80 protein-coding genes and 3 pseudogenes are annotated in these 50,623 nt (G+C 50.1%); 54 read left to right on the forward strand and 29 right to left on the reverse strand.

Annotation, left to right across the window (positions count from 1 at the left end; translation table 11 throughout):
• The 7 genes from C1N59_RS22760 to C1N59_RS22790 are packed head-to-tail and all read left to right on the forward strand — an operon-like array spanning nt 1 to nt 6,137.
• A complete protein-coding gene (locus C1N59_RS22760) occupies nt 1-1,119 on the forward strand; it encodes a phage late control D family protein (protein WP_394551487.1) in 1,119 nt (372 codons plus the stop codon).
• Nucleotides 1,116-1,712 (forward strand): phage baseplate assembly protein V, encoded by a 597-nt coding sequence (locus C1N59_RS22765; RefSeq protein WP_394551489.1) that lies wholly within the window; start codon nt 1,116-1,118, stop codon nt 1,710-1,712. The genes C1N59_RS22760 and C1N59_RS22765 overlap by 4 nt, the downstream gene beginning before the upstream one ends.
• Before the next feature lie 9 nt (nt 1,713-1,721).
• On the forward strand, nt 1,722-2,087 hold the full coding sequence (locus tag C1N59_RS22770) for a phage tail protein (RefSeq protein WP_394551491.1): 366 nt from the start codon (nt 1,722-1,724) through the stop codon (nt 2,085-2,087).
• A gap of 2 nt (nt 2,088-2,089) precedes the next feature.
• Entirely contained in the window at nt 2,090-3,214 is a 1,125-nt protein-coding gene (locus tag C1N59_RS22775; RefSeq protein ID WP_394551493.1) for a baseplate J/gp47 family protein, read from the forward strand.
• 9 nt (nt 3,215-3,223) lie between these two features.
• Nucleotides 3,224-3,898 (forward strand): hypothetical protein, encoded by a 675-nt coding sequence (locus C1N59_RS22780; protein ID WP_394551495.1) that lies wholly within the window; start codon nt 3,224-3,226, stop codon nt 3,896-3,898.
• Nucleotides 3,899-3,950: 52 nt separating this feature from the next.
• The gene (locus C1N59_RS22785) at nt 3,951-5,702 is read left to right on the forward strand and encodes a phage tail protein (RefSeq protein WP_394551497.1); all 1,752 of its coding nucleotides are present in this window, start codon (nt 3,951-3,953) and stop codon (nt 5,700-5,702) included.
• Between the two features lie 18 nt (nt 5,703-5,720).
• Nucleotides 5,721-6,137 (forward strand): hypothetical protein, encoded by a 417-nt coding sequence (locus tag C1N59_RS22790; RefSeq protein ID WP_394551499.1) that lies wholly within the window; start codon nt 5,721-5,723, stop codon nt 6,135-6,137.
• A gap of 187 nt (nt 6,138-6,324) precedes the next feature.
• On the opposite strand, the gene C1N59_RS22795 is transcribed toward C1N59_RS22790, so the two are convergent.
• Nucleotides 6,325-7,317: a hypothetical protein gene (locus tag C1N59_RS22795; protein ID WP_394551501.1), complete on the reverse strand. Its 993-nt coding sequence runs from the start codon at nt 7,315-7,317 to the stop codon at nt 6,325-6,327.
• 222 nt (nt 7,318-7,539) lie between these two features.
• Between C1N59_RS22795 and C1N59_RS22800 the strand changes: the two genes are divergently transcribed.
• Nucleotides 7,540-7,779: a DNA polymerase V gene (locus C1N59_RS22800; RefSeq protein ID WP_394551503.1), complete on the forward strand. Its 240-nt coding sequence runs from the start codon at nt 7,540-7,542 to the stop codon at nt 7,777-7,779.
• 1 nt (nt 7,780) lies between these two features.
• Nucleotides 7,781-8,104 (forward strand): S24/S26 family peptidase, encoded by a 324-nt coding sequence (locus C1N59_RS22805; protein WP_394551505.1) that lies wholly within the window; start codon nt 7,781-7,783, stop codon nt 8,102-8,104.
• A 201-nt stretch (nt 8,105-8,305) separates the two neighbouring features.
• Here the strand turns inward: C1N59_RS22805 and C1N59_RS22810 are convergent, their stop codons facing one another.
• From C1N59_RS22810 to C1N59_RS22910, 21 genes and pseudogenes are all read right to left on the reverse strand, one after another.
• The gene (locus C1N59_RS22810) at nt 8,306-9,454 is read right to left on the reverse strand and encodes a tyrosine-type recombinase/integrase (protein WP_394550999.1); all 1,149 of its coding nucleotides are present in this window, start codon (nt 9,452-9,454) and stop codon (nt 8,306-8,308) included.
• Nucleotides 9,455-9,588: 134 nt separating this feature from the next.
• Nucleotides 9,589-9,681: pseudogene (locus tag C1N59_RS22815) on the reverse strand (helix-turn-helix domain-containing protein); the annotation flags it as partial.
• A gap of 104 nt (nt 9,682-9,785) precedes the next feature.
• Nucleotides 9,786-9,950, reverse strand: coding sequence for a hypothetical protein (locus tag C1N59_RS22820; RefSeq protein ID WP_394550997.1), 165 nt, complete (start codon nt 9,948-9,950; stop codon nt 9,786-9,788).
• Between the two features lie 7 nt (nt 9,951-9,957).
• Nucleotides 9,958-10,548 carry an MT-A70 family methyltransferase gene (locus C1N59_RS22825; RefSeq protein ID WP_394550995.1) on the reverse strand — a complete coding sequence of 197 codons (591 nt, stop codon included), beginning with the start codon at nt 10,546-10,548 and terminating at the stop codon, nt 9,958-9,960.
• Entirely contained in the window at nt 10,541-11,029 is a 489-nt protein-coding gene (locus tag C1N59_RS22830; RefSeq protein ID WP_394550993.1) for a class I SAM-dependent methyltransferase, read from the reverse strand. The genes C1N59_RS22825 and C1N59_RS22830 overlap by 8 nt, the downstream gene beginning before the upstream one ends.
• 45 nt (nt 11,030-11,074) lie before the next feature.
• Nucleotides 11,075-11,608, reverse strand: coding sequence for a hypothetical protein (locus tag C1N59_RS22835; protein ID WP_394550991.1), 534 nt, complete (start codon nt 11,606-11,608; stop codon nt 11,075-11,077).
• A gap of 271 nt (nt 11,609-11,879) precedes the next feature.
• On the reverse strand, nt 11,880-12,140 hold the full coding sequence (locus tag C1N59_RS22840) for a hypothetical protein (protein WP_394550989.1): 261 nt from the start codon (nt 12,138-12,140) through the stop codon (nt 11,880-11,882).
• Nucleotides 12,140-12,379, reverse strand: coding sequence for a DNA polymerase III subunit theta (locus C1N59_RS22845; RefSeq protein WP_394550987.1), 240 nt, complete (start codon nt 12,377-12,379; stop codon nt 12,140-12,142). Before C1N59_RS22845 ends, C1N59_RS22840 begins: the two co-directional genes overlap by 1 nt.
• A 36-nt stretch (nt 12,380-12,415) precedes the next feature.
• Nucleotides 12,416-12,634 carry a hypothetical protein gene (locus C1N59_RS22850; protein WP_394550985.1) on the reverse strand — a complete coding sequence of 73 codons (219 nt, stop codon included), beginning with the start codon at nt 12,632-12,634 and terminating at the stop codon, nt 12,416-12,418.
• Complete coding sequence (locus tag C1N59_RS22855; RefSeq protein ID WP_394550983.1) at nt 12,627-12,983, reverse strand: hypothetical protein; 357 nt, start codon at nt 12,981-12,983, stop codon at nt 12,627-12,629. The genes C1N59_RS22850 and C1N59_RS22855 overlap by 8 nt, the downstream gene beginning before the upstream one ends.
• Nucleotides 12,973-13,179, reverse strand: coding sequence for a hypothetical protein (locus tag C1N59_RS22860; protein ID WP_006117561.1), 207 nt, complete (start codon nt 13,177-13,179; stop codon nt 12,973-12,975). The genes C1N59_RS22855 and C1N59_RS22860 overlap by 11 nt, the downstream gene beginning before the upstream one ends.
• Nucleotides 13,180-13,338: 159 nt before the next feature.
• The gene (locus tag C1N59_RS22865) at nt 13,339-13,686 is read right to left on the reverse strand and encodes a hypothetical protein (protein ID WP_394550980.1); all 348 of its coding nucleotides are present in this window, start codon (nt 13,684-13,686) and stop codon (nt 13,339-13,341) included.
• Nucleotides 13,677-13,895, reverse strand: coding sequence for a hypothetical protein (locus C1N59_RS22870; RefSeq protein WP_394550978.1), 219 nt, complete (start codon nt 13,893-13,895; stop codon nt 13,677-13,679). Before C1N59_RS22870 ends, C1N59_RS22865 begins: the two co-directional genes overlap by 10 nt.
• 14 nt (nt 13,896-13,909) lie before the next feature.
• Nucleotides 13,910-14,098 carry a DUF1317 family protein gene (locus C1N59_RS22875; protein WP_394551507.1) on the reverse strand — a complete coding sequence of 63 codons (189 nt, stop codon included), beginning with the start codon at nt 14,096-14,098 and terminating at the stop codon, nt 13,910-13,912.
• Complete coding sequence (gene recT / locus C1N59_RS22880) at nt 14,098-14,913, reverse strand: recombination protein RecT (protein ID WP_394550976.1); 816 nt, start codon at nt 14,911-14,913, stop codon at nt 14,098-14,100. The genes C1N59_RS22875 and recT overlap by 1 nt, the downstream gene beginning before the upstream one ends.
• Nucleotides 14,906-15,724 (reverse strand): annotated as a pseudogene (locus C1N59_RS22885) (PD-(D/E)XK nuclease-like domain-containing protein); the annotation flags it as partial. The pseudogene C1N59_RS22885 and the gene recT, both read right to left, overlap by 8 nt.
• Entirely contained in the window at nt 15,724-16,035 is a 312-nt protein-coding gene (locus tag C1N59_RS22890; protein ID WP_394550974.1) for a hypothetical protein, read from the reverse strand. The gene C1N59_RS22890 and the pseudogene C1N59_RS22885, both read right to left, overlap by 1 nt.
• A 112-nt stretch (nt 16,036-16,147) precedes the next feature.
• Nucleotides 16,148-16,285 carry a protease FtsH-inhibitory lysogeny factor CIII gene (locus tag C1N59_RS22895; RefSeq protein WP_151160884.1) on the reverse strand — a complete coding sequence of 46 codons (138 nt, stop codon included), beginning with the start codon at nt 16,283-16,285 and terminating at the stop codon, nt 16,148-16,150.
• A gap of 151 nt (nt 16,286-16,436) precedes the next feature.
• The gene (locus tag C1N59_RS22900) at nt 16,437-16,583 is read right to left on the reverse strand and encodes a hypothetical protein (protein ID WP_394550972.1); all 147 of its coding nucleotides are present in this window, start codon (nt 16,581-16,583) and stop codon (nt 16,437-16,439) included.
• Between the two features lie 19 nt (nt 16,584-16,602).
• Nucleotides 16,603-16,869, reverse strand: a complete 267-nt coding sequence (locus C1N59_RS22905) for a hypothetical protein (RefSeq protein ID WP_394550970.1) — start codon at nt 16,867-16,869, stop codon at nt 16,603-16,605.
• A gap of 154 nt (nt 16,870-17,023) precedes the next feature.
• On the reverse strand, nt 17,024-17,251 hold the full coding sequence (locus C1N59_RS22910; protein WP_394551509.1) for a hypothetical protein: 228 nt from the start codon (nt 17,249-17,251) through the stop codon (nt 17,024-17,026).
• 641 nt (nt 17,252-17,892) lie between these two features.
• On the opposite strand from C1N59_RS22910, the gene C1N59_RS22915 reads away from it, so the two are divergent.
• A complete protein-coding gene (locus C1N59_RS22915; RefSeq protein WP_394551511.1) occupies nt 17,893-18,090 on the forward strand; it encodes a hypothetical protein in 198 nt (65 codons plus the stop codon).
• 31 nt (nt 18,091-18,121) lie between these two features.
• On the opposite strand, the gene C1N59_RS22920 is transcribed toward C1N59_RS22915, so the two are convergent.
• The 3 genes from C1N59_RS22920 to C1N59_RS22930 form a co-directional block, all read right to left on the reverse strand.
• On the reverse strand, nt 18,122-18,508 hold the full coding sequence (locus tag C1N59_RS22920) for a hypothetical protein (protein WP_394551513.1): 387 nt from the start codon (nt 18,506-18,508) through the stop codon (nt 18,122-18,124).
• Nucleotides 18,508-18,990, reverse strand: a complete 483-nt coding sequence (locus tag C1N59_RS22925; RefSeq protein ID WP_394551515.1) for a Panacea domain-containing protein — start codon at nt 18,988-18,990, stop codon at nt 18,508-18,510. Before C1N59_RS22925 ends, C1N59_RS22920 begins: the two co-directional genes overlap by 1 nt.
• Nucleotides 18,991-19,209: 219 nt before the next feature.
• A complete protein-coding gene (locus tag C1N59_RS22930) occupies nt 19,210-19,872 on the reverse strand; it encodes a LexA family protein (RefSeq protein WP_284181439.1) in 663 nt (220 codons plus the stop codon).
• Nucleotides 19,873-19,976: 104 nt separating this feature from the next.
• On the opposite strand from C1N59_RS22930, the gene C1N59_RS22935 reads away from it, so the two are divergent.
• From C1N59_RS22935 to C1N59_RS23010, 16 genes are all read left to right on the forward strand, one after another.
• Complete coding sequence (locus tag C1N59_RS22935; RefSeq protein ID WP_210453099.1) at nt 19,977-20,186, forward strand: helix-turn-helix transcriptional regulator; 210 nt, start codon at nt 19,977-19,979, stop codon at nt 20,184-20,186.
• Between the two features lie 114 nt (nt 20,187-20,300).
• Entirely contained in the window at nt 20,301-20,579 is a 279-nt protein-coding gene (locus C1N59_RS22940; protein ID WP_394551518.1) for a lambda phage CII family protein, read from the forward strand.
• A 34-nt stretch (nt 20,580-20,613) separates the two neighbouring features.
• The gene (locus C1N59_RS22945) at nt 20,614-20,757 is read left to right on the forward strand and encodes a hypothetical protein (protein WP_394551520.1); all 144 of its coding nucleotides are present in this window, start codon (nt 20,614-20,616) and stop codon (nt 20,755-20,757) included.
• Nucleotides 20,754-21,569 (forward strand): replication protein, encoded by an 816-nt coding sequence (locus C1N59_RS22950; RefSeq protein ID WP_394551522.1) that lies wholly within the window; start codon nt 20,754-20,756, stop codon nt 21,567-21,569. The genes C1N59_RS22945 and C1N59_RS22950 overlap by 4 nt, the downstream gene beginning before the upstream one ends.
• Nucleotides 21,566-22,957, forward strand: a complete 1,392-nt coding sequence (locus C1N59_RS22955; RefSeq protein WP_394551524.1) for a replicative DNA helicase — start codon at nt 21,566-21,568, stop codon at nt 22,955-22,957. Before C1N59_RS22950 ends, C1N59_RS22955 begins: the two co-directional genes overlap by 4 nt.
• Nucleotides 22,958-23,008: 51 nt before the next feature.
• A complete protein-coding gene (locus C1N59_RS22960) occupies nt 23,009-23,254 on the forward strand; it encodes a hypothetical protein (RefSeq protein ID WP_394551526.1) in 246 nt (81 codons plus the stop codon).
• 148 nt (nt 23,255-23,402) lie between these two features.
• Nucleotides 23,403-23,711 carry a DUF3850 domain-containing protein gene (locus C1N59_RS22965; RefSeq protein ID WP_394551528.1) on the forward strand — a complete coding sequence of 103 codons (309 nt, stop codon included), beginning with the start codon at nt 23,403-23,405 and terminating at the stop codon, nt 23,709-23,711.
• Nucleotides 23,712-23,872: 161 nt separating this feature from the next.
• Complete coding sequence (locus C1N59_RS22970) at nt 23,873-24,322, forward strand: recombination protein NinB (RefSeq protein ID WP_394551530.1); 450 nt, start codon at nt 23,873-23,875, stop codon at nt 24,320-24,322.
• 187 nt (nt 24,323-24,509) lie between these two features.
• Nucleotides 24,510-24,791, forward strand: a complete 282-nt coding sequence (locus C1N59_RS22975; protein WP_394551532.1) for a hypothetical protein — start codon at nt 24,510-24,512, stop codon at nt 24,789-24,791.
• Nucleotides 24,788-25,015: a protein ninH gene (locus tag C1N59_RS22980; protein WP_394551534.1), complete on the forward strand. Its 228-nt coding sequence runs from the start codon at nt 24,788-24,790 to the stop codon at nt 25,013-25,015. Before C1N59_RS22975 ends, C1N59_RS22980 begins: the two co-directional genes overlap by 4 nt.
• A 177-nt stretch (nt 25,016-25,192) precedes the next feature.
• The gene (locus C1N59_RS22985; protein WP_394551536.1) at nt 25,193-25,429 is read left to right on the forward strand and encodes a hypothetical protein; all 237 of its coding nucleotides are present in this window, start codon (nt 25,193-25,195) and stop codon (nt 25,427-25,429) included.
• Between the two features lie 98 nt (nt 25,430-25,527).
• Complete coding sequence (locus C1N59_RS22990) at nt 25,528-25,701, forward strand: protein NinF (RefSeq protein WP_394551419.1); 174 nt, start codon at nt 25,528-25,530, stop codon at nt 25,699-25,701.
• Nucleotides 25,694-25,972, forward strand: coding sequence for a hypothetical protein (locus C1N59_RS22995; RefSeq protein ID WP_394551421.1), 279 nt, complete (start codon nt 25,694-25,696; stop codon nt 25,970-25,972). The genes C1N59_RS22990 and C1N59_RS22995 overlap by 8 nt, the downstream gene beginning before the upstream one ends.
• A complete protein-coding gene (locus tag C1N59_RS23000) occupies nt 25,965-26,186 on the forward strand; it encodes a recombination protein NinG (RefSeq protein WP_394551423.1) in 222 nt (73 codons plus the stop codon). The genes C1N59_RS22995 and C1N59_RS23000 overlap by 8 nt, the downstream gene beginning before the upstream one ends.
• Nucleotides 26,177-26,650 (forward strand): recombination protein NinG, encoded by a 474-nt coding sequence (locus tag C1N59_RS23005; protein WP_394551538.1) that lies wholly within the window; start codon nt 26,177-26,179, stop codon nt 26,648-26,650. Before C1N59_RS23000 ends, C1N59_RS23005 begins: the two co-directional genes overlap by 10 nt.
• Nucleotides 26,651-26,765: 115 nt before the next feature.
• Nucleotides 26,766-27,587: an antitermination protein gene (locus C1N59_RS23010; RefSeq protein WP_394551425.1), complete on the forward strand. Its 822-nt coding sequence runs from the start codon at nt 26,766-26,768 to the stop codon at nt 27,585-27,587.
• A 61-nt stretch (nt 27,588-27,648) separates the two neighbouring features.
• Here C1N59_RS23010 and C1N59_RS23015 read toward each other — a convergent pair whose 3' ends face one another.
• Nucleotides 27,649-28,422, reverse strand: a complete 774-nt coding sequence (locus C1N59_RS23015; RefSeq protein ID WP_078829177.1) for a helix-turn-helix domain-containing protein — start codon at nt 28,420-28,422, stop codon at nt 27,649-27,651.
• An 87-nt stretch (nt 28,423-28,509) separates the two neighbouring features.
• Here C1N59_RS23015 and C1N59_RS23020 point away from each other — a divergent pair, with 87 nt between their 5' ends.
• Both C1N59_RS23020 and C1N59_RS23025 read left to right on the forward strand, forming a co-directional pair.
• Entirely contained in the window at nt 28,510-28,683 is a 174-nt protein-coding gene (locus C1N59_RS23020) for an Arc family DNA-binding protein (RefSeq protein ID WP_176138176.1), read from the forward strand.
• Nucleotides 28,684-28,757: 74 nt separating this feature from the next.
• Nucleotides 28,758-29,393, forward strand: coding sequence for a P22AR C-terminal domain-containing protein (locus C1N59_RS23025; protein ID WP_394551428.1), 636 nt, complete (start codon nt 28,758-28,760; stop codon nt 29,391-29,393).
• Between the two features lie 150 nt (nt 29,394-29,543).
• Here C1N59_RS23025 and C1N59_RS23030 read toward each other — a convergent pair whose 3' ends face one another.
• Both C1N59_RS23030 and C1N59_RS23035 read right to left on the reverse strand, forming a co-directional pair.
• A complete protein-coding gene (locus C1N59_RS23030; RefSeq protein WP_394551430.1) occupies nt 29,544-29,981 on the reverse strand; it encodes a biopolymer transporter ExbB in 438 nt (145 codons plus the stop codon).
• Nucleotides 29,982-30,003: 22 nt separating this feature from the next.
• Complete coding sequence (locus tag C1N59_RS23035) at nt 30,004-30,849, reverse strand: protein rexA (protein WP_394551432.1); 846 nt, start codon at nt 30,847-30,849, stop codon at nt 30,004-30,006.
• A 240-nt stretch (nt 30,850-31,089) separates the two neighbouring features.
• On the opposite strand from C1N59_RS23035, the gene C1N59_RS23040 reads away from it, so the two are divergent.
• Both C1N59_RS23040 and C1N59_RS23045 read left to right on the forward strand, forming a co-directional pair.
• On the forward strand, nt 31,090-31,458 hold the full coding sequence (locus C1N59_RS23040; protein WP_394551434.1) for a hypothetical protein: 369 nt from the start codon (nt 31,090-31,092) through the stop codon (nt 31,456-31,458).
• Between the two features lie 92 nt (nt 31,459-31,550).
• Nucleotides 31,551-31,898, forward strand: a complete 348-nt coding sequence (locus C1N59_RS23045) for a hypothetical protein (RefSeq protein ID WP_394551436.1) — start codon at nt 31,551-31,553, stop codon at nt 31,896-31,898.
• A 202-nt stretch (nt 31,899-32,100) separates the two neighbouring features.
• Here C1N59_RS23045 and C1N59_RS23050 read toward each other — a convergent pair whose 3' ends face one another.
• Entirely contained in the window at nt 32,101-32,370 is a 270-nt protein-coding gene (locus C1N59_RS23050) for a hypothetical protein (protein WP_394551438.1), read from the reverse strand.
• 352 nt (nt 32,371-32,722) lie between these two features.
• Between C1N59_RS23050 and C1N59_RS23055 the strand changes: the two genes are divergently transcribed.
• The 24 genes and pseudogenes from C1N59_RS23055 (at nt 32,723) to C1N59_RS23170 (ending at nt 50,622) form a co-directional block, all read left to right on the forward strand.
• On the forward strand, nt 32,723-33,022 hold the full coding sequence (locus C1N59_RS23055) for a hypothetical protein (RefSeq protein ID WP_394551439.1): 300 nt from the start codon (nt 32,723-32,725) through the stop codon (nt 33,020-33,022).
• Nucleotides 33,023-33,024: 2 nt separating this feature from the next.
• On the forward strand, nt 33,025-33,510 hold the full coding sequence (locus C1N59_RS23060) for a lysozyme (protein ID WP_394551441.1): 486 nt from the start codon (nt 33,025-33,027) through the stop codon (nt 33,508-33,510).
• A complete protein-coding gene (locus C1N59_RS23065; RefSeq protein WP_394551443.1) occupies nt 33,507-33,908 on the forward strand; it encodes a hypothetical protein in 402 nt (133 codons plus the stop codon). Before C1N59_RS23060 ends, C1N59_RS23065 begins: the two co-directional genes overlap by 4 nt.
• Nucleotides 33,909-34,043: 135 nt before the next feature.
• On the forward strand, nt 34,044-34,310 hold the full coding sequence (locus C1N59_RS23070; protein ID WP_394551445.1) for a hypothetical protein: 267 nt from the start codon (nt 34,044-34,046) through the stop codon (nt 34,308-34,310).
• A 202-nt stretch (nt 34,311-34,512) separates the two neighbouring features.
• Entirely contained in the window at nt 34,513-34,959 is a 447-nt protein-coding gene (locus tag C1N59_RS23075; protein WP_394551447.1) for a hypothetical protein, read from the forward strand.
• Between the two features lie 276 nt (nt 34,960-35,235).
• Nucleotides 35,236-35,856, forward strand: coding sequence for a putative metallopeptidase (locus C1N59_RS23080; protein WP_394551449.1), 621 nt, complete (start codon nt 35,236-35,238; stop codon nt 35,854-35,856).
• A 31-nt stretch (nt 35,857-35,887) separates the two neighbouring features.
• Nucleotides 35,888-36,367 (forward strand): DUF2280 domain-containing protein, encoded by a 480-nt coding sequence (locus tag C1N59_RS23085; RefSeq protein ID WP_394551451.1) that lies wholly within the window; start codon nt 35,888-35,890, stop codon nt 36,365-36,367.
• Nucleotides 36,354-37,826: a phage terminase large subunit family protein gene (locus tag C1N59_RS23090; RefSeq protein WP_394551453.1), complete on the forward strand. Its 1,473-nt coding sequence runs from the start codon at nt 36,354-36,356 to the stop codon at nt 37,824-37,826. The genes C1N59_RS23085 and C1N59_RS23090 overlap by 14 nt, the downstream gene beginning before the upstream one ends.
• A gap of 12 nt (nt 37,827-37,838) precedes the next feature.
• The gene (locus tag C1N59_RS23095) at nt 37,839-39,236 is read left to right on the forward strand and encodes a DUF4055 domain-containing protein (RefSeq protein ID WP_394551455.1); all 1,398 of its coding nucleotides are present in this window, start codon (nt 37,839-37,841) and stop codon (nt 39,234-39,236) included.
• 118 nt (nt 39,237-39,354) lie between these two features.
• A pseudogene (locus C1N59_RS23100) lies at nt 39,355-40,118 on the forward strand (DUF6651 domain-containing protein).
• A gap of 131 nt (nt 40,119-40,249) precedes the next feature.
• A complete protein-coding gene (locus tag C1N59_RS23105) occupies nt 40,250-41,416 on the forward strand; it encodes a P22 phage major capsid protein family protein (protein WP_394551457.1) in 1,167 nt (388 codons plus the stop codon).
• A gap of 48 nt (nt 41,417-41,464) precedes the next feature.
• A complete protein-coding gene (locus C1N59_RS23110; RefSeq protein ID WP_394551459.1) occupies nt 41,465-41,620 on the forward strand; it encodes a hypothetical protein in 156 nt (51 codons plus the stop codon).
• Between the two features lie 9 nt (nt 41,621-41,629).
• Nucleotides 41,630-42,028 carry a hypothetical protein gene (locus tag C1N59_RS23115; protein ID WP_394551462.1) on the forward strand — a complete coding sequence of 133 codons (399 nt, stop codon included), beginning with the start codon at nt 41,630-41,632 and terminating at the stop codon, nt 42,026-42,028.
• Nucleotide 42,029: 1 nt separating this feature from the next.
• Nucleotides 42,030-42,671, forward strand: coding sequence for a hypothetical protein (locus tag C1N59_RS23120; RefSeq protein WP_394551464.1), 642 nt, complete (start codon nt 42,030-42,032; stop codon nt 42,669-42,671).
• Between the two features lies 1 nt (nt 42,672).
• Nucleotides 42,673-43,488 (forward strand): hypothetical protein, encoded by an 816-nt coding sequence (locus C1N59_RS23125; RefSeq protein ID WP_394551466.1) that lies wholly within the window; start codon nt 42,673-42,675, stop codon nt 43,486-43,488.
• 4 nt (nt 43,489-43,492) lie between these two features.
• Nucleotides 43,493-43,687, forward strand: a complete 195-nt coding sequence (locus C1N59_RS23130; protein ID WP_394551468.1) for a hypothetical protein — start codon at nt 43,493-43,495, stop codon at nt 43,685-43,687.
• 61 nt (nt 43,688-43,748) lie between these two features.
• Nucleotides 43,749-45,308 (forward strand): phage tail protein, encoded by a 1,560-nt coding sequence (locus C1N59_RS23135; RefSeq protein ID WP_394551470.1) that lies wholly within the window; start codon nt 43,749-43,751, stop codon nt 45,306-45,308.
• Nucleotides 45,309-45,355: 47 nt separating this feature from the next.
• Nucleotides 45,356-45,787, forward strand: a complete 432-nt coding sequence (locus C1N59_RS23140; RefSeq protein ID WP_394551472.1) for a hypothetical protein — start codon at nt 45,356-45,358, stop codon at nt 45,785-45,787.
• A gap of 3 nt (nt 45,788-45,790) precedes the next feature.
• Nucleotides 45,791-46,177 (forward strand): hypothetical protein, encoded by a 387-nt coding sequence (locus C1N59_RS23145; RefSeq protein ID WP_394551474.1) that lies wholly within the window; start codon nt 45,791-45,793, stop codon nt 46,175-46,177.
• Between the two features lie 35 nt (nt 46,178-46,212).
• The gene (locus C1N59_RS23150; RefSeq protein WP_394551476.1) at nt 46,213-46,362 is read left to right on the forward strand and encodes a hypothetical protein; all 150 of its coding nucleotides are present in this window, start codon (nt 46,213-46,215) and stop codon (nt 46,360-46,362) included.
• Nucleotides 46,359-46,745, forward strand: a complete 387-nt coding sequence (locus tag C1N59_RS23155) for a phage virion morphogenesis protein (RefSeq protein WP_394551478.1) — start codon at nt 46,359-46,361, stop codon at nt 46,743-46,745. Before C1N59_RS23150 ends, C1N59_RS23155 begins: the two co-directional genes overlap by 4 nt.
• A 132-nt stretch (nt 46,746-46,877) precedes the next feature.
• Nucleotides 46,878-47,243 (forward strand): hypothetical protein, encoded by a 366-nt coding sequence (locus C1N59_RS23160; protein WP_394551480.1) that lies wholly within the window; start codon nt 46,878-46,880, stop codon nt 47,241-47,243.
• Nucleotides 47,244-47,311: 68 nt separating this feature from the next.
• Nucleotides 47,312-49,591 carry a hypothetical protein gene (locus C1N59_RS23165; protein ID WP_394551482.1) on the forward strand — a complete coding sequence of 760 codons (2,280 nt, stop codon included), beginning with the start codon at nt 47,312-47,314 and terminating at the stop codon, nt 49,589-49,591.
• 11 nt (nt 49,592-49,602) lie between these two features.
• The gene (locus C1N59_RS23170) at nt 49,603-50,622 is read left to right on the forward strand and encodes a hypothetical protein (protein WP_394551484.1); all 1,020 of its coding nucleotides are present in this window, start codon (nt 49,603-49,605) and stop codon (nt 50,620-50,622) included.
• The last annotated feature ends 1 nt before the right edge of the window (nt 50,623 follow it).

Consider the following 50,623-nt stretch of genomic DNA (forward strand, 5'->3'; position numbering starts at 1 on the left):
ATGGACGTAAACAACCCGATTTTAACGCCGGGCTCAAGGTACGTCTCTGGACGCTGCTACCTGAATAAAACGCTGGTCGACTTCAAATCCTTCGAGGTCACCAGTAACGGGTTTCGCGGGGCCAGCACCTTTGACCTGGAACTGGCAGTTTCGGCGCTCCCTCAGTCAATGCAACTGGCATGGTGGGGCACGCAGACCACGATTACCGTTGAACTGTGGGCTGACATCACCACGGCGGCCGGCGTGGATTCGAAGATGCTCATCCGCGGTAATATCGACACATGGGACTTTGACCCGGCGCGCTTCATCATTACCTGCAACGGCAGGGACTTTACTGCCCTGTTTATTGATGCCAAAACAGCCGGCGAAAGCTTCAAAAACTATACCTCAAGCCAGATCGCAACCATTCTCGCCCAGCGGCAGGGGCTGAAAGCAGAAGTGACAGCAACCACTCAGCGATTTGGTGAGTTTTACCAGATTGACTCCGCCCACCTGACCGGCGAACAGACGGAATGGGACCTGCTGACGACACTGGCCGCTTTGGAAGGGTTCAATGTGTGGATTGAGGCTGACACGCTTTATTTTCACCCTGAAGCCGACCAGGGCAAAGCAGATAATTACGTCATCCGCTATATGCCGCCTGGCACGGTCACGCGTTATCCGCAGGCCAATGTGTCAGAAGACCTGCGATTCTCCCGCGCCCTGACCATTTCCAAAGGCGTCACGGTTGAGGTGATGAGCTGGAGCGCCAAAAGGAAGAATAAGCAGTTCATCGCTTACTACCCTAAGACGGCCAAGCGTACCAATCCCGGCGCGTCCACGCCGAAAACGCAGGTTTACCGCATCATCCGCAATGGCTTGTCACCGGAACAGGCTCAGGCCATGGCAGAAAAGGTTTACCGCGATATCGTCCTGCATGAGCTCAAGTTCAGTTGTTCGACATTTGGTGACAACGTTCTGGTGCCGCGCACGCTTGTTCGCATTGAAGGCACTCAGTCGATGTTCGATCAGCTTTACTGGTGTGACTCCATCACCCGGCGCATAAGCTGGGATGAAGGCTACAGCATGCGTATATCAGGCAAAAACCATTCACCTGCACTGGAGATCAGCACGCAATGATGCACATGTTGAATCAGATAGCCATGCGCTCCCAGATGGCTGCAGGTGGCTTCTCTGGCACCCGGCAGGGCGTAATCACCGCTTACGACCCGGTCGAATATGCAATTAAGGTAGCGCTGCAGCCAACCGGTGAAGAAACCGGATGGATACCGCTCGGAACTCCGTGGGCTGGCAATGGATGGGGGCTGGCGGCTGGGCCGATGATTGATGCCGAAGTACAGATTGACTTCGACTCAGGTCAGATTGGCGTTCAGATGGCCGGTAATCAGTTTTACAACAATGTTGACCGCTGCCCGGGCCCACCATCGGGTGAATTCTGGATAGTTCACCAGTCCGGCTCGTTGCTCAAATTTCTCAACACCGGGGAAGTTCTTGTCTCATCAAGCCTAAAACTGACTTACACCGCACCACAGCATCATTTTACTGACGGCGACGTCCTGATTGACCAAAACCTGATCGTGATCGGAAATATCAGCGATCTGAATGGTGCGCACGGTAACGTTCAGGCTATCCGAACCACATACAACGGTCACACCCACCACGAAAACGGTCAGGGCAGCAACACTAACCTGCCAAATCAGCAACTCCCATAAGGCGATAGCATGTACGACCTTTTTCACTATGTCGGCACGGACCTTTCCGTATCGCCGAGCGGTGACCTTTTGTCTGTGACAGGCACAGAGCGCCGCAAGCAAAAGATTTTACGCCGCCTGATAACCAACCCAGGCGAACTGGTCTTTCACCCCGAGTACGGTGCTGGCCTGGGTAAAAAAGTAGGCGAAAACGTCAACATCAACGAGTGGAAGGCGCTTATCCTGGGGCAGATGAAGCTTGAGGACTGCGTAGCCCGATCACCAGAACCAACAGTAGCCCTGAACCTGATTGATAACGGCGTGGATGTCTACGTCAAATACACGGACGCCGTCAGCGGAACGGCAGAGTTTCTCAATTTCGACATTACGAGGTAGCCGTGAATCTCAATATCAAGTCATTTACAACTCTGGTCACTGACCAGGTGACGGCTATCCAGGCTAAATCTGCACTTCTGGTTGACCTGACGATTGGCAGCCTGCTAAGGGCGATTGTGGAGTCAAACAGCGGCGTCATTCTCTGGCTGCAGCAGCTTATAGTGAATCTTCTGGTTATCACGCGGGCGGCTACGTGTTCAGGCAGCGATCTGGACACATGGTTTGCGGATTTTGGCTTTACCCGAGAACCGGCAACCTATGCAATGGGGCCCGTCACCTTTGCAAGATTTACGGCCACCAATGCCGCCTTGATTTCTATTGGCTCTCAAGTCGCAACAAATGACGGAACGCAGACATATAACGTCATTCTTGATACCGGAAACGCGAATTATAGCGCCACCCAGGGTGGTTATGTTGTGTCTGCTGGAGTGGCGTCGGTGATTGTTCCGGTACAGGCCGTTACGGCTGGTGCGGCAGGTAACGCGTCGGCGGGTACTGTGACCACTGTAGTCGGATCCATCCCCGGAATCGATACGGTAAACAATGCCAACGCTTTCGCCAACGGTGCAGATGCTGAGTCTGACGACGCAGCCCGCGCCCGTTTCCGTCTGTGGATTGCCTCACTTTCCAAAGCCACGTTGTCGGCAATTGAATACGCGATCGCTAGTGTTCAGCAGGGCGTTTCATACAAGGTAGTGGAAAACCAGAACTATGCCGGCACAACGCAGTACGGATATTTTTACGCGGTTGTTGATGATGGTAGTGGTGCACCACCCAGCGCATTTTTGTCTTCAGTCTACACGGCGATTGATGCTGTGCGTGGTGCAACGATTACCTTTAACGTTTTTGGCCCCACGGTTGTCACTGCGAATATCGCAATGACAATCACAACCGACCCATCGGTTACGCACAGCGATATTGTTGCCTTGGTGAATACAGCGATTACTAATTACATAGCTACGCTGACGCTGGGGCAGTCTTTGCCTCTGACAAAACTTTCTGCTGTCGCCTATGACGCAAGCACATATGTCACTAACGTGACAAACATAACCATCAACGGATCATCCTCTGACCTTGCTGCAACCGTAAAACAGGTTATTCGCGCTGGCACAGTGGTTGTTAGTTAAGGGGGAATCATGGCTACAGGTGATCAGCCTGATTTTATCAGGCGATTAAAGACGCTTTTGCCTGCTAGGTGGTTCAACGACTCAAACCCAGTTCTCGACGCATTAGTAAGTGGAATGGCGCAAGGCCTTTCCTGGGTTTACTCACTCTATCTCTATGCAGCCTTGCAAAGCCGGATATTAACAGCAACCGGCGGGTGGTTGGACCTTGTTGCCTACGATTTTTTTGGTGACAGAATTAAGCGCGGGGCGGGGCAGTCTGACAGTGATTTTCTTAATCTGATTAAGGTAAATCTTTTCAGGGAGAGGGGGACAAGGAAGGCCATCATTCAGGTTCTTGAAGATCTGACGGGTGCCACTCCGGTCATATTTGAGCCAACCAGGCCACAGGACACCGGGGCATATGGTGGGCCGACTATAGGATATGGCGTAGCGGGCGGATATGGATCAATGCTTATGCCCTATCAGGCATTTGTTACAGCCTACAGGCCTGTCGGGGTGGGTGTTCCATACGTGGCTGGATACAGAAGCACCCCGTCGGGTTACAGCATTGCATCCAGAGGTGAGTACGTTCCAGCAGCCAATCTGGCAAGCCTGACAGACGACCAGATATACGCGGCCATAGCTTCAGTAAAAATGGAAGGCACCGTCATCTGGGTGAGAATTCTTCCATATACAGCGCAGTAATAACCCCTTTCATCAACAAACCCTGAATGCAGGGTTTTTATCGAGAACATCCATGGATCGCCAAATTGTGTATGCGGGTGCAATCCCGCTTGAAACAGACCTGCTCAATACAAACAAATACACCATGATAGGCCTGGCAAAGCTGGCGTCAGCTATCATGGGGTCGTCCACATACGTCAGAGGGCTGTCCTGCACGCCCTCCAGCCCCGCATCCATGATAGTCAATGTATCCGCAGGTGAGATTTACAGCCTGCAGAACGTTGATGGTACCGCATACTCGTCTCTTGCTGCCGATACGACTCACTCTGTCCTGAAGCAGGGTATTGTGATGGACTCGACGGCGTTTACGCTCACAGCTCCCGGCACATCAGGTTACAGCATCAACTACCTTATCCAGGCAACGTATAACGATACTGACAGTGGGGCGACAGTTCTTCCTTACTACAACGCCAGCAACCCGTCCGTAGCGTGGAGTGGGCCAAATAACTCCGGCACAGCGCAGAACACCGTGCGATCAGGTGTATGTATACTGTCTTTAAAAGCGGGCGTGGCTGCCACCACAGGAACGCAGGTCACACCAACGCCAGATACAGGATTTACAGGTCTGTATGTGGTCACTGTAGCGCAGGGCGCAACCACTGTAACAGCCTCCAATATTTCGATTTACGCTAATGCTCCATTTATACCTTCGACCGGTATCGTTGATGGCATTCAGAAAAACACCCTTCGTATCGCAACCGACAGTGGCACAGCAAACACATACGTTCTCAGTGTGAACCCCGGTATTTCAACGTTAACGTATGGAATGGAATTAATCTTCCGCGCCACAAACGCAAATACCGGTGCGGCGACAATCAATCTAAGCGGTCTCGGTGCATTTCCTGTGCTGAACCAGTTTGGCGCGACGCTGACATCCGGAGAGATCGGGGCGGGCAGCCTTTGCCGTGTTATGTGGTCATCAAGTGCGTCATCATGGATGCTGATGGAGTCTACTGGTGGCGTCCCAACCGTGCCTACAGCGGCAGCTAACATTAGCAACACGCAGGCCGCCTCAACCGGCTTTGTTCATTCTGCTGTCACCGGCATAACCGGTGACGCCCGCAATCTGCGCATGGCAATAACCACTGCATCTGCCACTGCAACTCTTACTGCAGATGAAGTCATTGTGGCTACATCTCAGGGCGGTCAGCAGTACCGAGTTTCCGGGGTAAGTGCCACAATTAACGTTGGCACTACGGGTGCCGGTGGAATGGACACGGGCACAGTGCCTACACCTGGGTTTGTGGGAATATATTTGATTTACAATCCCACGACGCAAGCTACAGCGTTGCTGGCAGTTAATGCTACGTCAGCAGCAGCGACAAATGTCTATAGTGGCGCAAACATGCCTGCAGGATATACCGCCAGCGCACTTGTCAGTGTGTGGCGAACATATTCTGGCGTTCTGGCTGTTGGCGATCAGATGGGGCGGGACATTGCTACAGCAGACCTGCAGTTTTTTTCGTCTACCACTCAGGTCCCGACCCTTACAGCGCTGGATATTTCAGGATTTATCCCCAAAAACGCCAAGAAAATGGAAGGGTATGGAATAATCAATGGTACAACTGTGGCGTCAAATAACAGCTTCAGTGTGTCCAGTCGCTCTGTTTCAATCGGAAGCCACGGAGCAGGTGCAAACAACTCAGGTCTCCTTATTTCATTCAGTAATTTGATTATCGCAGAAACTCAAAGGATATATTACTCAATCACATCTTCTTCAACTATTTCAGGGTCTTCCATATACACAACAGGTTATTCATTCTGATAATAATAAGGAATAAAAATGCGGGTGATAGGCGTTATACTGTCTGAACAAGGCAGGCTTGTTACGGTTTTCGGTTTCACGCAGCCCAATGGAAGTTCAATAAGCGGTTATGTTGAGCTAAATATTGGAGATGATGTTAAATACAGCCTAGGCGATTACTATAATCAGGGCGACGGTAAGTTTTATCAGGATTCTTCCTTCAGGTTGATATCAGGAACGCAAACCAACTCTCAGTTATATCAGAATGAACTCTCTGCATTGAGTGTCAGTTATCAGGATGGAGTGGCGTCACTAGCCACTGCTTACAACACTGCCGCACTGACAGATGGTGCCACTCAGGCGTCGAAACAGGCAGCTCTACAGACTCAGTACACAAGTCTTAAGTCTGCTTTCGTCGCCGCTGTGGCTGCGCTTAAAACGAAGTATGGGGTTTGATATGGTTGATAATAATGATTCATCGCGGCAGTCATCTTCACCTCTCCCAAAATACTGCCCCATCTGTGGGGCAGTAATGGAACAAAAGACAGAGACAGTAGATGGAATACCCTTTCAGGTATGGTACTGCTCTGACTGTGGTTTTGAAACGCCAGTAGGCAATTAAAAATATCGCCATGGAAGGCGGTTAATTAAAATACCTTCTCTTGATCGCCCGGTATTTCATTCTGCCAAATTTGAAGAAATATTTAACAGGATGCTTTTTTACTCTTTCTTTCACGAAAGGGTGATAGCGATCAATGACGTCAAGAATCATCAAATCAATCACGTTCACAATCGGTGCATCTCCGGTTCTGACTATTTCATAGGGCCAGTCATCGATGTATTTAACCTTCAGGCTATTAATCCTGCACAGGTGGTAGTAAAGCAAAGTCTCTGGCGTTAATGGTACCTTGTCAGTAACATACCCTTTAAGGCTGGTATAAATATCAGCCATGTGGCTCGCACTTTCCCGCGCGAACACCAGTACCTGATCGTTAAAGCCCACGCCAGTAGGCACCATCGTGCCTTTTTGTACGTTCCGGTAAGCTTGTGCCTGAGAAAGTCCATAATTTCTGTTGCCGGTATGAGGGCAGAATCCTTCTCCTGATGGTATGTAAACCATCCCATCCCTGATTTTCCTCAAGTCCATAGCGGCGTAAAATGTCAGATCTGGCCTGGTTATCACGACGCGGTCATACCTGAAGCCCATTTCATTTTCGTAACCCTGCATCAGCTCTACGACCTTCTGCATGTTATAGAACATACTGAAAAAACGGGCTGGATTAAGGCTGAAAAGCCACTGATTACGGTCAATAAATGAAGATTCGGCATTGAAGTCGTTAAACGTTTTTGTATGAAGCTGATAACGCTTCAGTAAATTACCGTAATAGGATTTTAACTTTTCCTCAATCCCGCCCGATGTTTCGAGTGCGTCATTTTTAGGGTTAATTTTCAGAAAGCCGGTTCCATCCAATATGCCTTTGTGAATGCTCGTAGGGCTGTCTGTTGAGTCCGGACCAAAATAAAAAACATCTGCATTATTTGGTTTCACAACGTTATCAATCAGTGATTTATGGGTTATATCTGCGGTGCGTAAAAAACCGTAGAGCAGAACGGCTGTCCTGAGCTCTTTTTCCATGTAAATCTCCAGTGTAATCAGGTGCTACTAATGGATTCACTATAGCAAAGGCATAGTGCGTAATTAAGATAAATTGATCATAAAAATATAGGTAATATTTCCACTGCTTAACTATCCCCGAAGTTATCAATATATGGTGAGATGATTTCTGTAAATTCACTTGATCGATATCACCGATCGATAATACTGTTTATGCATACAGTATTTATCGGAGCTATCGCTATGCCACGTAACGGCGACATCAAGGTTTCTTTTCATGAGGCTATGCGGCGCAGCGCTAAGTCCGGCGTAACGGTATCCACGTCTGACTTCGTTGCGGAGCTTGCAAAGCGAAACTGGGAGATGAGCCATAAGCAGGCCAACGAGTGGATAGCGCAGAACGTGATGACGTTTCGCGATCAGTCGCCGGAAGAGGGCGAGAACAAGCTCTGGCAGCGTTTCTACCACTACGGGGAGTACTGATATGGGTTTTCCTTCACCGGCGGCAGACTTCGTTGAGAGCCGCATAGATTTGAACAGGCTGATGATTCACCGGCCATCGTCGACCATCCGCATTGAAACGCCGAGAGGGTTCGCGCTGGTAGACAGTTCCATCACTCCGGTTCCGGGTAACAAAGTCGCCTGGCAGGTTGATGGCTATCCGATGATTGGGAAGTACTTCAGAACGGGAATTGTCACCGAAGAGGGAGAGACGATTGACGGTGAGTCACTTGAAGGTGTGGTTATGCTCGGCGTGGTGACGCATGAAATCCTGTCGGTGTATGAGGCTGACTGGATGCCGGTTTGAGTGGGACAGATTTGAGACAAGCAAGGGTTTAAGGCCTTTTTAAACCTTTGCTGTCTTTTCGCATCATGGGACGTGTGAGCGCGGCATAATGCGGTAAGTAACTGTGTTAAATAGGGATTCTAGGAACTTCTAAGCCGTAGGTCACAGGTTCGAATCCTGTAGGGCGCGCCACTATCTTTCAATGAGTTACCTCCTTTCTCATCAAGCCAGTTTTTCAATGTGGGACAGATTTGGGACACGACTGCCAAAAATCGCGTCAATTTGCCTCGCATGTTCCGTTAAGTGGTTAGGTGCCAGGTGAGCATAACGCTGTACCATTTCGATGCTTTCCCAGCCGCCCATTTCCTGCAATGCCGACAGCGGCACTCCGGCCTGAATTAACCAACTCGCCCAGGTGTGCCTCAGGTCATGAAAGCGGAAATCCTCAATGCCTGCCCTTTTCAGTGCGGCGCGCCACGCGGTATTTGAGTCGACACGCATCTTCCTGACACTTGCCGTAGAGGTCCCGTCATTTCGCTTCACCGATTCGGTGTGAACAAACACCCATACGTTGTGCCGGCCGATTTGCCTTCTCAGTACCGACTCAGCCATATCATTCAGCGCTACGCCAATAGCCCTGCCTGATTTGCTGTCCTCCGGGTAAATCCACGCCACTTTGCGCTGCAGGTCAATCTGTTGCCATTTCAGGTCAACGATATTGGAACGTCGCAATCCTGTTGCCAAAGCAAACTCTACGGTAGACTTGAGTGGTTCCGGGCATTCGTTTATCAGACGCTGTGCTTCAGCGGGTTCGAGCCACCGCACCCGCTTGTTTCTTTCCTGAGGCACCTTAATGACCGGTGACTTCTCGATCCATTTCCATTCACGCTCAGCGGCCCGCATAAGCGCTTTCATTAATGCCAGGTGCTTAGCCTTCGTCGATGTTGATACGGCTTCAGGCTTATATGTGCCGGCATCGATTCCTTTCTTAGCCATGGATATGGCGCGCTGATCAAACCGTTCCTTAGCCTTCCTGTTGGTCATCCTGCTGACTGCGGCGTAAATCTTTGCCTCAGTGATATCCTTCAGCAAAACCCCTTCAAAATGCATGAGCCAGAATCCAATCCGGCCCTTGTCAGCATCAAGAGATTTCTTGTGCGCCTTTTCTTCCAGCCAGCGCAGGCATGCCTCTTCAAACGTTACGTCCGGGAAATCCCCGAGTCGTTCTATTCGCCAGAGTTCAGCCTTTCTCCGATCGTGCAACTCCTGTGCCTGCTTTCGGTCCTCTGTGCCAAGAGATTCTTTAATGCGCTTCCCGCCTGGCGTCGTGTAACTCCCGTACCAGACGGAACCTCTGCGGAAGATCGACATGATGTTTTCTCCTCATATGCATCTGCCGCGCTCACGGTGACAGTGTGCATTGGATTATTGAGAGCGGCAATACATGCCTGGCGGGTTAAGAGATAGGGTGACTTAGGTTTGCTTGGGTCCTTGCGCGTTGCCATCAGGCGGCCGGTGCGTATCCACTGCTGGCACGTAGGCCGGGATATGCCGAGGAACGCGCACGCCTCATCCATAGAAAGGGCGTAACTTTCCATATCTACTCCTCAGGTGGCTTGCTGCGTTTGAATGCGTAAATGAGAGCGATGAGAAGGGCGAGAGTGAGAATGTCGCCCGGTTCGGCGGTTATGGTGATGTTCATTCACGCATACCATTTAGATACTTTCTTCCACTCCTCCACTACTTCTGGATAGCCAAGCGCGATGAGAAATTCACACAGCGTATCATCAGCCTCGCCGTGTGCATTTTCAGTATCCCAATCCCCCTGGCACTCAATAAGCTTCTTGATTGCATCATCTTTTGTCATGATCGCCTCACGCTGCTGATCGTTTGTTTATTGGATAAAACTCACCGCCCACTAATCTGACGCTGGTATCCAGCTCATTGCCCCACGAATCCCAACCCTGATCGGCGGTGCGTGCGAACAACTCAATGCGCGGCACTTCACCGATGAGCTTCACCAGGCTGTCACGGATAATCTGAGGCTTAGCGCTGTGCTCCATGCGTGGTGCGCTGATGTGCTGGCATATGGATGCATCCATGCGTTTCGGCAGTCGTCCCTTCACCGCAAACAGACAATCCTCGCTGTTTGCCCGCGTCATGTGGCCCATTCCGATTGCACTGTTCCCTTTGAGCTTGTTCGTCTTGTGCCAGGTGAATCCCTTCATTGTCATGAGCCGGAAACCCCACGCCTCGACAACCTTTAACGCCTCCAGCGGCTGAGTCGGCACCCACCACATGGCAAGCAGGCATGAGTCAGGATCGGCAAGTGACCACACGGGTAACCGGCAGATATCCTGCAGCGTCATAACCGGGTATTTGTGGCAGGCACCGCGGTTGCCATCATTGGCCTTGTCGCGGTATGACCATGGCGGATCGGCGTAAATAAGCCGGTATTTACCCATGTCGCTCTCCTGACTTGAGAAAGATAACCCAGTGGGTTTTATCGCCCTTGCCAGTGCGCTGCCAGATAGTGGGCTTCTGGTCAGTGAGAGCTATCACCTTGCTTACTGGTATCTGAGTTTCATTCCATTTGAAAATCAGCGTGCCGTGCGGGCGAAGGACTCGAAACGCCTCTCGGAATCCAGCGGCAATGTCTTGTGGCCACGTTGATTTATCCAGCGCGCCATACTTCTTTTTCATCCATGCGTTATCGCCAACCTTTTCAAGATGAGGTGGGTCAAACACAACCTGGGCGAAAGTGTTGTCAGGAAATGGAAGCGCCCGAAAGTCGGCGATGATGTCAGGGCTAATCTGTAGAGTGCGACCATCACACAAAACATGCTGCTCGGCGCGACGGTCTGTAAAAACAGCGCGCTCATCCTGCTTATCCATCCAGAACATGCGCGATCCGCAGCACATATCCAATATGCTTACTTCAGACATAACAACTCCTCACGCAGAGCGAGATAAAGGTTAATGGTGTGGGGGTTACTTCAGAGTGACGTGGGGGATTTTTCCAGCGGCTATAGAGTCGTACACTTGCTCAATCGCGTGAATCACAGCAGTGTTATTGTAGTTCGTGGCGAAATTCCTCATTGCAGCAATAGCCTCCTCACGCTTGCGCTCCGCTTCCTTGCGTATTGGACGGAACCTGAAAGCGCTTGGAGTTGATGCGTATTCTTTACCGCTATCCAGCATCTGATAAACGATAATCGAGCCTGAAGCATAGTTTATCTTGCATCGTGACCACCCGCGTGGAACCTCTCGCTCACACTCACACCCAACCGGCGGCAACCATTGGACATCCCATTCAGGCTGCTTTGATGCGGCAAGGGCGGCTTCGTATTCCTCGTATGAAACGCATCCTATACCGCTGAAATTTAATCCACCCATAATAAATGGCGCTCGGCCTTTAGAATGGAAAATTACAGTGCCATTAATACCATTAGAGGCTACAGTGTAACCACCCGGCCAGCCGCCGAGGTTCGGCAATTCCTTCACTAATAGATCAATCAGCTTCATGCCACTCTCCTTTGTTTATTGGCGCGCTCAATGCGCTCGTAATCTTCCCTACATTCGCTGCAGCAGAAGAATCCGGTCGATACCTTCTCTTCGCAGTAATGGCAGGTGCCTGTGAATTGCATGTGTGGCTTACATCGGTTGGCTAATGCAAGTTGCAGGTTGAATGCTTCAAGCTCTGCTGCTTCATCAATTGGGTCAGAACACATAGTGGCTACTCCTGAATTTAGGCAATAAAAAACCCCGCCGTGGCGAGGTATCTTTATTTTGGTTTCTATTTGCGCATTTCGACGGGTTTGGTCTCATGCTTGATGATAGCTTTATGAATTACCTCATCGTCAGGTCTGGTGTAGTATGCAATTAGGTACACGAACCTTTCCCCGGAACTGGAAGCGGGCGATAAAAACTCACCCGCCGTGTAAGATTCTTGCTTACCTGAATCAGTATTTGTCAGCAGAATATGGGTAGTCGCATATCCCTCTCCCTGCCAAACTTCAGTGCTTCCGTCATTCCTGAATACAACAAATTCGGCCATCACTTTTCCTCCTTCTGATAAACCGGGTCAGTACCACGCGGAAACTGTAGCGCCGCGTTCCTGTAATGCTGCAGACGCTCCCTGAAGTATTCCCTGTATTCCTCCGGCTGCTGCATCTCCACTTCCATGGGAATAACCGGCATATTCATACGCTCCTTGTACGCAACGCCAGACGCGGCTAAATCCACGTTAACCTTATCGCGTTCTTCTTTGCTTCTTGCTGCTATGTTGTGTGACATGCGATGCCCTCCTGAATGGAGTATATCGCGGATGAGTCAGGAGGGAATGGTTGGTTTTGCGAAGAGGGGTTCGGGGTCGCCGACGTATATTTCTGCCTCTTCAAGCGTGTGGCAAAGTATACCTTTCACCTCATACGCATGTGGCTCACTAAACGCCTGCCGATAAGCCAAGAGCTCTTTTGCCATTGCTGATGCATCGCCACAGTAAACATGATCATCTTCAGCAATGAGCCGCAAATCCTCATCACTAATCATCCTGACCTCCCGGCGCTGCTGGGTAGCCCAAACCTTTATCAGTGAACTCAATGCGCACTTTTGTCGGATCAGCGCATTTTGGTTCGTCACCATTGCGGAATACAACAAAGCTCATTCCGTGCAGTTCCGCCATTCGCTCAGCTTCTTTCTGCCAATCGCTTACAGGCTGTGCGGTGGCGTTAAGGCGCTCAAGAGCAAAGCGCATAACCTTAAGCTGCATTTCGTCATCTTCATCTAGGCCAAAAGGAAGCTCATCGCAGATATTTTCCAATTCGGAAATCTGCGGCTTTAGCCACTCAATAAGCGCCTGCACATCACCATCAACTGGATTGGGGGAATTAGTTGTCATGGTTGGTGACCTCGAAAGAGTGATTTTGTATCGCCTCAATCAATTCATCTGCATCAACAGTGAAAACCTTCAGCGTTTCGCACCCGCCTATTTTTGCGCCTGATATTCTGTATCCGCCGCTATTGTCACAAATGCACAGCGACAGGCTGCCGTTAATGTTATGGCATACCTCAACACGAACTTGTTTATTGCTCATTTGCGCCTCCGCTTCTGCGCTGCACGTTTTTGCTGAGCGGCATAACCGCGCTTGTTATTAACCGGATATGAATTACCGGCGATACCGAAAACCAACTGGTTCTGTAATTTCGCGGCTGCCAATATGCTCATCGCAGACCACATTGCCATTTTTCGCATATCAACCCGCCTTATCCGCAGTGCCTTGGGTGCCGGAGCGGATTAAATCCGAAAGCTCCTGAATTGTCTGATGGTCGACTAAATCTCTGTCAGGCATCTGAGTGATGTTATATTTCTGATAGACATGAGCCGCTTCACTGCATAGCTCAATTGCTTTTGCAGAAATCGCATCCAGCTTCTGCTGCAACTCGGCTATCTCGTTGTGCATGTCTGTAATTAGGGATTCAAGTTCGCGCCCGGGCCTACTTTTAGTGCAATGCTCAGCCCATTCTCTTTCTTTAAGAAGGGTCAGGATTGCCTTAACATCAGCTACCAGATCATCCTGCTCTTTAAGTTTTGCTACTGACATTTTTGTTCTCCTGAATCCGCTACAGACACCACGACCAGCTCATCGTTATCGAATGACTCTGGCTTATCGTTGATGTAACAAAGCACCTTATTGGCAAGGTGCCTGACGTTGGTAACCATGGCTAACTGCTCATCGGCTAATACGATGAACATGAAGCTGTTGAGGCGATATGCCGGTATGCGGCATTGCCTGCGGTGAAGTGTTTGCATGGGAGTGTGTCCGGTTAGGCGACTGTTAAGCTAAGCGCCGCCACCAGGAGCTTTAGCTTTCTATCCTGCCGCTCGGCTGCTAATTGAGCCTTAATGGGATTGGTTGTCAGCGTGTTATCAGGTAGCAACCATGCTTTGCGCTGCCAGAAAAAAGGGAGCGTAACGCTCCCGACTTTCATTGGACTGTAAGGGTTCTGCATCATCACTCCTCACTGGAGCCATCCAGTACGCTGTATTCAGCACTGAGCACTGAGGCGTTGTCCTGATCGACGTCGCTCTCAGCCTTCTCATCAAGGATGACGGCCTTCTGCATTTCGATGCTCACTGGCAGGTATTTGAACATTCGGCGGATGACGGTTTTCTTCGCCATCTCTTCCCAGTGCGTAACCCAGGGTCCGTTTGATGACGCTTTGCTTTGTGCCTTGACCTTTTCAACCTGCTTAACGGTCATGACCTCAAACTGAGTTCCGCCGTCTTTGAGTCGTGCCACGGCATAAACATGGGTAATAGGGGCGTCTTCATTTTCGCCCGGGCGGTGAATCAGGTTTTCATCAAGTCCGTACTCAAAGCTAAACTCATCATCAGCGCGAACTACGCGGGCGGATAGGCTGACGATTTGACCGGACCGGCGGGCGAGGTCAATCATGCCGCGATAGCCAATAATCAGTTGAACGTTAGACTGACCTGATTTTGAACGTCCATTGCCGAACGGCAGAAGATACGCATGACCAAGCGCGCTGCCAGGCTCCAGGCCAAGCTGAGAGCACTGTACGACCGCCCCGATAAAGCTGCTCTGGTCACATGTTGCCAGTGCCGGTGTTTTGCGAATCTCAGTGGTGACAATGCGAATCATGCGATCTGCAGTCATGTGGCGGGGCAGCGCCGCGGCAAGCTGGCTTTTCATTGCAGGCTGATTCATGAAGCCAACCAGCGTCTGCTCTGGCGTTTTATTGGCTACCTGCTTGCCTGTATTGGCCTTCTGCAGGTCAGCGCTGGCGATTGGTGGCTGGTTAGACATTTCGGATTTCCTTAGCCCAGTACGGGAGTGAAAGAGTTGCGATGCCCGGCCATTCATTCCTTGCCTGGCATTCTGCATAAGTGGTTAGGTTGCGCTTGTATTCGGCACGGCCAGCATCTTTAGCCTGCTGATCCATAATAAAGACCTGAACTGGATAGCGTCCGCAGTCGATGGATGAGCTGACTACCAGAAACGCGAAGGTAGGAACCTCGCAGAACTGAGCTTCATATCCATCTGAATAAAAAGCGTCCTGAACGTGATAGCGGTATGAGTAGAAGTCCTTTTGAAACTTGCCGATGTCGGCTGTGCTTTTTACGTCCACGCACCAGTTAAACTCGGTGATCAATTTGTCAGGACGACAGCGGGATAAAACCTGTGTGTCACGGTCATTCCAGTAAATGCTTGCCTCTGCTTTTCCTTCAGTTTCAAGCATCCACCGGGCCACAGGATGAGCAAAGGCGCTGTCACGCATTAACCGCAATTTACGGTTGTCGTCGTGCGTGATGGGTGTGATGCCTTGCTGTTCACACATTTCCAGAAAGTCCTGCTCTTTTTGCTTCCCTGCGTTGGTGCGCCGGTTAACTTCGGGGCCAATCATGAATCGCTTGCTGAATTCATCAGGTTCAAGCAGGAGGCAATGCAGGGCCGTGCCTAAATCCAGTGCCGCGGTTTTCTCATCATCAACAGGTGCTGATTTGCGCCACTGGAATATTGCCGGGCTGACAGCGATATCATCCAGCTGTGATTTGCTGATTCCCGGTCCGGCGTGATATTCCTCGTTGCTGATGTCGTAATAAACGCCGGGCTGCATTACGCCACCTCATCAAAACTGTGTTTACTGGTCCAGATTGCAATAGCCCGCTCACGCCGGGCCACCTTCACCATCATGTCGCGCAGGAACGCCTCAGCCTCAATGTGCTGATCGTCGTCGTCATCAAACATCTCAATGGCGGGGTAGTCGTAAAATCGCGTCATGAACTGGCAGGCGGGAGCAATCAGTGGGTTAATCTTGTGACGTTCCATGTTGTCATCGACTTCCTTACCGATGCGCTCCAGCTCATCATCAGGAAGGTTGTCTGCAATCTCCTGAATCTCACGCTTTGCTTTGATGTTGAATCTCATTTGAAAGCCCTCCGCAACAGCTGCATTGCCATAGCCCACTTAACCTTGTCGCCGTATAGCTGAGCCTCCCTGGAAAGCTCCTGAGCGCGTCTGAAGAAGTTGGTTTTCATGGTTATGGCCTGCCTGGTTGATTTAAGGTGTCAACGAACCAGCGTCCAATGCGGCGAAGCTGTTCGGTTAAGCGTGAAAGTTGAGATGTGTTATTACAGGAGCCACCCACAGGGAAGGCTCCCACTAATGCGTATTGCATATGGGTAACTCCGTTGAATTGATGATTTAACAGGGAAAAAGAAAGGGGCCATTGCGGCCCCTGGTTGGTACTTCTTTCTTACTGTCTGAGCCCCTCTAAAGGCGTTGGTGCGTAGCACCTCAAAGCCGTCTAAGCAGACAGCTTTACGGTGTCACTCTTCGCCAGCAAGCGCTTTAAGGGTTGCCAGTGTTTCCTCGAAATCTACTGAGCACTCCTCACAGCACTCATCGAATATCATCAGGTCTTCCCTGATGCATTCCAGAATCGCCGCGCACTGCTGAACTGATAATTCAGGCATCCTCTCTCTCCTGTAGTGGTTACTGGCCCAATGCTTTAGCAATGGCAGCGCGAATCTCTTCAATGCGGTCATCGTTAATAGCGGCGCGATTTGCCATGACATCGAACAGGACTGCCTGAAGCGCCTCAAGAAGCTCAGGTGCTGCGGCGATTAGGCGTGCGTTTGCTAACTGTGCCAATGACTCATCAACAAGAGCCACAAAATAATTGCCAGCATTTATGCTAACTTTTCCGTTTTCTACGCCGCCGCGATACCACGGTCCCGGCGTGCCTTTAAACTCACTCATACAACCCCCTAAACAAACGCATAAACACACACTCCCATAACCGCAAAGACTGCCCAGCCTAGCCAAAAGTTCTCAGTGGATATCATGGGAGTGCTCCAGTAAAAAAAGCTGCGGGTTAGGCAGCCTGTCCAACTATCCGGAAATTCCGGATAGTTCACTTAATCTCGTCTCGTAAATATTCGAGCTTAGACAGCGCAGCAAGGTAACCGCGTTCCCACTGAATGGGTAAACCTCCCAACTTTGTTTTGCGAAGCTCGTCACGCACCATCAATATGGCCTCATTAATGATTTCAACCTTGCCTTCTTTGATGGCTTGGTTGCGTGGCTTCTTGCGCTGCTTAGGCAGGTTTCGCAAACATGCTGGCATATATCCTGATGCCATCTCTCACCTCGCTGTCACAATGTCTTTAGATTTCCGATACCCTGCTGCGTATTTCGCAACCTCTGGCAAACAAGCTGACCCACTCTCATGCTTACTACGCATAGAAGGGGAGTTGATTGCGCGGGATACTGTCAGGCTGCATCCGGTGCTCGCTACGGCGATTTTGCGTGCCAGGCGTGCGTCTGATTCCATTTGCTCACGCTTAGCTGCTCTGCGTGCTCTGTAGCGCGCCTTGGCGTTATCCTTTGCCAGATAAGTGATGACTACTGTCATAAGTACCTCCGGTAATTGGCTTGGGTGGTGTGGCCGGGATTGAACCGGCGACGCGATTCCATGGCTGGGCCTACGAATCCGCTCTACCTGCTGAGCTACACACCCCAAAGCCAACTGCACTTTGGTTTCCTCCTGTAAGAGAGGAACATTCCCATCAATGTTAAAGAGCGCCGACATCCTGTCGTTTGTTGCTGTGCTTCGTGCTGATGGGTTAAATATACAAAACGTATTCACCATGTGCAATACAATATGTATACTAATTTCAGTGAGTATACGTAATGTCATGAAAAATAATGTGATTTATTTTTTATGAGGTTGGTTTTGAAGTGATAGATTGGTGTTGGTTGGGGTTATTTCCGGATAAGAAAATGAACATCGACGAAGAACGCCTACACATGGTCGTCTACGCCATAGGCCGTGTGGTGATAGAAATCAGAGCGGAAGGTAAATCAGTGAGTGATGCTGAGATTATCGAAAGGCTGGAGCACTACAGGAATCTGGAGACTAACACGATAGGGAAGGGTGTTTACCGGGATGCTGCTATGTTAGTGAGGACGGGAAAGTGACATGCATAAAAAACCCGGCGCGGCGGCCGGGTTAATCCTTCTCTTTCGAGGGTTTATTCGAGGGGAAAAGACCTCTTATAACGCCGAGAAAGGCAGCAAAAACATTAAGAGTTACAGCTGAAGTTATAGCTATTAAAACATTCTCAGAAAACAGTTCTTTGTCAAACCTAAACTTCACACAGGCGTAAATACCCAACAGCCAGCACCATCCGTAAAGTGACTTTCTCGCTACCTTGTAGGCTTTATCACCATACTTGTCCCGCAATGCACGGTCAGCTTTCCGGTCCTCAACGTCTTCCTTGATTAAGGATGGGTGTCTGCTTTGAGTTCCTGCCCTGGCGGCATCCACATCAGACTTGTCCTCAGGTATAGCACCTTCAGAAACGTTTAAAGATATGTCATCAATGGATTGCGACATTATTTAATGCAACGCTTAAGGGTATCATTATCAATGACAGCGCTTGTGTCGCTAGTTTGCGACCATGCGGTTCCATCCATGTGAGTCAAGGCAGAGAGCTGTGTAGCTCTCAGGCTACCATACACGCTTATTATCTTATCAATGAGCTGGTTAGTCCTAAAATCCGTTGCAGGAACCATGGGTGTCACGAACTGTATGTTTAAATTTTCTGGGTTCCATCCATTACCATCAATAGTACTTATAAGGTGGTTGATGGAGTTAGCCCCATAGCTTTTCATCTCATGATAAAGAGAGGGGATGACCGGACCATATTGCCACTTGGCAAAGAAGTCGTCGAAGAGCGGTTCATCATAAATTTTAAGATGCCATGATTGAGCATAGAACATCAGTTTTTGTAACTTCATTGGGGACAGGTCAGGAATCATTCCGTTCTGTGCCCTGCTAATGAAGGCGTTAGCAACAGCAACGGTTGGATATGCCATCTGAGCCTCCTTATGATGTAAAATTTGGACGTAAAGCGTCATCTCCGAAAGCAAAAGCAATAAGAGTGACCTGTATAAATGAACAGTGGTTATAATAACCCCAAGTCCAACATACTGTCCATCCTAAATGTATTATCGGACATAGTCACCAAATTGGTGACAAATTTGGATCTTGGAAGGTTTACTCTTTACCCAAACGCCTCTTCCGTCCACTGAGCCTTAAAGCAACCGTAACTTTGTCTCAATAGCCACACCAATTATTCTACAGTTGCCATCAATAGGGATGAGTGGCCATTGTGGATTCAGACCCTTAAGGTACTTCTGAGAACCATCAATGATCAGCTTCTTAAACGTGGCTTCATTGTCATCTACTAGCTTAGCAATAACCAAGTTTCCATTAGCTGCTTCGCGTCCAGTGTCGAAGAGAACATAGGTGCCTTCTGGTATGCTCAAGCCCATTGGAGATGTCATTGAATCACCTTCAACTTCTAACCAGAATGATGCACCCTGAGTATGCGCGTCAGACTCCAGCCAAAGATCGACATCCTTCAATGCATAAGGCTCCGTTGCCTCTGCCCAGGCTCCCGCCTGAACCTTACTTATCACCGGATACTTCCTCCCTGGTGTGTAGTGCTCCTTGAAACTCACATTAGGCATTGAACCGTGTGAAGGAGAAATCGTTCCATCTTCGTTAACCAGAAACTCCTTCATACCAAGATATCTAAGTATCTTTGCGATGTCCTCGATTCCCGGCTCTCTTCTTGCATTGAGCCAATGGCTAACTGCACCTTTAGTTATGCCAAGGTGTTCCGCTAGCTTTTCCTGGTTAATGCCCAAATCCTTCATTCGGGATTTGGCAAGGTCGTACCATTTCATATTCATTCCCTGATCATACAATTCGTAGTCTTTTTATCGAGACACAATACGTATATTTTCTTGCGCCTTTCAGATACAAAATGTATACTTCGATTTTAAAGGAGGACCCTATGAATAACTTACGCAACATCCGTAAGCAGCTGGGCCTGACGCAGGGAGAGTTAGCTCTCGAGCTTGGTTTAACCAAAGGTGCAATTGGTCATTATGAAAATGGCCGTCGCAGCCTAAACGTAACTCAGTGTCGTGAACTGTTGGCCGTATTCAACAAACACGGTGCGTCAGTGGGAATTGATGACTTATTCCCACCCACAGCAGCTTAAGCAACACCGCTCTTTAAAACTCTGAAACCGCTCCCGCCTGACAGTGGGGCAAAACCCAAGTGACTTGCTCACCGCAATTTCACGTAACTACTTAATACCAAGGAATATTACGAAATGGAAAACGCAAAGAAACGCAACGAGGCGCTGAAAATTCAAAGCGCGTTGCTTAACAAGATCGCCTTGCTCGGCACCGAGAAAACAGCCGCCGCAGTTGGTGTGGATAAGGCACAGATAAGCCGCTGGAAACGCGACTGGCTGCCGAAGTTCGCAATGTTACTTGCAGTGCTTGAATGGGGAATCGTTGATGACGAGATGGCTCATTTAGCCCGGCAGGTGGCGATGATACTGACCAAAGAAAAAGGCCCCAAGAACGGCGAATTCTTCGAGGCCTGATGCGAAATGACTGGATCAATTCACAGGAGTAATTATGCCAAAGAAACACGTTGTGTACCAGGCGGATTTACACAAAAACATTACCCGATCCCGATATTTGCGCTCATGTAACCCGATTCTGGCTGAGAAGCTGAGAGAGATACTGGAAGAGCACAAGGAGAAGGAGAAGGGCAAATGAATGTTGTACGTAACCTATCAGATTATCGCCCTTCTACTGAGGGTATGGAGCGTCGCGTGGCTCAACTGGAAGATGGTTTTACCCGTCTTGCCAATGCGCTGTATGACGAGCTTATCGGTGCTGATTTAACCAAGAATCAGAGCAAGGTAGCACATGCCATCTGCCGTAAAACATATGGCTTTGGCAAGAAGATGGACCGCATTGCCGACAGCCAGCTTGCAGAGCTGACAAGACTTCCCCGCCAGAAAGTTAACAAGGCCAAGAATGAGCTTATCGAGATGAAAGTCATCATCCGAGAGGGTAACAAGATTGGCCCAAACAAAGAAGTCTCGGAGTGGTGTGTGACAGGGTGTCACTACTCTGGTGATAATGTCACTGCATTGGTGACAAAAAGTGTCACCAAAACGGTGACAGGGTTGTCACCAAAACAGAGTCACACAAAAGAAACTATTCAAAAGAAAAAAGAAAACACCCCCTTACCCCCTACGGGTGTAAGCGCCGACCGTGTTAAACCTGCAAAGCGAAAACCAGTTCACATCAACTACGAAGCCTGCATGCAGAGCTACAACGAACTTGCTGGTGAACGACTTCCTCATGCAGTCGAACTCAGCGAAGAGCGTAAGCGCAAACTCAAAACCATCGTCACCTCCCTGGCTACGCCAAACGAAGATGGCTTCCGTGCTTACGTCAGCGCCTTCATGCAGCAGGCACGTCCGTTCCACTTCGGTGATAACGACCGTGAATGGGTCGCGACATTCGACTTCTTGCTTCAACGCAAAACGCTCACCAAAGTTCGCGAGGGAACGCTATGACAAACACAGACATTGAAGCCAGCGTGATTGGTGGTCTTCTGATTGGCGGTTATACGCCGGATGCAGGGGATGTGATCGCCACCCTGGATGAATCAGCATTCAGCACAACCCTTTACCGTGAAACCTTCCGCGAGATTAAGCGCCAAGCTAAGCAACGTGGACTGATTGACGGTCTGATGGTTGCCGAAGCAATGGGTGAAGGCAATTTCGGTCATATCATGCAGACCATGCGCCAGACGCCCAGCGCCGCAAACCTGAAAGGGTATGCTCGCGTCGTCAGTGAATACTCAATGGTGCGCCGGTTCAGCGAGCTGCTATCCAAGGGTCAGGACGCAATCAACACTTCGGGTAATCATGAGATTGCCATGAACCACATCAGCGAATTCATGGCATCGCTTAGTGAGATTGATCGACCAAGCGATCAGGTCAGGCCGATGCACATTCGCGATGTTCTGGATGGCTATAACGACCTTCTGGAGAAGCGACTTAGGCAGGGTGATGACTCCGATACGCTCAAGACAGGAATTCCAGAACTGGACCAGATTACCGGAGGAATTAACAACGTCGACCTGGTTATTGTGGCCGCCCGACCCGGAATGGGAAAAACGGAGTTCGCGCTTACCGTGGCTGAGGGAGTGGCAAAACAACCATGCCCTGGAAGCGATAAGAAGCGTGGCGTGATGATTTTCAGCATGGAAATGGACAGCAATCAGATCGTCGAGCGTCAGATTGCCGGTGCCGGAAACCTGCCTGTATCAGCACTGCGAAACCCTTCAAAAATGGACGATGAGTGCTGGGCCAAAGTAACTATGGGCCTCGGCACGCTGATGGAGCTTGATGTGTGGATTGTCGATGCCAGCAAAATGACCGTCGAACAAATCCGCGCCATTGCAGAACGCCATAAGCGCACCTACCCGTCACTGTCTCTCATTCTGGTTGATTATCTCGGTCTGATTGACAAGCCCAAGGCAGATCGCAACGACCTTGCCATTGCTCACATCTCAGGAAGTCTCAAGCGCATGGCAAAGGATTTAAAAACCCCCGTCATGTCACTCAGCCAGCTTTCCCGAGACGTTGAGAAGCGCCCTAAGGGACAACGCAGACCGACAAACGCAGACCTGCGCGATTCAGGAAGTATTGAGCAGGACGCAGACAGCATCATCATGCTTTACCGAGAAGCTGTTTACGATGAGGAATCACCTGCGGCTAAGTATGCAGAAATCATCGTCACTAAAAACCGATTCGGACAACTGGGAACGGTATTCCAGGAGTTCAGAAACGGACATTTCAAGCCAACCGATCAGCAAGAAGCAGAGAAAATTTGCAGGCCTAAACATCATCAGGAAAGTCCTGCGCCACGTAAATACCAACGGGGGGCGTCCGTATGATGAACTCACGCCAGCAGCCGGTTAAACCAAAGAGAGGGGGAGGGTTTTAGGATGAAAGCTCATTACATGCGAGATGACCACCTTTTCGTGGCATTGCCATTGGACACTGAAGAAGCCCTGGACGTCATTTACAAAGAGTTTTGCAACGGTTATGGGGCGGGTCTTTTATGCACCAAACACCCAGCAATCAGCGAATATGTAAGCGCTAAAAATGATTGGGAGCTATTCAGGCATCCAGCAAAAGCATGGCTGGATAATTTCGCCAAAGTTATTTTGGAGGACTCATGCGCCAACTAACCGCCAGTGAAGCAAGCAACGATGAGATGGAGCGGCAGAGGTTTGAAGTTAGCTATTCAAATCTGATGGGAACTCCAACTACCGTTCTCTGTAACCTTCGCACTTATGGAGGCTATGAATATACGGATGGTGACAGGTTAAACATTACATGGGCTATTTGGCAGGCAGCATTGAAAAGCAAGCAGGGGGAAGTATGACAGAGCATGGGCTTAAAATTTTACCCGAGCATTACGAACCGGTTGAATCTGGCATCAAACGGGCTGAACTCCGCAAAAATGACCGTGACTATAAGCAAGGAGATACTTTAAATCTCTGCGAATGGGACGGAAATAACTTCACTGGTCGATTCGCCATAAGGGTGATTTCACATGTGGCAGACGTTTCCACTTACCTGCCCGGCTACGTATTGCTAAGCCTCGAAGATGCGGGGCCGGCTCACGATGATTTGATGTGGTGAGGTAATTATGAACAACGTCATCCCGCTCCGCCGCGACCCACTCCGCAAGGCCTTCGAAGTAATCGACACACTCAAAGACACCAAACTTTCACCGGGCCAAGAGCGCATCGCTGATGAGGCTTTGTCGTGGCTCCAGAAAGCTATCGAAGAGAGATACAGCAATGGAGACACAACGCTACCTGCTTCGTAACAACGACATCCGACAGAACTGCATCAGCGCCATTCAGCAACTACCAGCCAATCCCGATAAGCCAATCGAAATCGTCATCCAGGAACGCAAGCGAAGCTCAGATCAGAATCGCCGTATGTGGCCGCTTTTGCATGACCTCTCCGCGCAGGTTACCTGGTACGGGCAAAAATACACACCGGAAGACTGGAAAGACCTCATCACAGCCCTCGTAGCGAAATCAAAAAACGAACATCAGCGCACTGCACCCGGTATCGGCGGCGGCGTCGTCATGTTCGGCTCACGCACAAGCAAGATGCGGGTAAGCGAGATGGTGGAAGTTATTGAGGCGATTTACTGGTTTGGCACTGAGCAAAACGTGAAGTTCAGCGACGAGGCCCGGCTGGAAATCGAATGGGCTCAGAGGTTTGGAAAGAGCAAATGACACCATTCACCGACATATCAGCAGCAATCGAAGAAGCTGTATGGCTTTCCCATATCTACCGAAAGGCGCATTGCGTTTACCAGCGTTTCGACGGGCTTATGGAGGTCAGGCCAGAGCATCCCGATCGCAATCCAATGTACACCACTGGCGCGCCGGGGATAGTAACCACTGATTACGGGAGTGCAGTATGACACCACTAAAGGGTAGAGAGATTACTCAGACACAATTTTTCAAGATTTGCAGTGAATACGACGAGGGTAAACCGAATTTGTTGAGCATAGAGGGTAGAGAGCCATCCTTTGACCGTGGTGTTATCCATTTCACCCTGCGAAAAGACCGCGGCACTCACTTTACCGGAATTGGGATTATGGCAGTAAGCCTGACCCAGCATAACGGTGGTCAAATAGCGGCTGATGCTTTGCATGAACTCAAGCGCTGGCTGTTTTTGTATCAGGAGCGCTCAGCATGAACGCACATATAAAAACCATTCCTGAGCTACTGGTTACCACCAGGGGCAATCAGACAAAGGTTGGCGAAATACTTGGCATAAGCAGGCATACCGTCCGCGAATATGCCAGAGACTTCGAAGCCAAAAAGCACATAGTCATCAACGGCGTCCTGATGGTGGCACAGGGTAATCGCGGCATAAGAAGCAAAGGTGGAGACATTGAAAATCACACCCTTCGTGCATGACGCATGCGACGCGGACACCGCTGACGAACTCCTCTCCCGATACAAACTCCGAAACATCCAGGCAACCAAGACGCTCGCATTCGACCCGCGCCTGTGGATTGTCACTGCGTTGTTGCCAACCTATCGGGAAAGGCCAATACCAACCAGGCAGTATAAAAACCCAATGTGGAGCAGGTTATGACATCAAAGGCTGATTACACCTATCTGGACATGCTTATTCAGGAAAGTGTCGCCTCGGGAAACAATACTTTCGCAAAAATCGACTCAGGAGATGTTCATAACCAATCCAAATTACTTGAGCAGGAAATAAAAAGTGAGGCCTTCCGCATTATCGACCGCCGCTTACAAGCCCTGCGTAAGAAGGGGTTAATCAAGCACTCAAAAGCCGAGAAATGGACGATTAACTATGAATGACCGCTGCTGCCGATGCCACACCATCCTCACCTCAGAGGATAAGTATCACTACGGCGCTAACTGCGAATCCTGCGAGTGCGATATCGAATGGGAGAACCATGAGCGACACAACCCAATCAAGTCAGCCTACTGGCGCTGGCGAGCAATCTGCTACTGCCTGCGCGTTCTGCGGCACTGCCCTGGCAGACTCACAGGTTTATTGCTGCACCGCCTGCGAGGTAACGCTGATGCTTGACCCCAATTACCTTTTATCAGGAGAAGACAATGGCTGAGTTAAAAGCGGGCGGACTGGCGATTATCATATCTTGTCCCTGGGGAAAGAATGTTGGGAAGGTAGTAAGGCTTATTCGCTTTCTTGGTGAAAGGAATAGTGACTTTACAGAAGAATCAGGTCCGGCATGGGAGATATATTGTGAAAGCGGAATCTATTCTGACGGAGGTACTTACAAATTGTGCGGTTCATTTAGCAGGAGGCTAATGCCAATTGACGGATGCGATTTCAGTCATCAAGACGAGCAACAAAAGGAGCTGACATATGGCTAAAGGCTTAAAAAAGCCGAAGCCGAGAAAATGCAAAATCTGTCCTGAAAAGTTTATCCCCTGCAACAGTCTTCATACCACCTGCTCACCTAAATGCGCCATCCAGTTAGCCACACAGCAATCAGAACGCCGTAAGTTACAGCGCGAGAAAGCTGAGCGCGCCGCATGGAATAAACGCAAAGCCGATGTGAAGCCGTTAAGCGCGCCATCCAGTTAGCCACACAGCAATCAGAACGCCGTAAGTTACAGCGCGAGAAAGCTGAGCGCGCCGCATGGAATAAACGCAAAGCCGATGTGAAGCCGTTAAGCCACTGGATAGCAATGACCCAGCGGGCGTTTAACGATTACATCCGGGCGAGAGATGGTGATGTCTGTATCAGTTGCGGGAGCACAACGGCGGTCAGCTACCACGCAGGGCATTTTCGGACGACTGCAGCGGCTTCGCAGTTACGCTTCAGTGAGGACAATGTTCACTCACAGTGCGCATCCTGTAACACCCACCACTCCGGCAACATCGGACCCTACCGAATCAACCTCATAGCAAAAATCGGCATTCAGCGCGTTGAGGTGCTTGAATCAGATAACAACCCTCACCGATACACCCGTGATGAACTGGACGCGATTAGAGCGCGATACAGGGCTTTGACACGTGCATTGGTTAAGCAGAGAGAAGCAGCATGACCGAATACCTAAAAGCCAAATGGCGACGGCTACTTTCCCATTTCCGGCCAACTTACCCAGTCATCCAGCCAGCACACATCCAGAGTTGGGATGCACAACCGAGAAGGAAAAAGCGATGAGCCTTGAATCAACCGTGAAATATCATTACGCGAAAACGCAGAACTTCAGCGGAATGGCACCTCAGACATCACCAGACACACTTACCGGCACTGACTATATCGCCAGCATGGGTATGGCTATGTCACGGGCTCAGATGGGTTACAGCGCTTTTATGGGAAAGGTTGGGATAAGTGAGAACGACGCCGCACGCGCCGTGTCCCTGTTAACTGATTACGCTCTTCAAAACTGCGATAAGGTGGCCGCCTTACGCAAGCTCGACAAGGATATTAAGCGGCAGGTAATGCAAACGCTCGCAACTTTTGCATTTCTCGATTACTGCCAGAGCGCTTCAAGCAAGAAGCCGTGCAAATGCTGCAATGCCACAGGCTTCATCGATGCAGAAGTATTCACCATGAAATCACGCTTTGGCACGCAAAGGCCGGGCGCGGTAACGGAGATTAAGCGCCTTACTGAGTCTCTGCCTGAAAATACGGCTTATCAGGTACGTGATGTTGAGCGCGTTCTCTGTCCTGAGTGCAAAGGGAAATGCGTGGTGTCATCAGCCTGCCGGGATTGTAAAGGGAGGGGTAAGGCCATGATGGAAGCCGAAAGCAAACGCCAAGGCGTGCCGGTTATTGGTGACTGCAAACGGTGCAGTGGGCGAGGGTTCGAGAGAATACCTTCTATAGACGCCCATAATGCAATCTGTGATTTTACCGAATCTGTCAGCCTTGATACGTGGAAGAAAAGCGTTAAACCGTTTTATGACAGCCTGATCGTCAAGCTTGAAATTGAAGAGTCATGGGCTAATGCTGCATTGAATAAGGTTACTGCTTAACTTGCAGGGCCCACTAATGTGGGCTTTTTATTGGTTCATGATACAAAAAGGTATCATATGCTCAATTTTTTTTATCTTTCCCCTCAAGCATCGAGTTGGGTGATGGGTAATCAGCTTTCTGCAAGACTTGAAGGTTTACATTAGCGACCTCAATCCGACTCATTGCTGGCAGTCTATTTTCCATAGACACTGCAGGTATCAGCGTAATTTCCTTGCTTTCAATTTCTTTGTTGCTTATTTCTTCATCAAGATACCTATTATCTAGCGGATGAAGTTTTGATGTTCGAAAGCCTGAAAAAAACTGCCTGAAACTAACAGCCCCGGTGTCCATCATAGCTAGAACGAAGTCCTGATCTTCTACTTCGATCATAGGTTCAAATACTACTATGCACCCTTTGGGGAATCCGTAACCGAAATCATCTGATGACGCCATGCCTTCATCGTCATTGACCAACGCAAATGCTAAATTACTAACTTCGAAACTAATGGGGTAAGTGCGCGGCGCGAACTTTTCATTTCCAACAGAAGTTAACCATTCGAAAATTTCATCTTTCCGTAGTATTGGTATCTTTCTTGTTACATCAGCAGGTGAAACTCTAGCTTTTATTCTTCCGTCACCTTCACCACTTGCCAGCCACTCAGGTGACGTACCTAAGGCAGCAGCTAACCGCAATAGAACTGCCTCGCGAGGCCATGTTCCTCCGCTTTCATATGCTGCTATTTGACGCTGAGATACGCCAGCCAACTCTGCAAGCTCTCTCTGGGTTAATGAATTTATAGCCCTGGCAGATGAAATTCTTTTCCAAAAATCACCTTTAATTTCATATGACTTCATAATAACACTCAAATTTACTCACAAACTTCTTGAAAGCTCATTTCAATGAAGTATTATGATGTTCAACGCTATGGTATGGAGTATGTCATGAACAAGAAAGAAGTTACAGCTGTTAACCCAATGCAGTTGAGAATCCCTCAGGATATGAAAGAAAGAATCGCTCAAAATGCTAGTAGGGCTTTCAGAACCCTGCATAGCGAGGTGCTATATCGCTTGCAGTTACTAGACGAGATGGAGAGGAAAGGTGAGATCAAGATTTGAAATAAAAGAGGAAGCCCGGAAGTGCGCTAACACTAACCGGGCCTCTGATGTCAGCAACCTAGCGGGAAACCAACATGACCATTGTAGCTAAATCAGAATTCAACTTCCAGGGCAACGCTATCGTTCCTGTGGCTAACTTGAGCGGAATCTGGCTGACCTCGACAGACATTGCCAACGCGCTGCAGTACAAAAGCTCAAAGTCGATCACGAACCTTTTCAACCAAAACTCAGATGAGTTTACCAGCGGCATGACTCAGGTCATTGAATCAGTGACCTCAGGAAATTACCGCAAGAAAGTTCGCGTGTTCAGCTTGCGTGGAGCACATCTTATAGCGATGTTTGCTCGCACTACTGTGGCTAAAGAGTTCCGTCGCTGGGTGCTCGACATTCTGGATCGCGAAATTCAGCACTCTCCCATCGTTAAGCAGTTCACCGACGAAGAATTATGTAAGTTAACCTGGATGTGGTTTGTAGGAGAGCGTATGCGAACCTTCTCACGCGAACTCCGAGATCCTCTTCGTCAGATTAAATCTCAATACGCTGGAAAGGCGCATGACTTTGGTCATGAGTTTAATGGTGTTTTCACAGATGCGCGTGAAATCCTCATCAGGCATACACAACACATTGAGAAGCATGGCGGGGAAGATGTTTACGAAAAGAATTTAAAATTGCCACTAACCTGGCTGAAAGCGCCAGTGGATTATCACTAAGCACTTAAAGAGAAACCGCCAGTGTCTGCTGGCGGCTAAGTTTTCGGAGCAAAAGGGCTTCACCAGGGAAGAGTCCGACAGTGTATGGCTACTTGGCGAGTAAGGCTAGGAAACTGGCCGAAGATTAAATAAACCCAGACCAGAGCGAAATTACTTAGCCTTTGAAAAGTTGAATATTTGTATTAATAGCAAGCTAATGTGCATGAGAGATGCGGCAGACATGCCAATACAGATACTGGGTAGCAACGGTATAGGAGTTTTACTTGTGGCCATCAAGAAAATGCCAACAAAGAAAACCATACCTAACTCAACAAATGTCAATGCGTACAAAATTACAACCGAAGACATATAGCCATATGCTTTCAGTTTGTACATGTTGCGCCCGCCAAGGCCCATCATGAAAGTTAGAGCTGCTATAAGTATGGCTATCGTAGTACCTGAGTACGATGCCATAGCTGCCCCCAAGGCGTCCCTATGCTCAGAAAAGGAGAGGCCTTCGGCAAGCTGGCGAATGATATAGTAAGCCGCCACTACGAACGCATAAGGTATGGAAAAAAGTATGATCGCAGGGGTGATTTTTATACGCATTCTAGCCCCTCTCCTTAAGCGTTTAGATTGTTAATTCGTCTCCGAACATGTTTGCAAAACATTCTACAATAATCGGCTTCATCCTGATGTAGCAAGTTGCCATTTCTAACGCTAAATCTTCGTTAGTGGAACGATAAAGGTTAGCGCTTATCTGACCTTTGTTAGACAAGTAAAATTCCGTTAGCAAGTCGGCGGCCTCTTCCTTACCTTTAAGCAAAATGCTTTCATGTTGTTCGTCAATATTATCAATGATTTCCTTGGCAAAGCCTTTTATGTTACGCATTCTTTTAGGCTTGATAGTGATTTCAATGCCTTCAAGAAGCTCTTCGTCAATAGATTGCGCACCAAGTGTCCGAAGCACGGGACCAAGTAACCTTGAAGCTGACTCGACTCTAATAGTAGTTCTACCGATGAACTGCATGTTCATCGCATCATCTTTTGTGATGTCGCGCATGAGTGGCTCAATAGATAACTTATGCCCATCCGGAATTTTACAGCGGGCGTTTATATATGCTGTTAGCTCTCTGACGCTCGGTCCATAAAGCGTCTTTGCGAACCCAATAACATTTCCGCTGATATAAAGAAATGAAGGAAACCCGAGCGATTCATCTGAGCTCAATGAGCTTCGAATCTCATCTACAGAAAAGGTTTTCCGATTTATCCTTTTTACGAGATCTGAGTCGAATGTCTTTGTAATGAGGAAGGACTCTGCAAAAATGTGGTGAGCAAAAACGTAATAGTCTTCTATCTGCTGAGAATGATTTTTGGCATCGATGACTTGCTCAGATAAAAGCCTTAAGAAATCTAGCGGGGTTTTCTTCCCTGAGTTTTTATCTAGTGCGTAGATGGCGTTAAAGCTTAATTTCATTGTGGGTCCATAAATTAGCGTTGTGGCCGCTCCATGCCATATTACATGTTATCTCAATGGCATTGGATGAGATGATGAAGCGCATGAATAACAAGCTCTTTAGGAATCATCCTAACCTGGCTTTTCCTGCTCGCCTATCCTGATAGATGATCAGTGCTTATGTATTTTCTTCTTTGACATCTTCCCAACAATTTAAAATCACGGTAGTTTGATTCCGAGGCTTTCTCTGGGAGACATGTTATGAACCTGAAAATAAGAAGTATCCACGGACATGGAAAAGCGGAAGAAGAGTATGTAATTATTGATGTTTTAAGTGATTGCAATGCTAAATATTATATGATTGCTGACACCACTTTCATGCAATCTGGTGGCATATCTAATAAAGTAAGACATACACATTGGTTCCATCCAGCCGACTTAAAAAAGGGAGATCTTTTAGTCTTGCATACTGGTACAGGAACGGATAGAAGCGACAAGCAAACAAATGGGGTAACCTATCATCAGAGATTTTGGGGCCTAAAATCTGCTGTATGGAATGATGATGGAGATGGTGCGCTACTTTTTGAGATTAGTACTTGGAAAACTACAAAGGTTTATGAGACGAAGTGAAATGAAGCCACCTTCGGGTGGCTTTTTCTTTGCACCACCTTTCACCTAGCCCATGCTACGATTTGACCATTGATACCAATGGGGATATGGAAATGAGATTAGCTTTAGCTGTGATGGGATTGCTGGTGTGCTCCGCGGCGCATTCTGATACACAGAGTGCTGCAAAAAATCTAAGCGACTGCGTAACCCAATATGCAGGCAGTCAAATTAAAACCACCAAATCGGCTGGTAACATCTCTAATGAATCTTTTGATAAATGTAGCGCAGAACTCTCTGAATACCATGACTCTATAGGCCCTGATAAAGCGCAATGGTCTGGTTTAAGTGCACAACAAAAAGAAGCTATTTCAAAAATTAGAGACCAGACAACTTCCAGAGTTCGTGAGAGTTTATCTTCACAGATCGTCACCTTTGTCACAGAATCGCGCAAGAAATCCTAACGCACTTTTGCGGGTTTATGTTGTGCAATCATAAATGGCTCATTATTTTATCGTGGGCTATTTACTTTTCCCGAAACTGGGGATATGCTTTCTAACAGTTGAAGTTCCGTCTGGTTGTTTCCAGGCAGAAATCAGTTCCAAATTTGTGATAGTCAAAACGCCCTGCGGTCTCACCAACTGCGAGGGCGTTTTTGTTGGGTTGCTAAATGTAAAACTCTCTTTCGCTAAGTTCTATGTAATTGGAATTCAGCGATATGTTCAATTTTATATCAGCATTGAAGTGATCCAATGTGGCTTGATCGGAAACAGCAATAAACACGTGTACTGATTTATTGATATAAGTGTTTATATCATCCCAAGATCCGGTAGAAATCTCATGGATAGATAATTTCGGATGCTTACGTACTGCCTCTACTTTGAATGATGCAACTTTTGAGTTCTGAACTCGATATACATGATGATTGCTAGCCATAAATCCTCCTTGTTGTAGAAACGTCTTTATCGGCAAAACTTCAGAAAAACTTATAGGTAACTGCTTAGGCGGTGCCTTTTTCGTTTTCGCCCATACCAATCACTGCAAACTATGGATTTCCCTTTGTGGTATCGGGCGTTCTTTTTCAGGCATAAAAAAATCCGCACAGTGGCGGATTCTCACATTGGCTACCCAATGGCATAGCGGATCTTTTATCTCGACAGTAAAAGACTAACCGGACGTGTCCAGTACAGAAAGTAGACAATTCCTAATTGGACAAGTCCCCGCTTCGGGGGTGGATATGATACGCATGAACCAACACGCAGACACTGCAATCAGCGGAGGTAGCTGGATGACTGTGCTATCGGCTCTCGCTGGCACCATTACCCTTGACCGGGTTTACATGATTACGGCGATAGCGGGTCTGGTCATCGCTTTTTTTGGTTATCTGGATAAGCGCCGCACTGAAAAGCTTAAACGTAAAGAGATCGAAGAGAGCATGCAAAGCGAACGAGAGCGGCTTGAGCTGGATCGTATTCGTGCCCAGGCTGTTATCGATTACCTGAAGGGTTCAAAAGACACCCCTGCTGTTCAGAAATCGCCAGAGGTTATTCAGGGAATCAACAAGGTGCTTGATGCTGCTAAGGACTAAACATGGCGATTTCACCCGCTTTACGTAAAAGCCTTGTCACTGCGGCGAGTGGCGGGGCATTAGCCATCGCTGCTGTTTTGATCCCAAATCTTGAAGGCAATTCCTACACCCCATACCGTGACGTAGGTGGCGTGTGGACCGTATGCAACGGCATCACAGGCCCGGATGTAATTCAGGGTAAAACTTACACACAGAAAGAGTGCGACGCTCTTCTTCAAAAGCATCTCCAGCCATACGCCCGGTCTGTGGAGCGCTCTGTAAAGGTCCAATTGAATGCATATCAGAAAGCCGCACTTATCAGTTTTAGCTATAACGTCGGTGTTAATGCATTCGAGCACTCATCGGTACTGCGTAACCTTAATGCCGGTCGATATCAGCAAGCCTGTGATGGACTTCGAAGCTGGGTTTACGTGGACCGCGTAAGGATTCAGGGGCTGGCCAATCGCCGTGAAGTGGAGCGCGAAATCTGCAACTGGAGTGAGAAATGATGCTCAGCAGAATCAAGTGGGATGCTGTAGCGATAGCTGTGCTGTTTCTGCTGGTTATAGCCCTCGGCTTTACAGTCAGGCTGCAGTCATCGTCTAAAGCGCTACTCACACAGCAAAATGAGCAACTTAAGCAGGAAAAGACATCAGCCGAGGCAATCACTACCAACGTCCTGAAAGCCACAGCACTGTTCAATGATATCGCCCAGGCAACCCATGATGACAATCAATCCAGTAACTCAGACAGCGAGGAAAGGGTGGTTATCATCCGCCAGGCGATTAAAGGTGATCCGTGTGCCGCTCAGCCTGTTCCTGTTAATGCAACTGACCAGTTGCGCGCAAACAGAAACAAAGTACGTTCAGGTGCCGCCAGTACAGATCCCGGTAAGCCTCCTGGCTGACTGCGAAATACCACTTATCCCTGACCCATTTACATGGGGCGACAGTCTGGAATTGAACGAGCGACTCCTCAACTCTCTTGCCAACTGCAATCGAGATAAGGCCGCCATCCGTAAAATCGAACTGGAGCGGCAGAAATGAGCAAATTCATCACATGGCTAATAAGCCTGTTTATCCATCCTAAAGAAGAGAACAACCAAATGTCTGAGCCATTGAATGACGCAACTGTCGTACAGTCAGTTTCAGCAGCACCGGCCACTGCTGAAGTGATCACCCCTGCAACAGAAGTAAAATCTGGTGTTCAGGATTTCGAAGCCGCAATGAACTTCGTTGTCGATGGTGTTGAAAAGCTGGGCGACGCGGCAAAAGATGAGCTGATCGCACTGGCTAAAAAGTATCTGTGAGCATCACAAGGCGCATTTCCGAGTGCGCCTGATGGTGATATCACTCGGCTAAGAACGCGGTAAAAATTTTAATATTCAAATTTCAAAATTTTTCTAAGGTGACTTTGTTGTGCCTTCAATCAGTAAAATTAATAAACTTAACGACTAGGATGGATAAAGATATAAATAATGTGCTGGTTAACTCTCTTAAGGAAAATAAATCATGATGAAAATTGTTAAAGCCTCAATCTTAGCTGTTTCTGTGATCGCATCTTTTTCAGCTATGGCTGACTGGCAGCCTTATAAAACCGTTGTATTGGATGGTTATAATAATACAGTTCCCGGAGGTAGTGTTTACAGTGAAACCAGTGTGGCTTCAGGCGTTTATCGCTTCCGTGTTGACCCGGCCTCAGCTGGAGTTGACTTTGCCACTGGCCAGGCGGGAAATACGAAATCTAAATCCGCTGCATTAATGACCTATGATCGTACAACCACTACAGATAAAACCGCTGCTGTGAGTTATTATGGTTTGAATAATGACGGACTTCAGGCTTCATCTCAAATTCATGCTTTTCCACAAGGAGGCGGGTTTGACTTGTTCTTAGAAGACTGGCAGCGTGCGGATGATTCTGGCTCTGTGAACGTCATAATTGAAAAATGGCAGAATTAATTTTCAAATAGAATATTTTTGAAAGTAAGCACTCTATATCTTCAGTGGATTATATAGGGTGCTTTTTTAATCTTGGTATCAGACGCAGGAATTAGCTTTAATCAAACTTAAGGCTAATTTCTTTAAGAAAATAAATGGTGGGTAAGTAATGGTTTAGATTAAAAAAAATTATGCCCGTATGCCTGCCAGTCCAGAACGATGGTCTGTTTGTGCGCGAAGCTGCCAGGCTGATTCGCCGCCTTATTACTACCAAAGTGACTTTTGTCAGGAACTGATATGAGCGACCGACCTATGCCACCACAGGAACTGGTAGAGGAATTTAAGCCTTACATCTCTCTCATTCCTGCTGATGAGATCTTGTATTGGGTGCAGGAGCAAATCATCAGCAGTGATGGCCGGTTGCATAATTCCGATCATGCACATCTTGCTGAGGCTGATATAGCATTTTTGTGGGCCGCTACTGCCTTTACTAAAAAAGGGCGCACCGTGCTTGGGCAGGCCGAAGAAGTGATGATGCGTGCGGGCGGCTGGCAAAAAGCCCGCATGGAACAACAACTGTATGAATGGTTTGGCCGCAAGCCTGATTTCATCATTACCCTGGCTGCTGATTTCTGCATGAATTGTAGCGATCTGGAGTTCTGCGCGCTGGTTGAGCATGAGCTTTATCACATCGCCCAGGCGACAGATGAGTTTGGAGCACCTAAATTCTACCGTGATTCGGGATTGCCCAAGCTGTGCATGCGTGGACACGACGTGGAAGAGTTTACCGGGGTGGTTCGTCGCTATGGCCCGAGCGTTGAGGTACAGGAATTAGTTGATGCTGCCAGCAAGCCCGCTGAAGTGTCGAAGATTAACATCGCCAGATCGTGCGGAACATGCATGATTAAACTGGCATAAGCATTTATTCAGATTGTCATGGAGGTAGCCTGTGGCAGCATTATCGACAGAGGTTAAAGCCTTCATCGTTCAGTCTTTGGCCTGCTTTGAACCTCCCTCAAAAGTCATTGAGCTTGTAAAGGCTGAGTTTAACGTCCAGGTTTCACGCCAACAGGTTTCTCAGTACAGCCCCGGTAATGCCATGGCTGCAAAGTTGAGCCAGAAGTGGATCAACTTGTTTGATAGCACCCGCGCGCGATTCCAGACAGAGATTTCCGATATTCCAATCGCAAACAAGGCATACCGGCTGCGCACACTTGACCGGATGATGACTAAGGCGGAGAGCATAAAGAATATGGCTCTTGCGGCCACTCTTATTGAGCAGGCTGCCAAGGAGTGCGGTGATGCTTACACTAATAAGCAAAAAGTTGAGCACACAGGTAAAGATGGCGGACCAATTGAGTCGGCTACGCTGACCAAAGACGAATATAAAGCTGCGCGGCGGGAGATGCTGGAGGATGACGACTGCTGAGCAGAAGAATTATGCGCGCCGGTTAGAGTGTGAAGAAGATGGTCTGTATTACGCCCGTTATTTCTTCAAGCAACGCACTGGCGGCAAGATGATTGTCGCGCCCCATCATAAAGCTATTCAGAGAACGCTTGATCGCGTTATTGCTGGCGACATTAACCGGCTGATTATCAATGTTCCTCCTGGCTATACCAAAACAGAACTGGCTACCATAAACATGATGGGGCGTGGGCTGGCACTGAATAGCCGTGCCCGCTTCATGCATCTTTCCTACTCGCACAACCTTGCGCTTCTCAACTCCTCTACTGCGCGCGGCATGATTAAGTCGAAGGCTTATCAGAGCATGTGGCCGATGGAGTTGCGTGACGATGCAGACAGTAAGGCAATGTGGTGGAACGAGTACGGCGGGGGTGTCTACGCTTCATCTGCTGCTGGTCAGGTCACTGGCTTCCGTGCCGGGCATATGGAGCCAGGCTGGCAGGGCGCGCTGATTATTGATGACCCGGTCAAACCTGACGACGCCTACAGCGAAACTGTCCGTGACGGCGTTAACAACCGTTTTAACGAAACCATTAAGTCACGACTGGCGATTGAAACAACGCCGATGATCGTGATTATGCAGCGCATCCATTATCAGGACTTAAGCGGATATCTGCTGCGGGGCGGCAGCGGTGAAATGTGGCACCACCTGAATCTGCCCGTAATTATCGATAACAGCCAGGCCTACAGCGCGCTTTATCCCGAAAACACGCATGCCATACCGATTGAACATGGCCTGTCTGATGGCTGGCTCTGGCCCTTCAAGCATAACGAATCGCATCGCGTTGCGCTGTTTTCACATAGACGCACGGCTGAAGCACAATACATGCAGAAGCCGCGCCGGTTTAACGCCGAAGGCGCGCTGTGGAATGAGGCGATGATCGCCAGCGCACATGCGCTGCAAATTGCGATTGAAGCTACTCGCACTGTTGTTGCAGTGGACCCCCAGGCGGTTAATAACGAGGACAGCGACGAAACGGGCATTGTCGTTGCTAGTTCCTACGGCAGGGGTAATGACCGGCTGTTTTCTGTGGATGCCGATTATTCGGCGAAATTCTCGCCAAACGGTTGGGCCAAAAAAGCCATATGGGCCTACACAGAACACCGGGCCGAGGCGATCGTCATCGAAACAAACCAGGGTGGCGACATGGCGGAAGATACCCTGCGCAATGCTGGCTTTACCGGCCGCATTATCCGCGTGCATGCCAGCAAAGGGAAATATGCCCGTGCCGAACCGATTTCAGCGCTCTATGAGCAGGGCCGCGTGGCACATCGCGGAAACCTCTACACGCTGGAAAACCAGTTGATGGAGTACGTGCCGGCCACTGCCAAAAAATCGCCTGACCGCCTTGATGCTCTGGTCTGGGCCATTACTGAACTGTTCCAGCCGAAGGGCGTAACTGTCAGACCTTTCTCAGCCTAACCGGAAACCAAAATGAGTAATGACGTTCGCAAACGGTCCGCTAAAGTCGAGGCCATTACTGCTGAATGGTCGATGATTACCGCGCTGCTGGGCGGTACGTCAGCCATGCGAAATGCAGGTAAAACCTACCTGCCTCAGTGGCCGAATGAAGATGAAAAGTTTTATAGCAATCGCCTGGCTACGGCCACGCTGGTGCCTGCATTCTCCCGCACGGTTGAGGTGTTAAGCGGTAAACCATTCTCCCGTCCGGTGTCATGGGACGAGAAAAAGGTACCGCAACGTATTCAGGCTATGTTTCCTGATATCGATTTGCAGGGAACCAACCTGCATTCATTCTTAGCTGACATCTGCGAAGAGACGCTTTCTTACGGTATCTGCGGCATGCTGGTGGAGCATCCACCTACTGAAGGTCAGTTAACACAGGCTGAGGAACGGCAGCGCGGTCTGCGTCCTTATTTTGTGAAGATAGCGGCCAACAGCCTGCTCGACTGGGACTCTGAAAGAGTCGATGGTCGTGAAACATTTACCATGCTTCGCTTTGTTGAGGTGGTCAGCGAGCGTGATCCGGCTAATGAATTTGTGGAAAAGCAGATAGAGCAGGTCAGGGTACTTAACCCAGGTCGCTGGCGTACCTACCGCAAACAGTCTGGCAGCAACGTAGCGGAAGAATGGCAACTGTATGATGAAGGCACAACGAGCCTCAATAAAATCACGTTTGTTCCGGTTTACGGTGATAAAACGGGTTTTATGCAGGCGCGGCCGCCGCTGGCACAGCTCGCATTTCTCAATGTTGAGCACTGGCAGTCGAAAAGCGATCAGCAGACGATTCTGCACGTTGCCCGAGTGCCAATCCTGTTCGGGCGCAAACTGGGTGACGGCCCCATTACCGTGGGGGCAGCCTCAGCTATCACATCCGACGAAGATAATGCTGATCTGAAATACGTTGAGCACACAGGCAAAGCCATCGAAGCCGGACGTACTGACCTGCGCGACCTTGAAGACCTGATGCGTCAGATTGGCGCTGAATTGCTGGTTATCAAGCCTGGACGCCAGACGGTGGCGCAGACGGTCGCCGACAGTGAAGCCGGAACCTGCGCGTTGCAGCGCATTGTGGGTGACCTGACGGACGCCACAAACCTTGCGCTGCAGTATGCCGCTGAGTGGATCAAGGAAACAGACGGCGGGTCAATCACTATCTTCCGTGATTTTGGCGCATCGAATCTTGCCGAGGCTTCTGCTGATCTGCTGCTCAGTATGAACGTCAGTAATGCTCTGTCGAACGAAACGCTGTTTAACGAGATGCAGCGCCGTGGACTGATTGATGTCGAATTGAACTGGGCAGACGAACAGGCCCGCATCGCGGCACAACCTCCACGTCCGGGCGAAACGCAGACAAAACTCACCGGCTAACAGTCACGCTGGAAAACACAGGCTCATGCACCCGCATGGGCCTTTTTTATGGCCGTAACCTGCGGATGCAGAGCGGCGTAACGGGCCGGATGGCTCACAAGTAAGGCAGAAATCAAACATGAAACTCAAACTCGACGAACATGGTCACGTAGTTGTATCCGATGGCAAGCCGGTTTACGTGCACGACGATGGCAAAGAAGTGCCGTTTGACGCCGCAGGAACCGTGGCAACTATCGGTCGCCTGAATGCAGAAGCCAAAGGCAATCGTGAGCGCTATGAAACAGCCGAAGCGTCGCTGAAGCAGTTTGAAGGGATTACCGACGCCAAAGAAGCTGTCAGGGCGCTTTCTCTCGTCAAGAACCTGGATGACAAAAAACTGGTTGATGCCGGTGAGATTGAGCGCGTTAAGGCTGAGGCGACAAAAGCGCTGGAGCAGCGTTACCAGCCATACGTAGAAAAAGCCGAACGGCTTGAGCTTGAACTGCACAACGAAAAAATTGGCGGGCATTCAGCCGTTCAAAGCTTATTGGCGACAAGTTTGCGATTCCTGCCGATCTGGTCCAGGCCAAATTTGGCAGCGCCTTCTCTCTTGAAGATGGTCGCATTGTTGCCAAAGACCAGTCAGGCAACAAAATTTACAGCCGTTCATCTCCGGGTGAGCTTGCTGGTTTTGATGAGGCGCTGGAAATCATCGTGGACGGTTATTCGCACAAAGAACACATCCTTAAAGGCTCCGGTGCATCCGGCAGCGGAGCGCATGGCAGCCAGAGTGTTGGTGGGAAACGAACAGTTACCCGCGCCCAGTTCGACGCATTGCCGCAGCCCGAACAACAGTCACTGGCTCAGGCAGCAGGAAAAGGTGAAGTCAGCATTGTTGACTGATCCCCCGCAGTAAAAGACATCGCCCACTTCGGTGGGCTTCTATGGAAATACCCCGGATGGGGCACCGCGAATGAGCTGGATGGCTCTACGCACAGCATTCACTCATTTCACTTTTCTGGAGATCGTGCCTCATGGCAAACACCTTAACCGGGTTAATCCCGACCATTTATGAAGCGCTTGACGTTGTTTCACGTGAGCAAATCGGCTTCATTCCGGCTGTAACGCGCAACTCAAGTGCGGCACGCGCTGCGCTGAACGAAACCATCATGATCCCGATTGCGCCGCAGGCGACACTGGGCGATAACACCCCGGCTGTTACTGCGCCTAACACAGGTGATCAGAACATCGGCAATGTGACGATGACCATCAGCAAATCGAAGCACTATCCGATTCGCTGGAACGGTGAGGAGCAGCGTGGGCTGAATAATGCCGGTATGTATGGCGCGTTACTGCTTAATCAGTTCACTCAGGCATTTCGCACCCTGTCAAATCAGATTGAAGCGGACCTGTTCAGCACGGTTTATCAGAACGCTTCACGCGCTTATGGTACTCCGGGAACTGCGCCGTTTGGCGTGGCAGGCGACCTGTCGGACATTGCTCAGGTTCGTAAAATCCTCGATGACAACGGCGCACCCCAGACCGATCTGAATCTGGTGCTGGGCTCGGGAGCGATTGCCAACCTGCGCGGTAAGCAGAATGTTCTGTTTAAAGTAAACGAGGCGGGTACGTCTGATTTGCTGCGTCACGGCATTATTGGTCAGCTTGAGGGGCAGATGATCCGCAACTCAAACGCTGTCCAGTCAGTCGCCCAGGGTACCGGCTCTGGCTATACCACCGATACTGCCGGTTATGCGGCTGGGGCGACTCAAATCAACCTCACTGCCGGTACAGGCACTATTTTGCCTGGCAACACCATCACGTTTGCTGGCGATGCCAACAAATATGTGGTGACCGGTGGTATTACTGCTCCGGGTGTCGTGACCATCGCTGCGCCGGGTTTGCGAAACGCTATCGCAGCATCGGCTACCGCCGTGACTGTTGGCGCAACAGCAACACCAAACCTGTCGTTCAGTTCAAGCGCTGTGCAGCTAATCACCCGCTCGCCTCAGATGCCTATCGGCCCTGATGGTAAAGCGATGGATATGGCTGAAGACGTCATGCAGGTGACAGATCCAGTGTCAGGCATCGTGTTTGATATTGCGGTCTACCGCCAGTACATGCAGTTGGTCTATCACGTCCGCCTGGCGTGGGGCTGTCAGGCCATCAAGTCAAACCACATCGCCATGCTGCTGGGTTAATCAGTGCCGGGAGGGGAACCAACCCCCTCCCTCAAACGAGGAATTCACATGATAGTTGAAACTGTAAAAGTTGTCTCAGCAGTTACTGATGATAACCCCCATGGTTATGTCGTGATCAACAAAAGCGATCTCACCGAGGAACATACTCTGTTTGGTGAAGATGCGCCCAAGAAAACAAAAAAAGCTGACGAAGCGGAAAAGTAAGGGGCTGATATGGCACTCACTGACGCCCAGATGACCGATACGCGGCGGTACATGGGATATCAAAACCTTGGCACCACGATGGCTGCGAACGTTAATCAGGACCTGGTGTATGTGCAATTCGGGATGGTTACCATGTCACTCTACCAGCGCCTGACAACGCTGAGCGCCAGTGAGGAGGCAGTGCTGATTAATACCTACCTTACGCCTCTTGCCAGTCTTGAATCGGGCATTTACGGCGCTGCTGACAATCTGGATACCGCGCAGGCGGCAGTCTGGGTAAGAAATGCCAATGAAGTCCGTGACAGGGAAAAACTGTTCGATTCATGGCGTCGCCGTTTGTGTGCATTTCTTGGGGCCGCACCCGGACCAGGCATTGGCAACGGCATAACGCAAATCGTCAGGTGCTGAAATGGATGCTTCAAAACTCAGAGAAAAGGTTTACATCGGCTACGGAAAAGCGGCGAAACGCATTGGTTACAACGCCCAGCAATTTCGTGCAACGAGTGCCTTTAACCCTCTGGCAACAGCAGCGCTGCAAACTCTGCCAGCCTCTTTCACCACGAATTTCTCCTACAGCGCGCCCAATAAATACGGGCAGGCCACATGGCTTGGCGTTTTTGACGGTCGGGCATTTCTGCCAGGAGATTATCTGGTTTCGCCAGAGGATGGCACATTCTTTGTTGCCGCGATGCAGACAACATTACCAATTCTCCTGGTGAGCTGTAATCGAACCATATCAATACTTCGCCCATCCATGGGGACAGGACCCGGCGCTATCGGCTACGGTGGCGATACTGCAGCGAGTGAGGTGCCGATCATGACCAACTGGCCTTGCTCAATGCTTCAGGGCAGTAAGGGCGAGAAAAACGAAGTCGGATTGCCTGCTGATGCTAAAAACCCGTGGTTTAACGTCCTGCTACCTTACGTAAATGGGGTGACGTTGCGCACGGCAGATATCATCACCGATGACCTCGGTGGCCGGTATAAGCTGACCTCAGCCGAACTGACGGACTTAGGCTGGCGATTAACTGCACAACAGGTGAGGCCGTGATATGGCAGACGTTTACGGCATTCAGAACACGCTGGTATCGCTTATCGCGGGTGTGATTTACCCCAACGGCACATTGCAGCCTTCAGTATCTGGTGTGACGACGTACATTTACGCCGGATGGCCTCAGCCAAAGCGCCTGGAAGATGATTTAAGCGCTGGCGGCTGTCACATAAGCGTTTATCCGTTGTCAACTGAGAGGAAGCTCACCGAATCGCTGGGAAGGCCATGGCGCACCATCTCGAAAGGTGCTTCTGGCATCACCGCTACTGTATCGGGCCAGCAAATCACCTTCGGCGGCACAGTAACCACTCCGACCAATATCAACATTCACAGCAATGACCAGCATTACACCTATGCGGTGCAGCCAACTGACACGCTGACGACGATCACCACTGCCTTGACGGTGCTGATTGCGGGTGCGTCGAATGCTGGGCCGGTTATCACAATGCCATCTACCGCTGCGTTTGAGGTAAGGATTGGTGCGAATGACACCGTCGGGCGGATACTTCGCCGCCAGGAAAAGGATTTCCAGATTACGGTGTGGGCCGGCTCGCCTGATGTGCGCGCTGCAGCCGCTCTTGCTGTCGATAACGGCCTTTCGGCGCTGACATCACTCAGCATGCCCGACGGCTCGCCTACGGTACTGAGGTACAAACGCTCTCTCATCAGTGACAGCGCTCAGTCTTACCTTGTTTACCGTCACGACATGATTTTCTGCGTCGATTTCAGCTCGCTTCAGACCGCGCAGGCAATTCAGGTTGTTGCTCCTACGATGAACGTGAGCGACACGCATACAACTCAAACTTTCCCGGAGTAACAACATGGCAGATAACGAGAAATCAGGCGCACCCGCTGAGATTTCACCCGCACCCGATAAGCTGGGTTACGACCTCGTCGTGCGTCACGCTTTCATGGATTACCAGATTGGTGATCGGATTAATGACTCAGCCAAAATCAAGGAGATTTTAGCTGGCGAAATGGCCTGCTATGTCTTCAAGGCAGCAAAAGCAGACTGATAACACTCTCTGTCAACAAATGACCCGCTCACTGAGGCGGGTTTTTATTTGGGGAAATGATATGCCCGTTTATCAAACCGGTAGCCTTAACACTACCGCGCTGTCTGCTGCCGATTTGTATGTAGGCATTCAGGCACCAAAAACACGCTACATCAACGGCGTGGCAAGTGATGGCCTGGGCCTGGTTGGTATTGCTTCATGGGGCCCGGTCAACTCCCCGGTGCCCATTGGCTCTGATACCGATCAGGCGCTTTACTTCGGCTCTCAGCAGGTTCGCAAATATGACCTGTGCACTGCCATCGCTATCTCGCTGCAGATTGGCGCAACCAACCTGAAATGCGTCCGCGTTACCGACGGAACCGACCTTGCGGCAGCAATTGCCCTGAAAGACACCGCCGGGACACCAGTAACCGGCATGACGCTGACAGCTAAGTATTCCGGCACCAAAGGTAACGGCATCACCGCGAAGATTTCGATCGGCACGGCGGTAAACAGTTACAAGTTGACCGTTTACTTCCCCGGCCAGACGCCGGAAGTGTTCGACAACATCACCGGTTCAGGTGCGGCTCTGTGGGCCAGCCTGGTCAGCGCGGTCAACAACGGCATTACCGCCGTGCGTGGTGCGAGTCAGTTTGTTGTGGCGACCGTTGGTACTTCAACCGCAGTTCCTGATACCACAACCGTGTGGCAACTGACCGGCGGTACCGATGGCGCAACAACCATCACAGACTCTGTTCTGGTTGGAGCGGACGGCACCAGCACTACCCGTACCGGCATGTATGCACTGCGCGGCGCTGGCATCCAGATGCTGAACCTGGTTGATTTAACCGACAGCACTCAGTGGCCGACAATCAACACATTCTGCATGTCAGAAGGCACGTTTGGCGTTGTGCAGGCTGCCGCTGGCGTAACTTACGCGACACTGGCTACCACGCTTAACACATCAGGTGTCGACAGCTGGCAGGTCAAAGTTCTGGTCGGCGACTGGCCTTACTGGAACGACACACTGAATGGCCTGAGTGCCCGCATGTGCGCCCCTGCAACGTTTGTGGCGGCTAAATATGCTTCTCAGTCGCCAAATGTGAACGCCCTGAATAAAGCGATCACGAATATCGTTGCCACTCAACGTCAACTGGCAAATCAGCCTTACAGCATCAGCGAAATCGGCGCGCTCAGCACCGCTCGCCTGGACGTCATCACCAACCCATGCCCCGGCGGAAATTACTTCGGCCTGCGTTCTGGTCGCAATGCTGCGTCATCAACCACGCAGAACGACGACACCTATACCCGCATGACAAACTACCTGTCTGCGACGCTGGCGGCATCGTTTGGTTACGTTGTGGGAGAGGGTCAGACTACCGACCTGCGCCGGAGCACCAAGGCTACCATCGAGTCCTTCCTGCAGAACCTCGCAGACGAGGGCATGATTGGTGATCCGAATGGCGGTCCGGCATTCAGCGTTAAGCTCGATGCGACAAATAACCCAAGCTCACGCGTAGCGCTGGGCTATATGGTTGCAGACGTGCAGGTTAAGTATCTGGCAACCGTTCGCTACTTCCTGATCAACCTGGAAGGCGGCGCAAGCGTCAACGTGTCCGTCTCCAGCAGCGCGACCATTTAACAGTTCAACAGCCCTCCATGTGAGGGCTTTTTATTGGAGCAAGAACTATGCCTCTTAACGGGTACACAGTCGGTCGCGACGTGCAGGTTGATATCAACACGGCTTATGGCGTCGTAACCATTCCGGTGGTCATCTCTTTTGATGCAAAGCCGAAAGTAAACCAGGTCGATGTGACCAAAATTACCGGCGAAACCGACACGCTCATGATCCCCAAGAACTGGGATGGCACCATTGAGGCCGAGCGGCAGGATGCAACGCTTGATTCGTGGTGGGCTCAGTGGGAATCGGACTATTTCGCTGGCATCAACCGTGCCGCCGGCACCATCACTGAAACCATCACCGAAAGCAGCGGTGCCGTCACTGTCTGGCGCTATACCGGCGTACAGTTCAACTTCACTGACCCCGGAAAGAAACAGGGTGATCAGACCGTTCGCCAGTCCTTCGCATTCACGGCTAAACGCCGCCTACAGGTAGCTTAATACATGGCTAATGTCACAGTAAAAGAGGGTGCCGCAGCGAATGTTGCGGCACAGGAAGAAGCAGCAACTATCCTGAAAGACTCCAAAGGCCGTCGCATTGTTTTGCGCGAACTGGACCCGCTGGAAGAATCACGCATTTTCATTGCTGTAGGCGCTGCCAATGCCGCAAACCACACTTACATGAGCGGCTATGCTTTCCCGGCTGCCATGGTTGAGTCGATTGATGATGTGGATTATTCGGTGCCAACCAATCAGGCGCAGATTGATGGTCGTCTGAAGCACCTCGGGAAAGAGGGGATGGCTGCAATCCGCGAGTACATGATCAAAGCGGTACAGGATGCCGGTTTTGGCGAAACTGACAGTGACGTGGAGCAGGCTGCAAAAAACTGACAGGGAACGCTGATTTTCGCAACAGATGTTATCTGATGAAAAACGGCGTTCCCTTTTCGGTTCTGTTCAAAGGCTTTGATGACCTGATGCAGCATGAAAAGCTTGCAATGCAGGTCACTCTCAGCGAACTGGACAGCGGGCAGAAGTACAACTGGATCACCGGCGAGTATGAGGAGAGGAAATGAAAGACGTATCACTTGATAACCTGGCATCGGCCTTTTCCTCGCTCGCCACATCAATCGGCAATGGACAGAACGGTATCGCGCATGCGCTTGGTGAGGCTATACGTGATCGGGCAAAGGAAAAGATTGGTGAATATCAGCCATCCAGTCACGGTTTCGATGCCTGGGCTCCCCTTGCGCAATCAACTATGGACCAGCGCGTGTCCAAAGGCTTCCCGGCCAACAATCCGCTACTGAGAAGTGGCGAACTGCGCGATTCAATCACCATGCGATCAGATGGTAACGGGGCAATAATCGGCAGCCCGTTGGATATAGCGCTTTATCAGGAGAATGGCACTGAACATATCCCCCAAGGCCATTTCTTGGGCCTGCTGCAGGTGAGGTGATGGACAGTGCACCAGAGCTGATCGTCAAGGTCATTTCTGCGAGGATGAAATAGTTTTTGCTGCCTGTTTTTTCTACTAAATGCGCCGGGCGAGTGGTAATATTCAGCTAACGTAACCCAACTGGTGCTTGAGATGAAAAAGACAGGATGTTCATTTATTGCCGTCGCCATGATGGCGCTCTCTTTCACTTGCAGTGCAGCATTTCACAAAGGTGAGAAGCTTACCCTCAAAGATGGCGGAATGCTTTGTCGATCACTTGATGGGGCTATAGCAACCCGCGACGTCGCAATCACCAACGAGCAGGGCGGAAATGTGGATATGATTGATGCCACAAGGCATTTTTCCTGCCTGAGTTACTCAATCCGGCCTCTGACCTTTGTTAAATACGACGACTACCTCATTCCGGGCTATCCGGAAAAGGGGAAAGTTTTTGCCTCCGTCATTGAGCCACGTTCTGGCGAGGTATGGCATATATTCACCGGATTCCTCGGTAAATAGCTAAATAATGCGAATCAAACAAGACCCGGCCACTGCGCCGGGTTTTTTATTTCCCACAGGATACGTATATGGACTCTCAGGCTTACCGCGTTGCCGTCCTGCTGACCCTCAACGATCAACTGAGCAAGAACCTTGCGAAGGTTGGTAAGGATGCAAAAGAGCTAGGCGGCAAGTTTGATGCCATCAACAAAAGCATCCAGGCAATCACCAAAAGCTCCGAAGCAGCTTCAAGGGCTCTTGATAAGCTCAATCGCAGCCTGAACAGCCCGGCAACATCTCAGGCGCTTGGCGCTAAAACATACGCAGATTCAATGGAGCGTGCCGCCAAGGCAGCCCAACAAATCGCCAGTACTGCACCTGCCTCAAACGCAATGATTGGCGGACTTGTAGGCATAGCCGCCACATCAAGTATTGCATCCAGAACCAGTGCAACAAACTTACTTCCCGCAGCGAGCGGTGGTGGCAGAATGCTTCCTCCTCCAGGTGGAGCATTATTGCTTACTGGGCCCGGTGGAAGCGCTGGTAGCTGGAAAGGCTGGAAAAATGGCGTGCCACCCGGCGGCTGGGGTCCTGGCGGGGTTGGTGGCGGAGGTCCCGGAAGTGGAGGCCCCGCTGGCAGTGGGGCCCGTGAGCACGGCATGGAGAATCTTGCCATCGCTTACGGCGGCTTCCACTTCATGCAGAGTGCAGTTGAAGCTGGGGCCGAATATCAGACATTACTTGCGCGATTCTCAGCCTATGGCATGGGTGACGCCGCGGTAAAAGAGGCTGATAAGTTTGCTCAGGCTACCAAAGTAATGGGCGCTTCGAAAAACGACATGCTGCGCTTCTTTGTTGAGGCTCAGGGCGTGTTCCGTGAGTCGGGCGAACTTACTACCGAAGATCAGCTAAAAGGTGCGCGTCTTGCAGCGCCAATGATGGCAAAAATGCAGTTTGCGATGGCGTCTATGGACCCTGCAGCAAACCATATGACGCATGCCAAAGAAATGGACATGCTTCGCTTCGTGGAGCAGGCTGGCGGCCTCAACAGTCCGGCCAAATTCAACTCCATCATGAACAATGCCTATAAGGCGGTGCAGTCATCCGGTGGTAACATCGATTTCAGCCAGTTGCGTCAGTTTATGGCGCGCGCTGGTACGTCAGCCTATAACCTCAACGACTCCGCTCTCTATGCCAAGCTTGAGCCTATCATTGGTGAGATGAAAGGGGGCGCTGCGGGTGACGCCTTAATGACGGCGTACAACCGGCTGACTGGCACTATCAAGCTGCCTAATCAGGTTGTTAAGCAGCTTGAGGATATGGGTGTTTGGGACAGGTCCAAGATCATCCACAACAGCATGGGCGGCATTAAGTCCATTGTTGGCGGGCCAGGCTCCCAGTTGACAGACCTCAAGCTTCTCGCAAGTGACCCGGTTGAGTTCTATGAGAAGGTGATCAGGCCTAAATACGCTGCCAAGGGAATGTCTGAAGAGCAGATTCAGCTACAAAATAACGTCATTTTCGGTCGTCAGGGCGGCAAGATGTTCAACCTGATTGAGAAGCAAATGCATGTTATTGAGCTGGCTGCCAAGGCTTTTGAAAAGCAGATGGGCATAGACGATGCCAGCAGGCAGACCGCTGGGACGTATAAAGGCAAGCGCGTTGACTTCGACGCTAAATGGAAGGATTTCCAGCTTGCGCTTGCTCAGGATGGCGGCCTGCTTGACACCTTCACCAAGGGTTTGTCGAGCCTGACCACTTTCCTGCAAAAGCTGACTGAATTCAGCAATGCACACCCTAAATTCACCAGTTCCGCTATGTCGTTGCTCGAAGTTGTAACGGCGCTGGCGGCAATGAAAGGCGGGGCGTGGCTGTTGAAGCATGCATTCAGTGCTTTGATATCACCGGTCACCATTTTGACAGGGAGTCAGGCGGGCAGCATCAGGCTTCTTGGTTCTGCATTAGCAGGGTTGCCGGGTATCATTGCCGCAACTACCTTCGCAGCATTGTATCCAACAAGCACTGTAAGCCAGTCGCAGGAAGACGCCGAGCGGGCAAGGCTTGGAGCGCAAAACTCCAAAGACAACACCGGCGTCGAAATGAAGCCGTGGACACCAACCCAGGCGGACTTTGACCGTAACCACGCCGCCGATGCAACTTACAGGAAAACCGGTGTCTATCCGGAAATCCCAAGTCAGCAAAGACCGGTAATGGTCACCTCAAAAACCTACCTCGACGGCAAGCAGATCGCCGAAACCGTCACCAATCACCAGACCAAGCAGGCCAGCCGGGCACCAACCAGCCCGACCGGTATTGATGCGACGATGGGCCTGCTACACCCAGGCATGGCGAGCGGTGCATTTCGTTAACGGAGAGAGTTATGGCGTTATTTGATTCACTCACATCGCTCTCTTCCACGGTCAGAAATGTGGCGTCAGGATTTAACCTGTCTGCCACGCGGCTGATCCTCGGCGATTTTGAGTTTCTGGATTTCGAGCTTCCTGAACGAATAATCATCCCCGGTCGGCAAAAGACGGTCACGCACCAGATGATTGGCGGTCGCCGTCTGGTTGACGTCCTGGGCGTTGAGTACGACCCGATCACCTGGTCAGGCATTTTCACAGGTGACACCACATCATCCCGCGTTTCCATGCTGGAGCAGATGAGGGACGCAGGTGAAACGCTGACCATGACGCTGTCAGGCTATTCGTTTGACGTGGTGGTCACCGAGTTTAACCCGGTATATGAGTTTGAGTATCGCAGGCCATACAGCATCACGCTGGCGGTGGTGCAGCGTAACGACAGTCCGTTACAGACCGATTCGCTAACCGGTGCATTGAACGCGCTTATCGACAGCGATATCGGGCAGGCACTCAACCTTTCCAGCGTCATCGAAGTTGATGCTGTGACGTCAGCGGTCAGCACGGTACAGACTGCAGTCAGTACGGTTAAGGACTACGCCACGGCAACGGTAGACCAGGTGCAGGCGGTCGTCAGGCCCATCATCGCGGCGCAGCAGATTGTTCAGACGTCGATTTCATCCCTCGAAAACTCGCTGGGCGAAATCACCACGCTGGGCGGCATTATACCCGGCAACCCGATATCGACGACGGTAAACAACCTTCTTACCCAGGCTGATGGCATGACAAGGTTGCCAGCACTCTATAACCTCGGCTCCGTACTTGAGCGCGTTAACAAAAACGTACGCACGGGTCAGACGGCAAATGGCGTCAAAAGTGTCACTTTGTCAGGCGGAAATCTTTATCAGGTGGCTGCTGACAATTACGGCGATGCGCGGTACTGGGAGAGCCTGGCAACCGTCAACAACCTGACGGACCCGCAACTGACCGGCATTAACACCATTGTGGTACCGACAACGCCCTCCACCTCAGTGAGTTAGT

The organism is Pantoea sp. SGAir0183 (assembly GCF_043545505.1).

Bases quoted from the DNA above. Each gene is read 5' to 3' on its own strand.
- C1N59_RS23145 (WP_394551474.1), top strand. From the start codon at position 45,791: ATGGCTAATGTCACAGTAAAAGAGGGTGCCGCAGCGAATGTTGCGGCA.
- C1N59_RS23155 (WP_394551478.1), top strand. From the start codon at position 46,359: ATGAAAGACGTATCACTTGATAACCTGGCATCGGCCTTTTCCTCGCTC.
- C1N59_RS23150 (WP_394551476.1), top strand. From the start codon at position 46,213: ATGAAAAACGGCGTTCCCTTTTCGGTTCTGTTCAAAGGCTTTGATGAC.
- C1N59_RS22850 (WP_394550985.1), bottom strand. From the start codon at position 12,634: ATGATTAGTGATGAGGATTTGCGGCTCATTGCTGAAGATGATCATGTT.
- C1N59_RS23025 (WP_394551428.1), top strand. From the start codon at position 28,758: ATGACCATTGTAGCTAAATCAGAATTCAACTTCCAGGGCAACGCTATC.
- C1N59_RS23010 (WP_394551425.1), top strand. From the start codon at position 26,766: ATGAGCCTTGAATCAACCGTGAAATATCATTACGCGAAAACGCAGAAC.
- C1N59_RS23015 (WP_078829177.1), bottom strand. From the start codon at position 28,422: ATGAAGTCATATGAAATTAAAGGTGATTTTTGGAAAAGAATTTCATCT.
- C1N59_RS22985 (WP_394551536.1), top strand. From the start codon at position 25,193: ATGACATCAAAGGCTGATTACACCTATCTGGACATGCTTATTCAGGAA.
- C1N59_RS23040 (WP_394551434.1), top strand. From the start codon at position 31,090: ATGAACCTGAAAATAAGAAGTATCCACGGACATGGAAAAGCGGAAGAA.
- C1N59_RS23095 (WP_394551455.1), top strand. From the start codon at position 37,839: ATGAGTAATGACGTTCGCAAACGGTCCGCTAAAGTCGAGGCCATTACT.
- C1N59_RS23060 (WP_394551441.1), top strand. From the start codon at position 33,025: ATGGCGATTTCACCCGCTTTACGTAAAAGCCTTGTCACTGCGGCGAGT.
- C1N59_RS23110 (WP_394551459.1), top strand. From the start codon at position 41,465: ATGATAGTTGAAACTGTAAAAGTTGTCTCAGCAGTTACTGATGATAAC.
- C1N59_RS22980 (WP_394551534.1), top strand. From the start codon at position 24,788: ATGAACGCACATATAAAAACCATTCCTGAGCTACTGGTTACCACCAGG.
- C1N59_RS23135 (WP_394551470.1), top strand. From the start codon at position 43,749: ATGCCCGTTTATCAAACCGGTAGCCTTAACACTACCGCGCTGTCTGCT.
- C1N59_RS23170 (WP_394551484.1), top strand. From the start codon at position 49,603: ATGGCGTTATTTGATTCACTCACATCGCTCTCTTCCACGGTCAGAAAT.
- C1N59_RS22900 (WP_394550972.1), bottom strand. From the start codon at position 16,583: ATGCCTGAATTATCAGTTCAGCAGTGCGCGGCGATTCTGGAATGCATC.
- C1N59_RS23035 (WP_394551432.1), bottom strand. From the start codon at position 30,849: ATGAAATTAAGCTTTAACGCCATCTACGCACTAGATAAAAACTCAGGG.
- C1N59_RS22920 (WP_394551513.1), bottom strand. From the start codon at position 18,508: ATGTCGCAATCCATTGATGACATATCTTTAAACGTTTCTGAAGGTGCT.
- C1N59_RS22970 (WP_394551530.1), top strand. From the start codon at position 23,873: ATGGAGACACAACGCTACCTGCTTCGTAACAACGACATCCGACAGAAC.
- C1N59_RS23125 (WP_394551466.1), top strand. From the start codon at position 42,673: ATGGCAGACGTTTACGGCATTCAGAACACGCTGGTATCGCTTATCGCG.
- C1N59_RS22865 (WP_394550980.1), bottom strand. From the start codon at position 13,686: ATGTCAGTAGCAAAACTTAAAGAGCAGGATGATCTGGTAGCTGATGTT.
- C1N59_RS22905 (WP_394550970.1), bottom strand. From the start codon at position 16,869: ATGAGTGAGTTTAAAGGCACGCCGGGACCGTGGTATCGCGGCGGCGTA.
- C1N59_RS22770 (WP_394551491.1), top strand. From the start codon at position 1,722: ATGTACGACCTTTTTCACTATGTCGGCACGGACCTTTCCGTATCGCCG.
- C1N59_RS22825 (WP_394550995.1), bottom strand. From the start codon at position 10,548: ATGGGTAAATACCGGCTTATTTACGCCGATCCGCCATGGTCATACCGC.
- C1N59_RS22785 (WP_394551497.1), top strand. From the start codon at position 3,951: ATGGATCGCCAAATTGTGTATGCGGGTGCAATCCCGCTTGAAACAGAC.
- C1N59_RS23130 (WP_394551468.1), top strand. From the start codon at position 43,493: ATGGCAGATAACGAGAAATCAGGCGCACCCGCTGAGATTTCACCCGCA.
- C1N59_RS22965 (WP_394551528.1), top strand. From the start codon at position 23,403: ATGGGCTATTTGGCAGGCAGCATTGAAAAGCAAGCAGGGGGAAGTATG.
- C1N59_RS23090 (WP_394551453.1), top strand. From the start codon at position 36,354: ATGACGACTGCTGAGCAGAAGAATTATGCGCGCCGGTTAGAGTGTGAA.
- C1N59_RS22765 (WP_394551489.1), top strand. From the start codon at position 1,116: ATGATGCACATGTTGAATCAGATAGCCATGCGCTCCCAGATGGCTGCA.
- C1N59_RS23080 (WP_394551449.1), top strand. From the start codon at position 35,236: ATGAGCGACCGACCTATGCCACCACAGGAACTGGTAGAGGAATTTAAG.
- C1N59_RS22835 (WP_394550991.1), bottom strand. From the start codon at position 11,608: ATGAAGCTGATTGATCTATTAGTGAAGGAATTGCCGAACCTCGGCGGC.
- C1N59_RS22910 (WP_394551509.1), bottom strand. From the start codon at position 17,251: ATGGCATCAGGATATATGCCAGCATGTTTGCGAAACCTGCCTAAGCAG.
- C1N59_RS22950 (WP_394551522.1), top strand. From the start codon at position 20,754: ATGAATGTTGTACGTAACCTATCAGATTATCGCCCTTCTACTGAGGGT.
- C1N59_RS23070 (WP_394551445.1), top strand. From the start codon at position 34,044: ATGAGCAAATTCATCACATGGCTAATAAGCCTGTTTATCCATCCTAAA.
- C1N59_RS22990 (WP_394551419.1), top strand. From the start codon at position 25,528: ATGAGCGACACAACCCAATCAAGTCAGCCTACTGGCGCTGGCGAGCAA.
- C1N59_RS22805 (WP_394551505.1), top strand. From the start codon at position 7,781: ATGGGTTTTCCTTCACCGGCGGCAGACTTCGTTGAGAGCCGCATAGAT.
- C1N59_RS23165 (WP_394551482.1), top strand. From the start codon at position 47,312: ATGGACTCTCAGGCTTACCGCGTTGCCGTCCTGCTGACCCTCAACGAT.
- C1N59_RS22890 (WP_394550974.1), bottom strand. From the start codon at position 16,035: ATGAGATTCAACATCAAAGCAAAGCGTGAGATTCAGGAGATTGCAGAC.
- C1N59_RS22795 (WP_394551501.1), bottom strand. From the start codon at position 7,317: ATGGAAAAAGAGCTCAGGACAGCCGTTCTGCTCTACGGTTTTTTACGC.
- C1N59_RS22895 (WP_151160884.1), bottom strand. From the start codon at position 16,285: ATGCAATACGCATTAGTGGGAGCCTTCCCTGTGGGTGGCTCCTGTAAT.
- C1N59_RS22830 (WP_394550993.1), bottom strand. From the start codon at position 11,029: ATGTCTGAAGTAAGCATATTGGATATGTGCTGCGGATCGCGCATGTTC.
- C1N59_RS22820 (WP_394550997.1), bottom strand. From the start codon at position 9,950: ATGACAAAAGATGATGCAATCAAGAAGCTTATTGAGTGCCAGGGGGAT.
- C1N59_RS23075 (WP_394551447.1), top strand. From the start codon at position 34,513: ATGATGAAAATTGTTAAAGCCTCAATCTTAGCTGTTTCTGTGATCGCA.
- C1N59_RS22995 (WP_394551421.1), top strand. From the start codon at position 25,694: ATGGCTGAGTTAAAAGCGGGCGGACTGGCGATTATCATATCTTGTCCC.
- C1N59_RS23065 (WP_394551443.1), top strand. From the start codon at position 33,507: ATGATGCTCAGCAGAATCAAGTGGGATGCTGTAGCGATAGCTGTGCTG.
- C1N59_RS23020 (WP_176138176.1), top strand. From the start codon at position 28,510: ATGAACAAGAAAGAAGTTACAGCTGTTAACCCAATGCAGTTGAGAATC.
- C1N59_RS22800 (WP_394551503.1), top strand. From the start codon at position 7,540: ATGCCACGTAACGGCGACATCAAGGTTTCTTTTCATGAGGCTATGCGG.
- C1N59_RS23050 (WP_394551438.1), bottom strand. From the start codon at position 32,370: ATGGCTAGCAATCATCATGTATATCGAGTTCAGAACTCAAAAGTTGCA.
- C1N59_RS22935 (WP_210453099.1), top strand. From the start codon at position 19,977: ATGAATAACTTACGCAACATCCGTAAGCAGCTGGGCCTGACGCAGGGA.
- C1N59_RS22810 (WP_394550999.1), bottom strand. From the start codon at position 9,454: ATGTCGATCTTCCGCAGAGGTTCCGTCTGGTACGGGAGTTACACGACG.
- C1N59_RS23120 (WP_394551464.1), top strand. From the start codon at position 42,030: ATGGATGCTTCAAAACTCAGAGAAAAGGTTTACATCGGCTACGGAAAA.
- C1N59_RS22780 (WP_394551495.1), top strand. From the start codon at position 3,224: ATGGCTACAGGTGATCAGCCTGATTTTATCAGGCGATTAAAGACGCTT.
- C1N59_RS23030 (WP_394551430.1), bottom strand. From the start codon at position 29,981: ATGCGTATAAAAATCACCCCTGCGATCATACTTTTTTCCATACCTTAT.
- C1N59_RS22975 (WP_394551532.1), top strand. From the start codon at position 24,510: ATGACACCACTAAAGGGTAGAGAGATTACTCAGACACAATTTTTCAAG.
- C1N59_RS23160 (WP_394551480.1), top strand. From the start codon at position 46,878: ATGAAAAAGACAGGATGTTCATTTATTGCCGTCGCCATGATGGCGCTC.
- C1N59_RS22860 (WP_006117561.1), bottom strand. From the start codon at position 13,179: ATGAGCAATAAACAAGTTCGTGTTGAGGTATGCCATAACATTAACGGC.
- C1N59_RS22945 (WP_394551520.1), top strand. From the start codon at position 20,614: ATGCCAAAGAAACACGTTGTGTACCAGGCGGATTTACACAAAAACATT.
- C1N59_RS23045 (WP_394551436.1), top strand. From the start codon at position 31,551: ATGAGATTAGCTTTAGCTGTGATGGGATTGCTGGTGTGCTCCGCGGCG.
- C1N59_RS22870 (WP_394550978.1), bottom strand. From the start codon at position 13,895: ATGCAAACACTTCACCGCAGGCAATGCCGCATACCGGCATATCGCCTC.
- C1N59_RS23140 (WP_394551472.1), top strand. From the start codon at position 45,356: ATGCCTCTTAACGGGTACACAGTCGGTCGCGACGTGCAGGTTGATATC.
- C1N59_RS22845 (WP_394550987.1), bottom strand. From the start codon at position 12,379: ATGTCACACAACATAGCAGCAAGAAGCAAAGAAGAACGCGATAAGGTT.
- C1N59_RS23000 (WP_394551423.1), top strand. From the start codon at position 25,965: ATGGCTAAAGGCTTAAAAAAGCCGAAGCCGAGAAAATGCAAAATCTGT.
- C1N59_RS22925 (WP_394551515.1), bottom strand. From the start codon at position 18,990: ATGGCATATCCAACCGTTGCTGTTGCTAACGCCTTCATTAGCAGGGCA.
- C1N59_RS22760 (WP_394551487.1), top strand. From the start codon at position 1: ATGGACGTAAACAACCCGATTTTAACGCCGGGCTCAAGGTACGTCTCT.
- C1N59_RS23055 (WP_394551439.1), top strand. From the start codon at position 32,723: ATGACTGTGCTATCGGCTCTCGCTGGCACCATTACCCTTGACCGGGTT.
- C1N59_RS22930 (WP_284181439.1), bottom strand. From the start codon at position 19,872: ATGAATATGAAATGGTACGACCTTGCCAAATCCCGAATGAAGGATTTG.
- C1N59_RS23115 (WP_394551462.1), top strand. From the start codon at position 41,630: ATGGCACTCACTGACGCCCAGATGACCGATACGCGGCGGTACATGGGA.
- C1N59_RS22960 (WP_394551526.1), top strand. From the start codon at position 23,009: ATGAAAGCTCATTACATGCGAGATGACCACCTTTTCGTGGCATTGCCA.
- recT (WP_394550976.1), bottom strand. From the start codon at position 14,913: ATGTCTAACCAGCCACCAATCGCCAGCGCTGACCTGCAGAAGGCCAAT.
- C1N59_RS22790 (WP_394551499.1), top strand. From the start codon at position 5,721: ATGCGGGTGATAGGCGTTATACTGTCTGAACAAGGCAGGCTTGTTACG.
- C1N59_RS22855 (WP_394550983.1), bottom strand. From the start codon at position 12,983: ATGACAACTAATTCCCCCAATCCAGTTGATGGTGATGTGCAGGCGCTT.
- C1N59_RS22915 (WP_394551511.1), top strand. From the start codon at position 17,893: ATGAACATCGACGAAGAACGCCTACACATGGTCGTCTACGCCATAGGC.
- C1N59_RS22840 (WP_394550989.1), bottom strand. From the start codon at position 12,140: ATGGCCGAATTTGTTGTATTCAGGAATGACGGAAGCACTGAAGTTTGG.
- C1N59_RS22875 (WP_394551507.1), bottom strand. From the start codon at position 14,098: ATGATGCAGAACCCTTACAGTCCAATGAAAGTCGGGAGCGTTACGCTC.
- C1N59_RS23105 (WP_394551457.1), top strand. From the start codon at position 40,250: ATGGCAAACACCTTAACCGGGTTAATCCCGACCATTTATGAAGCGCTT.
- C1N59_RS22940 (WP_394551518.1), top strand. From the start codon at position 20,301: ATGGAAAACGCAAAGAAACGCAACGAGGCGCTGAAAATTCAAAGCGCG.
- C1N59_RS22955 (WP_394551524.1), top strand. From the start codon at position 21,566: ATGACAAACACAGACATTGAAGCCAGCGTGATTGGTGGTCTTCTGATT.